The following is a 53,719-nucleotide window of genomic DNA, read 5'->3' on the forward strand; positions in this document are numbered from 1 at the left end:
GTTCCAGGCCCCACATGCGGTAAGCACGCGCGGATCGTCCGCATTCGCTGTCAGGGCCGGGGCGTTGGGCAAGATTCTGACTCCAATTTGCGGTTCACGTTAGGCTACTGGAGACGGCTGTGTTTGACCCAGCGCAATCGACTTCACCGTGCCCCAGACATGCGCTTGACCCAAATCAACGGCTTGGCGCGCCGCGGCTCTAGAATTGAGCAGGTCGCCCGGCAGCTCGGGCATGTTCAGGGAGATTTCTGATGAATCGCGCCGCCTTCACGCCTCTGCAAAACACTGCGTTGCCGCACTCGTTCAGGCAGGTTCGGCTCGAACGCGCGCGCGAGCATGATCACCCCGAGGGCGCGTCCGCGATCGGCTATATCATCGTCGCCCCGCTCGATACGGCATCGCAGATCGATGTCGAAACCTGGAAAGCCCATCGCGAGGCCTGCCGCGTCGTTCGTCAGCGCCCCGCGGAAGACGATCAGCTCGGTCACCTCGTTCACGGTCCGGGCGGCAGCTGGCGCTTCCATTACGACGTGACCGGTTCGACAGCCGATGAAGCCGGATATCATTTCGGCAACGAGCGCTTTCGGCTCGGCGAATATGTCTCCGTCCGCGAGGCGGACGGCATGCACCCCTATCGGGTCGTTGCCGTCACGCCGCTGTGATCGCGACTGCGCCGGATCAGAATGTCGGCCCCCAAGGCATCCACCATCGGAAGGGAGAGGTCGAGGACGACATTGACGATCCGGTGGTCGGTCGGCTCTGTCACGGCGGTGAACCCGAGCTCATGGCACATGTTCAGCATGGTGGTGTTCTCGGCCAGCACTTCACCTGACAGCCGCTTCAGCCCTTCCGACCGCGCATACTGAATCAGAAGCTGCATCAGCGCCCACCCAAATCCTCTGCCCTTGAGGTCGGACTGCAACAGGATAGCGTACTCGGCATTCTCGTAGAGCGAGTCCGAATGAAGCTGGACTGCTCCCACCATGGCGCCGGTGCTCGGATCCAGTGCCGCAAAGGCCATCGCGCGCGCGTAGTCGAGCTGGGTCAGCCGCGCAATGAACGCATGCGAAAAATTCTTCATTGCCTGGAAGAAACGAAGTCTGATATCCTCGGCCGTTACACGCCTGAAGAAGCTATCGACCATGGGCTCATCTTCCGGCCGCAACGGCCGCACAACGACGCGCGAGCCGTCCTTGAGGACAAGCTCTCCCTCCCATTGTGACGGGTATGGCCGCACCGCGAGCCGCGTCTGACCGGCAAACAGCCGCGCGGGCTTGCGGATCGCCACGCGCGCGTCGAGCGCCAGCACACCGGTCTCGTCAGCGAGCAGCGGATTGATGTCGAGCTCGGCGACCTCCGGAATATCGGCCGCCATCTGTGCCAGCTTGACGAGGGTAAGCGGCACGGCTTCGGCCGGCACGGCGGACACGTCGCGGTAGGCCGCAAGCAGCCGCGAGACCCGGGTACGCCCGACCAGGTCGCGAGCGAGGTTCATGTCGAGCGGCGGCAGCGCCAGCGCCTTGTCGTTGATTACTTCGACGGCGGTGCCGCCGCGGCCAAACACGATCACGGGACCGAAGGTCGGATCGTCGGCAATACCGAGGAGCAATTCGCGTGCCGCCCGTCGTTCGATCATCGGCTGGATCGTCACGCCTTGCAGGACGGCATCCGGCCGCGCTGCCCGGGCGCGCGCGAGCACCGTCCTGGCCGCCTGTACGACGCTTTCGCTAGTCCGCAAGCCGAGAATGACACCGCCGATGTCCGACTTGTGCCTGATGTCGCGAGAGAACAGCTTCACCGCTACGGCAAGCCCTTGCGCAAGAAAGGGCGCGGCCTTGTCCACGGCTTCATCGGCATCACGGGCCACAACGGTCGGAACGATCGGAATATCGTACGCCTTGAACAGGGCCACGATTTCAACTGGGTCAAGCCATCCTCGCCCCTCGGACAGCGCTTTCGCAATCACGCGCCGCGCCGCCTCCGTCTCCGGCGCAAACGTCGCGGCGATACTGGGCGGAGTTGCGGCCAGCGCGATGGAGGCCTCGCGATATCTCACCAAATACATGAAAGCGCGCACCGCGTCATCTTCGGTGGGAAAATGCGGGACGCGGGCAGCTTCGAAGGTTGCCGCGGTGCGCTCGTCGGCACCGTCCCACGATGCAAGCACCAGCGCGGCAACGTCACTCTTCCTGGTCCGACGGTCACGAACACATTGTGCGACCGCTTCGGCGATTCCTTCGGTCGGCGCGACCGCCGTTTCCACGTTCATGACCAGCACGGCGTCGCTGTTCGTGTCCTCGAGCAATGCGTCGAGCGCAGACACGTAGCGGGCAGCATCGGCGTCGCCGGAGATATCGACGGGGTTGGCGCGAGACCAGCCTTGTGGCAGAACCCGATCGAGCGCCGCAATCGTCTCCGCCGACAAGCTCGCCGGAACGCCCCCGAGCTCAACGAGCCGGTCGATCGCGAGGATGCCGAGCCCACCGCCATTGGTCAGGATCGACAGCCGGTTGCCGCGCGGAACGAAGCCGCGGCCAAGCAATTCGGCGCAGTCGAACAATTCCCGAAGGTCGTACACGCGCAGCATGCCGGCCCGGCGGAACGCCGCGTCATAGACCGCGTCCGAACCGGCCAGCGCGCCGGTATGGGTGGCTGCGGCCTTGGCGCCCTGCGCCATCCGGCCTGCTTTCACGACAATCAGCGGTTTGATCCGCGCCGCGGCGCGGGCGGCCGACATGAACTTGCGCGCATCCTTGACGGCCTCGATGTAGAGCAGGATCGCGTTGGTGTGATCGTCCTGCGCGAAATAGTCGAGCAAATCAGCTACATCGACGTCGAGCTGGTCTCCGATCGATACGATGCCGGAGAAGCCGAGCCGCCGCTCTGCCGCCCATTCGATCATCGCGGCAGCAACGGCGCCGGACTGCGAGATCAGGGCAAGACGCCCGTCGGCGGGCTGATGCGCGGCAAAGCTCGCGTTGAGCTTCGCGCGCGGCACCATGACGCCGAGACAGTTCGGCCCGATCAGGCGCATGCCGTGCATGCGCGCGGTCCGCGCGACCGTCTCGGCCAGCGAACCGGCGCCGTGCCCGAGACCGGCCGACAGGATCACCGCACCGGCGACACCGACCGCAGCAGCGTCCGAGATGATCCCGGGAATCGCGGCCGCCGGCGCCGTGATCGCGAGGAGATCCGGAACGAATGGAAGTGACTTGAGATCCGGGGACGTAGTCTCGCTGTCGATCGCAGCATAGTTTGGATTGACCACGGCGATGCGGCCGGAAAAGCCGCACGCCTTGAGATTCATGAGCACCGCCAGGCCGAGCGAAGATGGACGCGAACTGCCGCCGACAAGCGCGACCGTTCGAGGCGAAAGAACCCGTTCTAGACCAAACGTAGACATCGGACGGTCTCGCAGGGAACGAGCGAAGGCGCCTGCCGCTTCGTGCAGCGTGCCAGCACCCGCATGACATCCTCGCGAGCAATAATCCCGACCAGGTGGTGATACTTGTCAATCACAGGCAGGCTCTTGAGCCGATGTGCGACCATCAGTTGCAGAACACGCTGCAAATTTGTGTCCGGCTCAACCGCGATCACATCGGACGACATGATCTCATCGACCGTCGTTCCCATCTGATCGTCGTAACGTGGCAAGATGTGATCTGTCGGACAGGCGAACACCTTCAGGGCGTCGAGTTTCGTGACGAACCCTACCACGACATCGTCGCGGAGCACGGGATAGGCGTCATAGTCGTCTTTTGCGAACAATCGGTACAAGTCGCCGACGGTCATCTCGGGGGCGACACTTCGTACCGACCTCGTCATGTTGCTCGCGACGGTTTCCTGGAGAAATTCGTACATGGCAGATCCCCTTGGATGGATGGCTATTTCGCGGACGCGTCGCTGCCTGACGAGCGACGCGCCCCGCAAGGCGGCTACGCCGCCGTCTTGATGTCGATCTGCCTGCTCTGCTTGGGAGCCGGCTTCTTGACGGTGACCTTGAGCACGCCCTTGGCGATCTCGGCGCTGACGTCTTCCGCCTTGACGCCCTCGGGCAATGCAACGGACCGCGAGAATGCGCCGAAGCTGCGCTCGATCAGGTGATAGTCCTTGTCCTGCTCCTCGCGCTCGCTCTTCTTCTCGCCCCGGATCGTGAGCACGTTGTCGGCGAGGTTGAGCTGAACGTCCTTGGTCTCGAGGCCGGGTAGCTCGGCGGAGATCTCGACGGTCTTGTCGGTCTCGCTGACGTCCATGCGCGGCATCATCGCCTGCGGCGCGGTGAACGCCGGGAAATTGCGGCCGAATCCGTCAAACAGCCGGTCGATCTCCTGCTGCAGGAACGTGAAGGGGTTGTTTTCCCGCCGCGCCATGGCGCGCTCGGTTCGAACGGGGATCACGTCGTTAGCCATCAGTACCTCCTGCTTGAGTGTCGCTCGCGAAGCAAAGCTAGTCAGGAACAGCCGCCCGGCCGTTGACCAGGATCAAAACCGGACCAATGTCATGTGATCAAAGGAGAGGCACAGACCCAAGTGAGTTCCGTCATGCACGCCATGATCCTTCCCGCGCGCGGCGCGCGACTGCAATATACCGAGCGGCCCGATCCGATTCCCCGGCCGGGCGAGGTGCGCGTCAAGATCAATGCCTGTGGCGTTTGCCGCACCGACCTGCATGTCGTCGACGGAGAACTGCCCGACATCGCCTACCCGATCGTTCCCGGCCATGAGGTGGTTGGCCGTATCGACGCGATTGGCGACGGCGTCGACCATGCGCATCTCGGCACACGCGTCGGCGTTCCCTGGCTTGGATCGACCTGCGGGCATTGCCCCTACTGCCGGGAGGGCAAGGAAAACCTCTGCGACGCCCCCCTGTTTACCGGCTATACGCGGGACGGCGGCTTTGCCACGCACCTGGTGGCAGACGCGCGTTACTGCTTTCCGCTCGGCGAAGACGGCGAGGATGCGGAGCTGGCACCGCTGCTCTGCGCCGGCCTGATCGGCTGGCGCTCCCTGGTGATGGCTGGCGACGGCCGCAAACTCGGCATCTACGGTTTCGGCGCGGCCGGACATATCGTGGCGCAAGTGGCGCGCTGGCAAGGGCGGGATGTCTACGCTTTCACCCGCGCGGGCGACACCGAGGCCCAGCACTTGGCATTATCGCTCGGCGCGTGCTGGGCGGGAGCTTCAGAAGATCGGCCGCCGGCTGAGCTTGATGCCGCGATCATCTATGCCCCGACCGGGCCGCTTGTGCCGCTTGCGCTGCGCACGCTACGAAAGGGCGGACGGGTGGTCTGTGCCGGCATTCACATGTCGGATATCCCGAGCTTTCCCTACGACATCCTTTGGGGTGAACGGCAGATCGTCTCCGTTGCCAACCTGACGCGACAAGATGGCGTCGACTTTCTCAAGACAGCGGCAAAGGCTGGAATCCGGACGCACGTCACCGTCTTTCCCTTGGATCAGGCGAATGAAGCACTCGGGCGCCTGCGGGACGGCAAGCTCATCGGCGCGGCCGTGTTGAAGCCATGACGACGCCGGCACCAACACCCGACGCGGCCACAGGCGAGACCGACCAGGCAGCCGTATTGTCGTTCCTGGCCAGATCTGGCCAGCCGAACGCGCCGGTAAAGCGGATCGACACCCATTGTTCGATCGTCTTTCTCGAACCTTCGCGCGTCCTGAAGATCAAGCGAGCGGTCAAGCTGCCCTATCTCGACTTCTCGACATTGGAGAAGCGGCGGCGCGCCTGCGAAGATGAGATCGCCATCAACAGGCGCCACGCCCCTTCCATCTATCGCAGGGTGATTCCGATCACGCGCGGGCGCGATGGGCTTGCGGTCGAGGGGACCGGTCCGGTTGTCGAATGGGCCGTCGAAATGGCTCGTTTCGACGAGAACAAGACACTCGATCATCTCGCCGAGCGGGATGTAATCCGCCCGGAGCTTGGCGAGAGACTGGCCGCCATCCTACTCGAATCCCATCGAACCGCAACCGGACGCGGAGGATCCTCATGGCTTGCCTCGCTCCCGGTCATCATCGACCGAAATACGGAGCAGTTTTGCGCCGCGCCAGCTCTGTCCCGGGAGGAAATCGATCGATTGCACGAACTGAGCCATCAAGCCCTCGCGCGCAACCTCGAACTGTTGCGCCGCCGCGCCGCCGCTGGGCAGGTCCGGCACTGTCACGGCGATGCACATCTCGGCAACATCGTCCTGCTCGACGGCGATCCCATTCTGTTCGATGCGATCGAGTTTGACCCCAATATCGCGACGACCGACGTCCTCTACGACCTCGCATTTCCACTGATGGACCTGCTGTACTTCAGACGGGAGACCGTGGCCAACAGGCTGTTCAATAGCTACGTGCAGACCGCCTGGGACTCGCAATCGGGTGCGTTGTGTCTGCTGCCACTGTTCCTATCAATGCGCGCAGCGATCCGGGCCAACGTGCTCTTCACCAAGGCACGGCAACACCAGTTCGATCAAGCGATCGACGCCCAAGCGAAGCGCTATTTCGAGCTTGCACGCCGGCTCATTGAACCGGAGCCGCCCCGCCTAATTGCAGTTGGCGGGAAGTCCGGTACCGGCAAGAGCGTGCTGGCGCGCGACATGGCGCATCTGATCGCGCCGCCCCCGGGCGCCTTGGTTCTGCGATCGGATGTCATTCGCAAGCAGCTCCATCACGTCGCCGAGCACGCGACATTATCGCCGGAAACCTATACGCCCGAAGCATCCGACCGCGTCTACCAGGCCATGCTCAAGCATGCCGCGCACACATTAGGCCAGGGAGTTTCGGTAATACTCGATGCGGTTTTCCTGAAGCCGGTGGCGCGTGGTGCCGCTGAAGCCGTTGCTCGCGACGCAAAAGTTGGCTTTCGCGGCATTTTCTTGACCGCCGGGCGCGCCACACGGCTGCACCGCGTGGCATCGCGGCAGAACGACGCGTCGGACGCGACGTCCGATGTAGTCCTGATCCAAGACAACATTGAAACCGGAATGGTCGATTGGGATATTGTAGACGCTTCCGGTACGCCCTCCACCACGCTTGAACGCAGTACTTCCCGCCTACTGGCCTCCCCGACGGAACGGGCGAGCGATACATCGCCTAAGGGAAACTCCTGAATTGGTCGATGCCGTCAGGTCTGGCAACATTCTCCCCATTGACAGGAGGAGTTCCATGAAACGGCGATTAACCTTCATCTTTGTCGGTAGTGCGATCCTCGCGGTCGTGCTCGCTCTATTCTGCAATTGGTACTTTCCGGATGTGGTACCGCTCGCCTCGACCGAGCCGGTATCCACAAGCTGGCGGCTTGACGCCGCCTTTGCCGTCTCCACCGTCAGATGGACCGCGGCATTTGTTGCTGCCGCATCGGCAATAGCCCTGATGTTCATGAACATCACCAAGGACTCTTCCGGGCTCGAAGGACGATAGACGTTTCCATTCCGGACGCGTCGACGACATCCGCCATCTGCTTTCCGAGGGCCGGCCTCAACAGCCGGCCCTCGGCGGGTGGATCACCCCGTGGCAGTACCGTTCCGAACTGGGCGGAAACGATCTGCGCCAATCCAGCGAAGCCCTTTTCGACACCCCCTCCGATTAGGATTCGGCGCCGCGCGCTCAGTTGTTTCGAGCCCTACGGCACCAACGATGCAGCGCGTACGTGACGTGCAACAGCAAATATTATGGACGAATGGCGCCGATACCAGCGAACCATAACGGACGCCTCAATCCCAAGGCCATCGACCGAGCTCGAGCTGTCACGTTTGCCGCCACAGGCTCCAGAGACTGCCGGCCAACAGGAGCCCGATCACGAGCAGGATGGCCATGAACATTTGCATGACGTCAAAGTTCAGAGAATCGCGCGCGACGAACAGCGCGGTAATGGATCCCGCAAGTATGAAGAAAACGCGAAGGATCAGACTCATAGCTTCCTCGCTGCAACCTGGTGCGACCGTTTCTATCGTAACGGCTCGCGGCGGTGAGGATTTGCGACAGATCAAGCCGGTGCGACGTTCAATGCTGGAGCACATACTGGCCCGGCGCATCACCAAGCGACGATACACCCTCGGGCGCGTAAAGCGCCGACTGCGCCGGCACCCACGCACCGGAATGTGCCGTGAGGAAACGAACCCACTCCAGCCACCATGATCCGTCGCGATTCACCGCCTTCCGCAGCCACTCGTCGGGGCCGACATAGGGTTGATCCGCCTTCTTCTCCAACAACTGATAGCTGTGCCCCTCCTCCGACGGTGGAGCAACGATGCCGGCGTTGTGACCGCCGCTCGCCAGCACGAAGGCAATATCGGCATCGGCCAACAGGTGAATCTTGTGAACCGACCGCCAGGGCGCGACGTGATCGCGGACAGTGCCAACCGCGAACATGGGGACACGAAGATCGGAAAGCGCCACCGGCTGTCCGTCGACCAAATAGCGGCCCTCGGCAAGGTCGTTGTTGAGAAACAGCTTGCGCAGATAGTCCGAATGCATCCGGTAGGGCATGCGGGTCGCGTCCGCGTTCCATGACATCAGGTCACTCGGCGCGGCACGCTCGCCCATGAGATAATCGCGGACCAGGCGCGACCAGATCATGTCGTTCGACCGCAGCAGCTGGAACGCACCGGCCATCTGCGCCGTCTCGAGCACGCCGCGCTGCCGCATCATATCCTCGAGGAACGCGACCTGGCTTTCATTGATGAAGAGCGTCAGTTCGCCGGCGTCGGTGAAATCGACCTGGGCTGCCAAGAGCGTTACCGAGCGCAGGCAGCCGGGCCGCTCCTTCTGCAGCCGAGCTGCTGCAATTGCTAGCAGCGTCCCACCGAGGCAGTAGCCAGCGGCATGGATCTGACGTTCGGGAACAAGCTGATTGATCACGTCGATCGCGGCGTCGATCCCAAGCTTGCGATATTGATCGAGACCAAGTTCGCGATCGGCTGGCTCTGGATTTCGCCACGAGATCATGAACACGGTGAAGCCGCGCTCGACCAGGAACCGTACGAGCGAATTCTGCGGCGAGAGATCGAGGATGTAATACTTCATGATCCAGGCCGGCACGATCAGCACCGGCTCGGGGCAAACGTCGGCTGTTGCGGGCGCGTATTGGATGAGCTCGATCAGCTCATTCCGGTAGACAACCTTGCCCTTGGTCGCGGCGACATCCTTGCCGATCACAAATGGGGCCGGTCCGGACGGCTTGGCGCGCAACAAGTCCCTGCAATCTTCCAGCCAGTTATGCCAGCCCGACACGAAGTTGCCGCCACCTGAATCCATTGCCCGCCGCAGCACCTCGGGATTGCTGAACGCAAAATTGGACGGCGCCACGACATCGAGGCATTGCCGGACGGTGAAATCCACAATTGCCGCATTTCCCTTCGAGACGCCGTGCAGGCCACTGGCCGCCGAATGCCACCATTGCTCGCCCAACAGGAACGCCTGCGCCATGACGTTGAAGGCCGGTAATGTCCAATCCCGACCGGCGAACCGGTTGTCGCCCGGTTGAGGCTTGACCATGAACCAGGGCTGCCAGGCAGCATGCGGCGTCGACACCATGCGCGCGAAACGCGAGGCTTCAGCAACCGCGTTCAGCGCCAGCTGAAGCCGTTTGCCGGGTGAGGCCACAAGGTGGAGTTGCCAATCGGCGAAAGCGAGCGCGAGGCCGGCCGGTGAAAGCCCCCCGGTCCATCGCGCCATCGCCGCGTGAACGAGTTGGTCGAGCGATTCGGTACCCGTCAATGGCCCGACTTCGGGCTGCACTAAAGCGGGCGTTCCGGCACCCGTCACATCGTCATTGGCAGGAGTTGTGGGCTGGTCGAGAACTGCTTGGACTGTCATCGCTCGTCTCCTTGCTCGAGCCGGATGGGCTCGGGCGCAATCTATCTTTCGGTCTGGCAGCTGCTCAGACGAGGGCCTTTGCCGCTCAGCCGAGGCGGAATCGCTTCCGACCCAGCGCCACGATCTCCGCGTCGGTGGGGTGATCGCTCGGCTCGACATGCAAATTGAGGTCGGGCCGCTCCGCCTTGAGATACTGCATCAGCTCGGTCTTCTCGGTACCTGGTCCGATGACGAGCAGATCGCTGCAGCCGCTTACCGCCTCTCCCACCCTGGCAAGAAATGTCGCATCGGCCTCGACGCGACCATCGCCGATCGTATTCGCCTTGTGATGCAGATGCTGCGACGCCAAATGCGCATGGACGGCCGTCGCGCTGACGCCTGTCAACCCAATCCCGAAGACCTTCGCAACAAGGTGGTCGATCCAAACGACAGCGTGCGCATGTGATTGCAGGGCAATCTCGCTCATGAACTAACTCCGGTGCTTGCTTTCTCTGCTTCTCTCAATCGGCGCGCCAATGCCGCAAGCAGCTCCCTGCGACTGACAATACCGACGACGGTTCCGGCGCCGAGCACTGGAATCTGGGCGACATTGTAGATATCCATCTGCGCGACGACGTCCTCGATCGATGCCTCGATATCGACGGTGATCGGCGCGCCACTCATGAGCGAGCCAACCCGCAAGGTGCGCATACGCTCGCGTTCGGGTGTATTCTCCGCAATGCCAAGCAGGGACTCCAGCCAGTTTCCTGACGGCGGACTGATACCAAGCTCATCGCGGTGGAGGAAATCGCCCTCCGAAACCATGCCGACGAGGTCACCGGCGTCGTCGATCACCGGCAGGCCGCGCTGATCGGTTTCAAGCAGCAGCTCGACGGCATTGAGTACTGTGGCAGTCGGCTTGATCGTCGCGAACGAACTGCGCATCACATCGGTTGCGAGCATGGTAATTCTCCCATTCAGCACATGTGTTGACCGCCATTGATCGAGAGCGTCGACCCGGTGATGAACCCTGCTTCGTCGGCAGAAAGAAATGCGACGGCGCAGGCGATCTCCTCCGGCTGCCCCAGCCGCCCGACCGGGATCTGCGGCAGAATGGAGTTCTGCATGACATCAGCCGGCACCGCGGCCAGCATCTCGGTGTTGATGTAACCCGGGCAGATCGCATTGACCGTGATCCCGAACCGCGCGCTTTCAAGCGCGAGCGCGCGGGTGAAGCCAAGCTCGGCGGCCTTCGCCGCGGCATAGTTCGTCTGGCCGATCTGGCCCTTCTGCCCATTGATCGACGAGATGTTGATGATCCGCCCGAACTTGCGCGCCCGCATGCCCTCGATGAGGGGCCGGCACATGTTGAACAACGAATCGAGATCGGTTCGGATCACCGCGTCCCATTGCGGCTTGGTCATTCGGTGCAGGGTGGCGTCGCGCACGATACCGGCGTTGTTGACCAGGATGTCGATTGGGCCAAGCGCGGCTTCGACCTCGCGGACACCGGCTGCACAGGCATCGAAATCGGCAACATCCCACCGGAAGGTGCGAATTCCGGTCTGCTCGCCAAATCGGCGCGCAGCGTCCGCATTTCCGGCATAGCAGGCCGCAACCCGACATCCGGCAGCAGCGAAGGCGCGCGAGATCGCCGCGCCAATTCCCCTGCTCCCCCCCGTAGCCAATGCGACGCGCGCCATGCCGGCTCCTCCAAACTGGACGCAACATTTGCGCGAAGTACACGTGCGATGAATTGATCTCGCTCAATCAGAATCCACGAACGCGCATGAGGCAGATCAAATTGGCCAGCCTCGACCCGTGCTCTGATGGCACATGCTTTTCTACCCCTTTGGAGAACGGTCATGTTCAAGAACATCCTCGTCCACATTCCGACGGAGCTGTCGCCACGTCCCGCAGTCGACGGATCGGTCTCGCTCGCGCTCGGCACGGGCGCGCATCTCGACGCAATGGCGATCGGCTACGAAACTGCCAGCGTACCGCTCGTCGTTGAAGGGAGCGTGGCGGTCGCCTCGCTGTTCGAGGCTGAACATGCACAGGCCCTGGAACGCGCCGAGGCTGCGCTGCGCGTCTTCGATATCGAGGCACGAAATGCAAATATATCCTACGCAACCCGCGCCGTGGGCGCGCTCCCCATCGATGCGCGCGAGATGATCTGCGCCAGCGCGCGGCTGCATGACCTGACGGTGGTGGTGCAGCCGCGGGGCGAGTACAACAGCTACGACAACGTGATTCCACGGGAACTATTGTTCCAGGCCGGTGGCCCCGTCCTGTTCATGCCCTACACGTTCCATGGCGCATTCTCGGCGAAACGAATCGGGATCTGCTGGGACGGCAGCCGGCTTGCTGCCCGCGCCCTCCACGACGCAATGCCGCTGCTGCGCGCAGCTGATGCTCTCGCCATCATCACCATCGATGGGGCCGATCCGATCCCCTCAGAAAGCTCCACCGATCATCTGGTGCGCTATCTTGCGAAGGAAGGGCTTCCGGCCAAGATCACGTCGTTGCCGGCGTCAAGGTCGGAAGTTCAGTCGATCCTGCTGTCGATCGCGGCGGATGAGAGCCTCGACCTTCTGGTGATGGGCGGATACGGCCACTCCCGCCTGCAGGAAACCCTGCTCGGCGGCGTGACGCGCGACATGTTGCGTGCGATGACCGTCCCCGTCCTGATGTCCCACTAAGCGCGAGCCGTCTCGTGAAACATCCTGTCAGGACATTTCAGTGTCATGTCGCTCGCGGCCTCGCTATCATCGGCACGATCTGCGCCGCGCTGACTCCGGCCGCTGCCGACCAGGAACAAGGTCGCCGCCTTGCGCAGCTCTACTGCGCTCGCTGCCATTCAATCGACCGGGTAAGCCCGAGCCCGCTGAAGATAGCACCACCGTTCCGGACATTGCACGAACGCTATCCGGTCGAGATGCTGCAGGAAGCGCTGGCGGAAGGGATCGTCACCGGCCATCCAACCATGCCCCAGTTCAGCTTCGAGCCGGACCAAGTGGGCGACTTCATGCTGTTCTTGAAATCGCTGGAGCGCGGGCAAGCAGACCGTTGAGCCAGGTCAATGTGCGGAGTGCACGGAGCTTTATTCTATTTCTCTCAACACGGAGGTCCGACATGCGTGCGCATCAGATCATGACCAAGCATATCATCGCCGTCAGTCCGCACACGAAGATCCTGGATGCGGCCAACATCATGCTGCGATGTCACCTCAGCGGTCTGCCGGTGATGGACGAAGACGGCACGCTCAGGGGCATGGTGTCCGAGGGAGATTTCCTTGAACGCGGCGAGATCGGCACAGGACACAAGCGCTCACCATGGCTGGAACTGTTCACCGGCGTGGGTCGTGCCGCGACCGATTTCGTGCATGAGCGCGGCCGCAAGGTCGAAGATGTCATGACGGCGGACCCTATCACCGTCGAGGAGCAGACGCCGCTCGAGGAGATCGTGCATCTGATGCACAAGCATGGCGTGAAGCGGGTTCCGGTCGTGAACGGCAAGACCATGGTCGGGATCGTCACCCGGGCGGACATCCTGCAGGCTGTCGCTTCGCTGGCGCGCGAAGTTCCCGACCCGACCGCCGACGACGGCCATATCCGCGAACGGATCCTGCGCGAAATCAACGCCACCGGCTGGCGCCCCGCCGGCTTCCAGGTCTGGGTACGCAACGGCGTCGTGCATCTGAACGGCCTGATCTTCGATGACCGCGCGCGCCAGGCCGCGATCGTGCTCGCCGAGAACACCTCGGGCGTCAAGGAGGTTCATGATCACCTCTGCTTCGTCGACGGTTATTCCGGCTACTATGTGGAATCTCCGGAAGACATCAAGGCGGCCGGCTGATCAATCGAGGAGCCCAACATGGCAATGAGCACACTGCTTGTGGTCACGGCCGTCTGTCTCATCTTCTCGCTCTTTGCGCTCGTGCTCGCCGTGACCGATCGCAGCACGACGCGCTGGCTTCGGGAAGAGGACGGGAATGGAGCCAGCACGCGCGCTGCCTATCCCGACAAGAACGGCCACTAGCCTCTCCTTTTGAGCGACGTGCCGCGCGACCGATGTCTCGGCGCGTGGCTACTTTGGCCGGCACCTACGTATAAATACGTAAGTGGCTTCTACTTAGGGGAAATATCCAAATTTCCCGATCCAGGGGATGCGATCAATCTGCCTCCATCGATCTTCCCATCCATGGAGTGCCGCCATGCAGACCCAGAACGCCATTTCTATCGAGAACAGCCGTCACCCGACCAGCATCCTCAGCCGACAGGCGCGCGTTGAGGGGCCCTTCGGCATGATTGGGACGCCGATGCGGTTCGCACGCAACAGCGAGATTTACGGCGAGGATGAGGCCGCCGAATACCTCTATCAGGTCGTCTCCGGCGCCGTCCGAACCTACAAGATTCTGGAAGACGGACGTCGCCAGATCGGTGCTTTTTATCTGCCCGGCGATATCTTCGGCTTCGAGGCCGGCGAGACCCATATCTCCTCGGCTGAAGCCGTCTCCGAGGCCCGGGTCATCGTGGTCAAGCGCGCCGCGCTCATGGTCCGAGCCGGCCACGAAAAGGATCTGGCACGCCAGCTGTGGGACGCTACGGCCCAGGAGCTGCGCCGTTTCCAGGAGCATCTGATGCTCCTGATCTGCAGCGCCGAAGATCGTGTCGTCGGCTTCCTTCATGACATGGCGCGCCGCGCCGTCAAGAATGCCGCCATCGAGCTCCCGATGTCGCGCCAGGATATCGCCGACTATCTCGGTCTGACGATCGAAACGGTGTCGCGCACCTTTACCCAGCTTGAGCAGAACGGCGTGATCTCGCTTCCGACCTCGCGCCGGGTGGAACTGCGCAACCGTGCGATGTCGAACCGGATCATGGCGGCGTGAGAGGGCGAGCCAAGCTCCGATGATCGACGGCGAGTGAGAGGCGAGGAATCCAATGCGGTCGGGCCTGGCGATCACCTATGGGCAGGACAGGCTGCCGCGCTATACCAGCTATCCCACGGCTCCGCATTTTTCTGCGGAGGTCGGCGAGGCTGATTACCGGACGTGGCTGAGGTCGGTTCCAGCCCGCCGGCCGGCCTCGATCTACCTGCATGTGCCGTTTTGCCGGTCGATGTGCTGGTACTGCGGGTGCCACACCTCCATCGCCAATCGCGACGAACCGGTCGCCATTTACGCCGCCGGCCTTCGCACCGAGGCGCACCTCGTTGCGGAAGCGGTCGGTCAGCGGATGCCCGTCTCCCACATCCATTTCGGTGGCGGCACCCCGACGATCATGACGCCCGAAACCTTCGCCGATCTCGTCAGCGCGCTACGCTACTCGTTCTTCGTGCAGCCCGACGCCGAGATCGCCGTCGAGATCGATCCGCGCACCCTGACCGAGCCGATGGCGGAGGCATTGGGCTACAGCGGCGTCAACCGCGCGAGCCTTGGCGTCCAGAGCTTCGATCCTGTCGTTCAGCACGCCATCAATCGCTCGCAGAGCCTTGAGCAGACCGCGGAAGCGGTCGAGCGGCTGCGCCGTGCTGGCGTCAGTCGCATCAACTTCGACCTGCTCTACGGCCTGCCTTCTCAGACTGTCGCTTCCTGCCTGGATACTGTCGACAGATGCGTCGCGCTGCGGCCCGACCGGCTTTCCGTGTTCGGATATGCCCATATTCCCTCCTTCAAGAAGCATCAGCGCATCATCGACGAAGCGTCGCTGCCGGATAGTCTCGAGCGGCATCGTCAGTCCGAAGCAATCGCGCAGGCACTGACCGATGCCGGATACATCCGCATCGGCCTCGACCATTTCGCGCTCCCCGGCGACAATCTGGCCATGGCAAAGCGCGAGGGCCGGCTGCGGCGTAACTTCCAAGGTTATACGGACGATTCTGCGGAGACCCTGATTGGTCTGGGCGCCAGCGCAATCGGCCGCATGCCGCAGGGCTTCGTGCAGAATGCGGTCGCGACACGCGACTACCTTGCGCGCGTCGCCGAGGACCGGCTTGCCACCGTCAAGGGCTACATGCTGACCGCGGAGGACCGTTTCCGTGCCGACATCATCGAGCGCATCATGTGCGACATGGCCGTGGACCTGCCGGGAGTGTGCCGCCGACACCGCTGGGATCCGAGTTCGGCCGTCGTCGATCGTTCCCGGCTCGACAGACTGATCGCGGACGGTGCCGTGACGATGATGGGCGATCGCCTCTCGATCAACGATGACGCGGAATTCCTGGCCCGAAGCGTCGCCTCGGCGTTCGACGCTCACCTTGGTCGCGCCACGGCCCGGCATAGCCGAGCGGTCTAGATTGCGACCATGGCGGGGGTCGAACAATCAGAAAGCATGGATCGTCACCAACTGTGGGCGGCTTGCCCAACTCGGTTGCCTGCCCAATACCGAGCATGTTCAGCGCAGTTACACGATCGTCCGGTTGATAGGGATCAACACACGTTGCGCCTTCCAGGAGTTAGCTGGGGGCTTGTCAGTTCATGTCGGAGGATCTACGCCGTGCGCGTACGGGAGATCATGTCACGGAACGTCATCACAATCGATGCTGATGCATCGGTGATCGATGCCATCAAGACGATGCTGTCCCATCACATCAGTGGCCTTCCTGTCGTCGATCGGGATGGCGCGCTCGTCGGGATTCTGTCGGACGGAGATTTCATCCGCCGCGTGGAAGTTGGAACGGAGAAGCGCCGCGGCCGCTGGCTTGCGATGCTCACAGGCTCGAGCCAGGTCGCACTCGACTTCGCCCGTCAACACGGCCGCAAGGTCAATCAGATCATGTCGCCCAACCCGATCACTATCGAGGAGGACACCCCGCTCGAGCAGGTCGTTCAACTCATGGAATCGCACGGCGTGACGCGATTTCCGGTCATGCGCGATAACAAGCTGGTTGGGATGGTCACACGCACGGATTTCATGACCGCCATCGCAAACCTTCGCCTCGACCTATCCTCCTCTTCCGGCGACGACGACCAGATTTGCGCATCGGTCATTGCGGCGCTGGCCCATGCGCCCTGGCGACCCGCTGCGCTGAACGTGAGCGTGCACGACGGGATCGTCAGCTTGCGCGGCAACATCCGGAACGACAATGCGCGCAAGGCCACGACCGTTGCGGTGGAGAACGTTGCGGGCGTGAAGCGGGTCGACGACCAATTGGTGAAAATCAACTACCCGCCGCCGGAGGAGGACTATGGCGGCGGCGACTTTGTCTCGTTGGAGGAAGAGCCTTCGACGGAAGACGATCAGCCCTTTTAGGCTGGCGAGAGGCCCCGATGATCGTGCCGACGGCGCCTGGGCGTCGCCAGATCAGGCGCCAGTTCGGTTTTCAGGCAGGATCGATCGCCTCCCGGTGATTTCCTCGCCCGACTCGTCGATGACCACCACGTTGCTGTGCGTGATCGCGGCGGCGACGTTCGCGAATTCAAGTCCGATCCGATCACGGACCGGAACACCATCCTTCGTGTCGAAATAGTAGGTTCTCATCAGGATCTACACGTATCCGATTGAAAAGCGCCCGCCCAAAGAAGCTGCCAGCTTGCGGCAGTCGGCAGTCGGCAGCTTCAGTGGGCTGCTGTGCGCAGTTGGGGGATCTGCGCGGGCCCAAGCAAAGCGGAATGCTGAGGCGTCGGAATGATCTGCATCAATCCGAATTGCGATCTTCTGTCGCGTCTTGAGACGCGATCTGTCCCGCTCCATTGCTGATGCAGGCACGAGCGGCCCAATCGACGAGGAGGATGCCGAGAGACCCCAATCACGGAATATGGCGGATATCCTGCGGTTCACGTTCGTCGTGGGCTCGATTTCATCGCTATTCGACATTGCGACTTTCACCATTCTCCTGAAGGTCTTCCACACCGATGCGGCCGCGTTCCAAACCGGCTGGTTCCTGGAATCGATCGCTACACAGATCCTCGTGATCTTTCTGATCTGCTCGCGACGGCCGCCGTGGCGCGCCAGCCGCCCGCATCGCATCCTGGCATTGGGCTCGCTGGGCGCGCTTGCTTCAGGCATTTTCCTGGCGCTGGGACCGTTCGGTACCTTGTTCGGTTTTGCGGACCTGCCGCCTGTGCTCCTCGGCGCGATTGCTTTGATAACGATCAGCTACCTCGCCATGGCCGAGGCTGGAAAGCATCTTGCGCTCCCAGCCGCCGCACAGCCAAATCGCGCTACGCTGGCGCGACAGCATCCCGCCAGCGATGCCGCACTGAATGGACGACCCACAGACACTACCCATTAGCGGGAGCGCGGATCAGAGTTGATCCGCATCAAAGCCATTCTTCCCCCGAATGCGATCCTTGCACTGGTACGATATGGCTTTGACCACAAATGGATCGATCACGGCAACGGAACGCACAGAGACTTGACGACACGAGCGATAGCAATGCTCGGGCCGCTACAGCCTCTACACCGGCCCCAACATTCAACCAGCTGGTCCGACGCCGCCAGCGTCGAAACGGCCCGACCGTCTCATGGTACGGCCGTCTGCTGATCGTCGGAGCATTGCTGGTCGCCGCCGGCTGGCAGATCTTCCAGCTGCTTCTGACTATCATCACTCTCGACTGAAGGTTCGTTGAACGGATTTCGGGCTCAGCGGGACATCGGGGGCGCGTCCTGCACCAACTCGACTGAACCATACGCGTCGGAGTCCGACTTTCGGAAGTACACCGAGCCCTCTCCCGGAACGCTCACACAATGATGCTTCCTGGAAAATTGTGCGACCTTGGCGGCAGCGACCTCGTTGATCCCAAATAGCCGCTCATAATCACGATCGGAAATTCTCAAGACAGCGCCCGCGCCGAGACGATCGAGTCGGGACCGCAACTCGGCAAGAGTGAGGTTTTCATTCATTATTGTTATCAGATCTCTAGATCGAGCTGGACTTCTGCCGCGTGTTGATTCCCAGCAACGTGTAGAGCGGGCAGTACGAGAAGAATGCCGTCGCGATCAGGACGAATCCGAGAGTCCCGGCGACCAGCCATCCTGCTCCAAGCGAGCCGTCCTTCAGCGTATATGCGATCACAGCCAAGCCGATGATGATCCGGGCGTACTGATCAATGAGTCCAACGTTGCGTGTCATGGCAATGCGCCTCCCTTGATGCAGCTCCATTTTGAACGCATTCCGGCACACGGCCCTTGATCGTGATCAATTCACACGGTGCAGACCACCAAGCAGCGCCAGACCGGGGGGGACACAGCCGATCTAATGCGACATCAGCAGGCAGATTGGGGCGTGCTGCAGCAAGCCGCGCGTCATGCCGCCGAACATCCATTCACCGAGCCGGCTATGCCCATAGCCTCCGGTGACGATGAGGTCGGCGCCTTCGTTCCTTGCCAGCCTGACAAGGTATTCTGCGTCCGGCTCGGCCGTGTGCACCCGAACGTCGAACCGGCAATTGACGCTGTGCCGCTCGAGATAGCTCGCGACATCTCGCAAGCGGCGGGTCGCTGCGTCCTGCTCGTCAGACGTGCAGATTTCGGCGACAGTCACCTTCGAAGCCCGGGTCAGGAAGGGCAGTGCGTCGCGGACCGACAGACGGGCCTCGCGGGTGTCCTTCCAGCCGACGACAATGCGGTCGGCCGACAAGCCAGTCACGCCTTCCGGCACCGACAGCGTGGGACGTCCCATCCGCAGGATGGCCTCAGCCGAGTCGAGGTAATGGAAATTGTCGGACTGGGCTTTCCGGCGCTTGAAGACAACCAGATCTGCCACCCTGGCCTGCTCCGCCAGGAACGCAGTCGGGGATTCCAGCGCCCATCGCCATTCCACTTTATGGCGCTCCCGCCCGGCGATCCTCCTGAACCACTCGCCCTTCGCCGCGAGATCGGCCCGCATCCGCTTGATATCATCCTCGGTGGTCTGCTCGATGATCACGCCTTCGGCGACAAAGGGCGGATCGATGGCGGACGCTGAAACGCCGATCATCGATGCATGAAACTTGTCCGCAATGCCCTCGGCGACACGAACCTGTCCCTCGTCCTGCTGCTGAGGGTCAACGTAAACCATGACATTGGCCAAATACATGTGCCTGCTCCACCAAGGTGAAATGATCGTCTGTTGTTGGGCATGGCGGCGCTGCCAACGTTGAGCCAGCTCAAGCTTGCCTCGATCCCCGAAACTATTCGTCGGTCGCCTGCCTAATCTGGATCCCGCCCGACGCTGCGAGCCGAGCGCGCCAGCGCCTCATATCCGGCCGCAATCTTCATGAAGTGATCGCGAGTTGCCTGGTCCTGATGTCGTGCAGCCTGGCGCTTCGTCCGCTCGGCGCGGGACGCCCAATATGAAGCGTCGTCCTGAGGCTTTCCGGCACGCGGCTTCTTCTGCGCGACCTCAACGGCATTCTTCGCCGCCTGACGTGGCGGCTGCGCTTCGGTCCCGTGTTGCTGCGACGGCCGCTGCTTGGCATATCCAGAGCACATCATACAAATCTCCCAGTTATCGAAGCACGACAGTTCCGGTCCCTTCCGACAGTTCGCCAACCGCCTCGCGGCGCCGATCGGATCAATCCATCGCCGGCTCGGCAACCACGGCGCGCTCCTGAAACTGGTCGTAAGCCCCGAGCGCGTCGGCAGCGTACATCAGAGATGGTCCACCGCCCATGTAGATCGCCAATCCGAGCGTCTCCTCGAGCTCCTTGCGGCTGACCCCAAGCTTGACCAGGGCCTCGGCGTGGAAGCCGATGCAGCCGTCGCAGTGAGCGGCAACGCCCAGCGCGAGCGCGATCAGTTCCTTTGTCCGTGCATCAAGCGCGCCATTTCTGGTTGCCGCCTGCGCCATGGCCGAGAACGCTCGCATGGTCTCCGGAATACCCTTGCGGAGCTGGTCCAGATTGCTGGAGATGTGCTTGCAGACGTCGGCATAGTCCTTTTGCATACGACCCTCGGTCTTCGAGATTGGAACGGTCCAGGGGAAGGGCGGCTCTACCGACGGGGGTGCACCGGCGAACGCCGCCCTTCATCCAACGCAGCCCGGCAACACGATCTGGCCTCTCTGAAGGACGTGCGTGTTCGGCCTGCAAGGACCCACACTTTGTAACGCAGCAATCACGCGTGACATTGCGCCAGATCAAACCGCGCAGTTTGCCGCTTGCGTCAGATCAACACGTCCCAACCATCAGAAACTAATCTGAACACCACGTTCCAGACCGATCGGAGATATTCAGATGTACGCGCACCAGATCATGGCCCGCAGGGTGCTTTCGACAACGCCGGACAGCACCATCCTCGATGCGGCAAACATCATGCTTCAGCACCGTGTCAGCGGGCTTCCCGTGATCGATCGCGACGGCACGCTCGTCGGCATTATCACCGAAGGCGATTTCCTTCATCGCAGCGAGATCGGCACCGAACGGAAGCGTAACTGGTTGACGACTTTCGTCCTCGGACCAGGAAAATGGGCCGAGGACTACGTATTCGAGCATGGACGCAAGGTCTCGGAGATCATGACACGCACGCCGGTCACCGTAGCCGAGGATGCACCCCTGACAGCGGTCGTCGAACTGATGGAGAAGAACAACGTCAAGCGACTGCCGGTGGTTCGCAGCGGCAAGCTTGTCGGCATCATCACCCGCAGCAACTTGCTGCGAACGGTGGCGAGCCTTGCACGCGACGTACCCGCTCCGACGGAGAACGACGACCAGATCCGGCGGCACATTCTGGACGAGATCGAACGGAACGCCTGGTGCCCGTTGGGACTGAGCGTCATCGTCCGAGACGGCATCGTTCACTTGAGCGGCGTGATCACCGAAAGCAGATTTCGCAAGGCCGCGATCGCCGCCGCCGAGAACGTCCCCGGGGTCCTCGAGGTGCATGATCATCTCTGCTGGGGCGATAGTTTCTCGGGCTACTATTTGAAATCTCCTGAAGATCAGGAGCTTGAGGAGAAGCAGACTCGCTGAAAGCGACTCGGCGAGGAACGTCTCATGTGCTTCGGGAACCACGATCACCTCTGCTTCGTGGATACCTATACCGGCTTCTACGTCGAATCTCCCGAGGACATGAAGGCTGCGAGCTGAAGCGACCGGATCGTCTGGCTCTCTTTCGCGGGCCGCCTAGAGATCGAACACGTCACCCAGACCCGGCAGCTCGACCCGCTGGCCCGGCAAAAGCGTAGCGAGCGCCTGCATTGCGGGCTCTTCGCCATGGACCAGGAACGTTGCCTCGCATCCCTCGACCGCGCTTCGCCATGCGAGCAGCTCCTGCTGGTCCGCATGAGCCGAAAATCCGTTGATCGTGGAGATCGTGCTGCGAACCGCAATGTCTTCGCCGAACAGCCGCACGGACTTGGCCCCATCGATGATCTGCCGTGCAATCGTTCCCGAGGCGGCGTATCCGACAAATACGACCGCCGATTCCTTGCGCCAGATATTGTGCCGGAGATGATGGCGAATTCTGCCGCCCGTGCACATGCCGGACCCGGCCATGATGACGGCACCTCCGGTTACCCTGTTGATGGCGACTGAAACGGCGCTCTCGCGGACGAGATGCAGGTTTGCCGGTTGCAGTGGATCCCGCCCATCCCGAAACATGGAAGCGGCCTCGGAGCTGAGACATTCGGAATGCCGCTTGAATATCTCGGTCGCCGAGATCGCCATCGGCGAATCCAGGAAGATTTGCATCGCCGGCGGCAGCCTGCTGCGCTCCACCCCCTGGCGCAGCACATAGAGGATCTCCTGGGCGCGCTCGAGCGCGAAAGTCGGGATGATGACGTTACCGCCACGCGCCAGCGTGCTGCTGATCGCGCCGTAAAGTTCCTCGATGGAGTCTTTCAGCGACCGATGGCGCCTGTCTCCGTACGTCGATTCCATGACGACAATGTCGGCGCTAGCGGGGGGACTGGGGAGCCGCAGCAGCGGGCGACCGGCGTTGCCAAGATCGCCCGAGAACAGGACCGAACGCGCGCGGCCGTACTCGGCGGCCTCGATCAGGATGCTCGCAGAGCCCAGGATATGGCCGGCATCGAAGAAGGTCGCTCGAAGTCCCTCTGCGAGCTGCAGCGGTTGTCCATATTCAGCCGTCCTTCCAAACCGGTCGAAGCAATCGAGTGCATCGACAACGGTGTAGAGCGGCGACGGTATATCCTCTTCGCCGCGCCTGCGCCATTGACGGGCTCTCCGCTGTGCGTCTTCCTCCTGAAGATGCGCGGCATCGACCAGCACGAGGCGGGCCAGCTCGCGACTGGCCGCAGTCGTGATCACTTCACCCCTGAACCCTCGCTTGGCGAGCAATGGAATCCTGCCGCAGTGATCGAGATGAGCATGGGTTAGCAGAAGATAGTCGATGGTCGCGGGATCGAACCCGAAGGCGGCAATATTCTCTTCTGCTGGATCGCGGCCTCCCTGAAAAAGACCGCAATCGATCAGAATGCGTCGGTTCAGGCATTCGATCAGGTGACAGGATCCGGTCACCGCTCGATCGGCGCCATGAAAGGATAACTTCACGATCCGACCTCTTGACTGATCGACTTGCCCCGTGAGGCGACTTCTCCAACCGGGAGCAGCGGCTGGCCGGCCACCTCGTACCACCGCAGGATACTCTGCCAGGCTTCCTCGGCGGTCTCTGCAAACCAAAACAGGTTCCTGTCTTCCGGATCGATGACCCCCTCCTCGACAAGGAAGTCCGGATCAAACGCGCGACGCCAATACGACTCGCCAACCAGCACGACCGGCACCGCCGCAATCTTTCGGGTTTGCGCCAACGACAACACTTCGAACAGCTCGTCCATCGTGCCAAAGCCACCCGGGAATGCCACCAGCGCCCGCGCACGCATCAGGAGATGCAACTTCCGCATCGCAAAATAGTGGAACCTGAAGCAGAGCTCGGGCGTGACATACGGGTTAGGGCACTGCTCCTTCGGAAGGGTGATGTTCAGTCCAATCGACTGGGCCCCGACGTCGTGCGCCCCCCGGTTCGCGGCTTCCATGATGCCCGGGCCGCCGCCGGTCATGATCATGAGGCGGCCGCCGATGGCCTTTTCACTTGAGGCACCGACGATTTGTCCGAACTCGCGCGCGATTCTGTAATACTTGCTCTTCGCCGCAAGGCTCCGTGCCGTCTTGAGACGGCGCTGCAAGCCGTCATCGTCGGGATTCAACGCGAGCGCATCAGCTATCGAGGCGACGGCCCGGCGCGCCGCCTGTGCTTCGCAAATGCGAGTGCTGCCAAAGACAACGATCGTATGAGCGATCTGATGCTCCCGGAGCAGGGTCTCCGTCTTGAGGAAATCAAGTTGGAGGCGAACGCCGCGCGTGGCTTCACTCTGCAGGAAATCTTCGTCCTGATCCGCCTCCTGATAGCTTGGCGATTGCAGGATGCTGCGCAGAATGCCAGGCGCGCGGCTGTCCTCTTCGGCGCCCTTGGGCTGCCCACCCGGAAGCACCGCAGCCCTGTCGACACGGTGAGCCGGTTTCGTGCCCGGACGAATCGATGGCAGGCCGTCAGCCATGCGCCGGCATGCCGTCCGCCTCGGAGGATGTGAGCGCCGCATCGTACTTCAGGGCCTCACGAACCTCGTCGTCTTCCAACGCATCCAGTAGCCAGCGGCGATCGGCCGGCTTCCCGCAACCAATATCTGGTCCATATTTCACAGGTTGCTCGACGGCCGGCAACTTCATTCGGTCAGTCATGGCGAACCTCGTCAGCATTCGATGGCTATTGCCTACTATCCGCGATCGACTGCACGGATGCCTTGAGCAAGGTCAATTCAGCGGTAGCTTTCTTTGATGGTAAGGCGCGGAATTGAGCCACTTTCTCGCTGTTGTTGCACTCGATCAGAGGCGCGCGCTCGGATCAATCGCACGCTCTACAATTGCCCGCCGCGGCTTCCGCGTCAGTCGCCCTCGGATCGCGCGAGTATTCGCTCAAGCGCGGTGATCAGCTGCACACGTCCAACGATGCCGACGACCCGCGCATCCCGGAGAACCATGACTTGCGATATCTGATGCTTGTCCATTTCGGCAACGATCTCATCCACAGTCGCGCATTCATCAACGCAAACGGGCTTGTGGCTCATCACAGCGTCGACGCTCAGGGCCCGAGTCCGCTCGCGGAGCAGCCGCCCCTCCTCTCTGCTCAGCAGCCATTCGAGCCAGAAGCCCTCTGGCCAATGCACGCCGAGTTCGCGACGGTGAAGGAAGTCCCCTTCGGAGATAACACCGACCAGCGCCCCTGAGCCATCGAGCACGGGCAAGCCGCGCTGGCCAGTTTCCAGCAATAGACGAACGGCATCGAGCAATGGCGCGCCGGGTTTGATCGTCGCGAAGGACGTGCTCATGACATCCAAAGCCAACATGGCAAACTCCTCAGAGCTTGGTGTACGCGATGATCTGCCAGCATCGATCAAAAATAGAAGGCCAGGCTGATCTGGATCAATAAGCCGTGCAGCTTTTGTAACCGCTGGTTTCGCCGCAGGATCATCCTGTCAGCTGATATGGGAATCGCCGTCGAGGATGGGGCCTCCACCCCTGATTGCCCACATCGAAAGCTACTCGCAGAAGCTCGCGGCCGTTGCGCCCTCTGCCGACTGCAGCCATGTAAGCTCGAAATCGAGCGAGAGGGCGGCATGTCACGGAGAATTTGACCCAGATCAAGCTATTAGACCAAGATCTAGGCCAATCCCGCCTCGGGAGCACACGGATCGAGCCATGAGCGAAAACTCTCTATTTGCTTTCGTTCTCACGGTCACCCTCATCGAACTGACACCGGGACCTAACATGGGCTATCTCGCGGTGCTGGCCGCGTCGGCTGGTCGCAGGGCCGGTCTTGCCGCAACAGCCGGTGTCGCCTTCGGCTTGTTAGGAACTGGGATCGCATCGTCGCTCGGTCTTGCAGCTATCGTGGCTGCCTCCAACCCGCTTTACGAAGCCCTTCGCTGGGGTGGCGCGCTCTACCTGCTTTGGCTTGCCTGGCAAGGATGGCGCGATGCGCCGCAAGAGATCGCCAAACCTATCGAAGCGACGGCGAACACCAAATTCTTTCTCAGGGGCTTGATTACCAATCTACTCAATCCCAAGGCCGGTGTTTTCTATCTATCGATTTTTCCAACTTTCATCGATGAAGCACGGCCATTGCTTCCGCAGACTGCGATTTTGCTGACGGCGTACGTTACTATAGCGACCATAATTCATTCGGCTGTCGTGATTTCAGCAAACGCCATCCGCCCAAGCATCGAAAAACGGGCAAACACAATGCTCATCAGGCGGATAATGTCGGTATTGCTGGCCGCTGTCGCAATCTGGCTGTTCTATACGACGAGACGGACTTAGTCTCGAACTCGCCCTTGGGACACTGTCGGCCGCACAGGGCCTATCGTGTGGGCGACGCAAGCGCTTCCACAATATGCTTTTCAATTTCCCCGACGGGACGCTTGGTCAGATCCTTGGAAATCTCCGCAATGATGTGGCGTCTGACATCGGGAGCGAGTGTCGCTCGAAGCTGTGCCAGAGTACGCGGTGGAGCGACGATGACAAGCACAGTCGCTCTTCCACTCCGGACCATGGTCTCCGCAGCCCGCGCAACCCGCCTTGTGAACCGATACTCCTCGATCTCGTGCCAGTCCGTCGGTTCGACGGCTCCTCGTTGACCGGAGACGATCCCCTTGACGAAGTGTCCCGGGCGGTCCGTGCCTTGCAGATGCGTCGCCGGGTTCTGATCTTCGAAGACGGCCTCCGCCTTCAGGTTTGGGAACCGATCGTCGCCTTCGTTGCGGAGCAACAACGCCTTGCGCCCGTCTCCGACGAACACGAGCGCGTTCGCTGGAATTCCCGCCATCTCGACATCCTCCGCTTCAACGGGTCCTCTCTAGGGCCAGGGAACTCCAGATCGATTGATCGGGGTCAAATCACGCATGCGCGCGATCCCGCAGGATGTGACATCTTCCCCGTCTACGGAGAGCACGATCATGCAAGCGCGCGACGTCATGGTGTCACCCGTCATCACGGTGGACTCCAACGCAACGGTGCAGCGGGTTGCTTCCCTGCTGCTCCAGCACCGCATCAGCGCCGTTCCCGTTGTGGGCAAAGACAGCGAACTCATCGGAATCGTCTCGTCGATGAAGCCGACCGCCTCCTCGGCATCGTCAGCCGGGCCAACCTGCTCCAGGCCGTTGCGAGCGCCCGGCCGAAGCTGGAGATATCACCGGCCGATTCCGCCATCAGGAAGAAATTGCTCGGCGAGCTTCGCGAGCAACCATGGGCACACACCTTCAATCTGACCGCGACGGTGCAGAACGGCGTCGTCGACCTGTGGGGATATGCACCATCCGCCGCAGAGCGCGCGGCGATCCGGATTGCCGCCGAAGCAATCCCCGGTGTCGTTGCTGTGAACGATCATCTCCTGGAAACGCCGATCATGGTTTACTGATCCCGGTGCACGATCATTGAGCGGCCACCATTCAGCCTGCTAATCAAATCGGTCGCGCCTCAAGACGATCCGCGATCCCGCGGAACGCCTAGTTCATTCTGATGTAGAGACGATCGATGGCATCCGAAGGAATCGCCAGACCAAAGGCGCGCTCGGATTCAGTCTCACCGGTGCTGGCGGCAACAATGCCGATCACTTCGCCCCGCAGATTGAACAGCGGCCCGCCTGAACTGCCGCGATCCAGCATGGCGTCGGTCTGAATGAGATCCTGGCAAGGGATGCCAGGCCACGAACGATGCAGAGCGCTGACGATGCCGAAGCTAATGCTTTGAGTGAGCCCCGAGGAGCCGCCGACCGCCAGGACGAAATCCCCGGGCTCTGCGTCGATCGATCGACCGATGCGGGCCGCGGTCAGGCCGGAGGCCGAAATCCTCAGCATCGCCAAATCGTATCGCTCGTCGGCCACCACGAACCTAGCGTCAAGCTGGCGCCCGTCCGGCAATCGAACCGCAAGTGTCTTGGCGCCGCTGACCAGATGATTGCTCGTCACGATCAATCCGGATTCCGCCCTGATGATGACGCCCGCACCATACACATCCTTCATAGTGCGAGGCGGTTCATTGGGAAGCTCGGGAGCAGAGTCCATTGACCGGGGGGCTGCCGAAGTCTCCGTGCTGGCCTTTATGCCGACGACACTTTGGATGACCTTCCCGACCAGAGGCGCAAGTGTTTGCACATCCCGGATTTCTCCTGCTTGCACCGGTCCGGCCCAGAGCAGGAGCAGGAGCATCCACGCGATGACGGTCATGGATGACGACAGGCGGTCGGACCACTTCCGCGTCAACTTGCGGCAGGGTCTTTTCGGGTTCATCTCGCGCCCGCCCCGCCTATTCGGCTGCGGCGATCGGCAGCACGCCGGGCCGCTCCGCCGCGATGATAGCCCTCCACAATGCAGCGATACTGCTCTGGGTGGTTGGCAGAATCGAGCAATGCCCTGCGGCATCAAAATCACAGAATCGCGCAGCAGGATTGTCGCACATCTCGGCGAAAGCTCGATTGATGAGGTCGAGGCATTCGAGGAGCTTGCCGATGTTCTCCAAACCAGCACGACGCTGAAGATCGAGGAGACGAAACGTCACGACCGGCGGCTCGCCGAAGGAGATCCCTGGATGGGCGAGCCCGAAGAGCACTTCGACAGCAGATGGCGCCTGCCTAATTCGATTGAGAAGGTTAGCTGCCTGAGCTTCCGTGCAAGCAACCAGGCGAGGCGGCGACGCTCCGGGTGTCGGCCTTGGACCGAGAGCCGCCGATATCTGCTGCTCAAGCCAGAGGCGAACGGGGGCCGGTGCGCTCCGAATTTGCTCGGCATCAAGCATTATGCTGGTCATCGTTGATCCTCCACTTTCCATATGACCACTAGCGACTTTGCTCGCAGCGGCCTTTGACGAGGATCAATGTTGGAGCCGGTCGCTTTCATGCGCGCAGGCTGCGCTCATTCATTACGGCAGATCACGTCGCCGCGGCCGAGCGCGACAGCGGCATGGCCGTCCCGAACGCCATCGTGGCCGTTACTTCTGCTGGATGCGGTTCAGGTAATCGATAACGGCGAGGATGCGTGTTCGCACGACGACTTCCCGCAAGTCCCGCGATGGATCGAGCGCGTCGTAGGTCGGATCAATAGTGTGAGGCACGCTCTTGACGGGATTGAATCGTTCCCCCCAGATCGGCATTTCATGAGTGCCGTGCGCGGAAATTGTTCTCCGCCCATCTACGGCTTCATAAACAGCGGATATAGGAAAGACCCCGTTGTTGTTCTTGGCCAAGGCCGTCAAATCGGCAGGCGGCACCTTCAGCTGCTCAGCAACAGGTCCTTTGCCCTTTCCATCTACGCCATGACAACTTGCGCACGACGCTTGAAATTCCGCCTTACCAACATCGGCATCTTCAGCGTGAGCGGCCGCGGCGAAACTAGCGGTCAGACCGGCAATCATGAAAGACTTCAGGCCACAGATAATCATATCATGCCCCCGTTTTCGGATAAGCTCATTTAGCAGTGTTGGTTTGCCCTCGGTACGACGCGAGTCGATGCATCGCGCCCCCCAGTCTAACGGCTCGGTGCCGCTCGGGCCAGACCAAACAAACAAACATAGACTCGCCACCTCTATCCCCACGCTCAGCCGGAAGCGACAAGGTAGCTTCGATATGGTGGAGGCGTCGGGTTTGAGCTCGGACCTTGGCTAACCGCTAACTCTCGCTCTCTCAAGCATCGAGCGCTTCCAAGAGCGAGCTTGCTACCTTGTCAATCGATTGCAGACCATTGATGCTCTTCAGAAGTCCTTGCTCACGGTAATAGTCAGCGAGCGGTCTGGTTTGCCCGCGATACTCCGCTAGGCGCACTCTCAGTGCAGCTTCGGTATCATCCGAGCGCGCATAGCCGTTGGATCTTGCTTCGTTCGCGCGGTTGAGGATGCGGCTCAGCAGAGCGGCTTCGTCGACGTCCAATTCCAGCACGCGGTCAATTCGAAGATCGGCCGCCCGCAAAATATCGTCGAGCGCTGCTGCCTGAGCAATGGTCCGGGGAAAGCCGTCCAAGATAAACCCGGATTTCGCATCAGGCCGCGATATGCGCTCGGCAACGATGGCCACGACAAGATCATCGGGAACAAGTTCGCCGCGCTCCATTGTCGCCTTTACCTTTGTCCCGATTGGCGTTCCTTCGGATACGGCCGCTCGCAACATATCGCCGGTCGACAGTTGAGGAATGTCCAGGCGCTTGGCAAGACGGGCCGCCTGAGTCCCTTTCCCGGATCCAGGAGCCCCCAACAGAACTAATCTCACAGCGTTGTCTCCATAGGTTAAAGCATCGGGCGTGCCGTTGGTACGATACGGTCGCTTTCTTACGCCTACGCGCCCTTCTTGTTCTGCCGGTTCTGCACGAGGTCGTCGACGACGGCCGGATCGGCCAAGGTCGAAGTGTCGCCGAGGCTGGACGGTTCGTCCTCGGCGATCTTGCGCAGGATGCGGCGCATGATCTTGCCGGAGCGCGTCTTCGGCAGGCCGGGCGCGAATTGGATGAGGTCCGGCGACGCGATCGGGCCGATGTCCTTGCGGACCCAGGCGACGAGCTCCTTGCGCAGGGCCTCGGTCGGCTCGGTGCCCTTCATCAGCGTGACATAGGCGTAGATGCCCTGGCCCTTGATGTCGTGCGGGTAGCCGACCACGGCGGCTTCCGACACCGCCTCATGCGCGACCAGCGAGCTCTCGACTTCGGCGGTGCCCATGCGGTGGCCCGAGACGTTGATGACGTCGTCGACGCGGCCGGTGATCCAGTAATAGCCGTCGGCATCGCGCCGGCAGCCGTCGCCGGTGAAGTACTTGTTCTTGTAGGTCGAGAAATAGGTCTGCTCGAACCGCGCATGGTCGCCATAGACCGTGCGCATCTGGCCCGGCCATGATTTGGCCAGGCAGAGATTGCCCGAGGTCTCGCCGTCCAGCGTCTTGCCGTCGGCATCGACGATCTCCGGTACCACGCCGAAGAACGGCCGCGTCGCCGATCCCGGCTTCAGCTTGGTCGCGCCGGGCAGCGGCGTGATCAGGATGCCGCCGGTCTCGGTCTGCCACCAGGTGTCGACGATCGGGCAGCGATCGTCGCCGACCACGCGGTAGTACCACTCCCAGGCTTCGGGATTGATCGGCTCGCCGACCGAGCCGAGCAGGCGCAGCGATTTGCGCGAGGTCTTCTTCACCGGCTCGTCGCCGCCCTGCATCAGCGCGCGGATCGCGGTCGGCGCGGTGTAGAAGATGTTGACCTTGTGCTTGTCGACCACGTTCCAGAAACGCGAATTGTCCGGGTAGTTCGGCACGCCCTCGAACATCAGCGTGGTCGCGCCGTTGGCGAGCGGTCCGTAGAGAATGTAGCTGTGGCCGGTGACCCAGCCGACGTCGGCGGTGCACCAGTAGACGTCGCCGTCGTGATAGTCGAACACGTATTGATGCGTCATCGACGCGAACACGAGATAGCCGCCCGAAGTGTGCAGCACACCCTTCGGCGTGCCGGTCGAACCCGAGGTGTAGAGGATGAACAGCGGGTCCTCGGCATGCATGTGCTCGGCCGGGCATTCCGTCGTCACCATCTCGGCCGCCTCGTGATACCAGAGGTCGCGCGTCGGGTTCATGTCGATCGCACCACCGGTACGCTTCACCACCACGACCCAATCGACGCCGCCGGTTTTGGCGATCGCGGCATCGACATTGGCCTTCAGCGGCACCTTCTTGCCGCCGCGCAGGCCTTCGTCGGCGGTAATGACCACCTTGGAGTCGCAGTCCTTGATGCGCTGGGCGAGGCTGTCCGGCGAGAAGCCGCCGAACACCACCGAGTGGATCGCGCCGATCCGCGCGCAGGCCAGCATGGCGTAGGCCGCTTCCGGAATCATCGGCAGATAGATCGTGACGCGGTCACCCTTCTTGACGTTCCGCGTGCGCAGGATGTTGGCCATCTTGCAGACTTCGTCGTGCAGCTGGCGGTAGGTGATGTGCTTGGATTCGGAAGGGTTGTCGCCCTCCCAGATGATCGCGGTCTGGTCGCCGCGCTTCTCGAGATGGCGGTCGATGCAATTCCAGGCGACGTTCAGCACGCCATCCTCGAACCATTTGATCGAGACGTTGCCGGGCGCAAAGGAGACGTTCTCGACCTTGGTGAAGGGCTTGATCCAGTCGATCCGCTTGCCGTGCTCGCCCCAGAAGCCGTTGGGGTCCTTGACCGAGCGCGCGTACATCTCGCGATATTTGGCGTCATCGATATAGGCGCGCTTGGCCCAGTCGGCCGACACGTCATAACTCGCTTTCGGCGAACCAGCATTTACGAACTTCGCATCCATAGCAATTCCTCCGAGATTTTCTTCTGTGTGACGCCATTACCCACAACACCAGGGAAGTTGGCTCTCTCTTCTCGGAGGCGCTGCGGTCCGCACGCGGCCAACTGGTTGCTTTGTCCAACTCCCACTCCTACGCCATATATGATCATGTGATTGATGCCGGGTTGATCTCCATCAAGAAACGCCTCTCTGCAGCTTGCTTTCCAGACACCGCATCAGAGATATCTTCGCGCTCAAGGCCGGCAGATCAATGCACGTACGCGACATTTGATCTGCATCAAGACCCCTCTTTTTCGATCGTACATATTCACATCGCTTCAACAGCGACTGTTGTGCGTCCGCCCGCCTCAGGCCCGCACGTGCCTGACGTTGAATACGCTGGAAATGAACGCCGCTCCGCGCGGCCAGACGTTCTTCCACTTATTGCTGAGGGAACCCAAACATTGAGCACCTACGAAAAAATTGAGCAGGACCCAAACTATCAAGAACTAGTTCGCCGGCGTTCGTCGCTGGGCTGGACGCTATCGGCGATCATGCTGATCGTATATTTCGGCTTCATCCTGCTCGTCGCCTACGCGCCACACTTCCTTGGCACACCGATGGGGACAGGCGTCACAACCATTGGCATTCCGATCGGGCTATTGGTCATCGTTTCGGCATTCCTGCTGACGGGCATCTACGTCAGCAAAGCGAACTCAAAATACGACCCTCTGATCCGCAAGATTGTTGGAGCGCGCCGCCAATGAAGAAGATACCCCACCTGTTGGTGACGCTGTTCATTTGCATTCCTTCGGTCGCACTTGCGGCCGGGACGATCGATGGCGGCACCAAGCAAGCGGTCAATTGGTCCGCTATTGGCATGTTCATCGGGTTTGTATCTCTGACGCTTGTGATAACCTACTGGGCATCGAAACGGACGGTATCGGCCGCGGATTTCTACTCGGCAGGTGGAGGCATCTCGGCCGGCCAGAATGGACTTGCGATCGCCGGCGACTACATGTCGGCAGCATCGTTCCTGGGCATCTCCGGTCTTGTCTACACCTCAGGGTATGATGGCCTGATCTACTCGGTCGGCTGGCTTGTTGGCTGGCCCGTTGTCACATTCCTGATTGCCGAGCAACTCCGCAATCTCGGCAAGTTCACATTCGCCGATGTCGCTTCATTCCGGCTCGGCCAGACGCGGATACGCATCCTGGCCGCGTGCGGCTCGCTGGTGACTGTCGCTTTCTATCTGATCGCGCAGATGGTCGGCGCCGGCAAGCTGATCCAACTGCTTTTCGGCTTGGACTATTGGATTGCCGTCATCCTGGTGGGTGGCCTTATGATGGTCTACGTGACCTTTGGCGGCATGAAAGCCACGACCTGGGTGCAAATCATTAAGGCTGTGCTGTTGCTGTTCGGCGCGACGTTCATGGCAGGCGCCGTGCTTTACAAATTCGGGTTCAGCCCGGAAGCACTGTTCGCCAAGGCGACCGAAGTACACCCCAAAAAGCTCGCAATCATGGAGCCCGGCAGCCTGATCTCAAATCCGCTATCGGCCATTTCGCTCGGCTTGGCCCTTATGTTCGGCACCGCCGGTCTGCCACACATCCTCATGCGTTTCTTCACCGTGAAAGACGCGCAGGCCGCACGCAAGTCCGTATTCTATGCAACAGGCTTCATTGGCTACTTCTACATCTTGACCTTCATCATCGGATTCGGCGCCATCACGCTCGTCTCGACCGATCTGGCGTTCCTCGACGCAGGGATTCTCGAGAAGACCAAAAGCGGGATCGCCGCGATCAAAGGCGGGTCGAACATGGCCGCGATCCATCTGGCCGACGCAGTAGGTGGCAATCTGTTCCTCGGCTTCATTTCGGCCGTCGCGTTTGCCACGATCCTGGCCGTCGTTTCTGGCTTGGCGCTCGCGGGAGCGTCCTCCATCAGCCACGATATCTACGCCATGGTAATCAAGGGAGGACATGCCAATGAACAGGACGAAGTTCGTGTCTCGAAGATCGCGACTCTGTTCCTGGGTGTGCTCGCGATCATACTTGGTATTATCTTCGAAAACCAAAACGTCGCTTTCATGGTTGGTCTTGCCTTCGCCATCGCAGCGTCCTGCAACTTCCCGGTGCTGGTGATGTCGATCTTCTGGAAGAACCTTACCACGAGAGGCGCCTTGATTGGTGGCCTGCTCGGCCTGATCAGCGCTGTCGTCGGCGTCATTCTGTCGCCGGCAGTATGGGAGGTGACCCTCGGCTTTGCAAAGGGATCGGCCCCCATCAAACTGGACAACCCTGCCCTGTTCTCGATGACAATCGCATTCGTGTCCATCTGGCTGATCTCGGTCCTGGACCGGAGCGCGCGTGCCGCCAAGGACCGCGACGGCTTCGACGCGCAGTTCGTGCGGAGCCAGACCGGCATCGGAGCAGCAAGCGCCACCAGTCATTGAAACTTGCGCTTTGTGGAACCAATAGGCACAACGGCGAATGCCCAAGGCTTTTGATGCCACAAATCCACCGTTCGATCGTCTGACGCCGCATGAAGTGGAGATGCTTCGTGCGGCGCTGGACATTGTCTACTTTCGTCCAGGACAGTTGATTATCGATCAGGGCGGCTCGTCTCAGGCGCTCTTCGTCATCATCAAGGGCACAATAGAGGAACGCGACGGGACCGACCTTCTGGCCTTGCTCGGCCCCAAGGACAGCTTCGATAGCCGCGCCCTCGTGCACGGCAAGAGCGGGCATGCCTTTCTCGCGCGTGATGAAACGCTGTGCTACTCCGCTCCGAGACCCGTGGTTCTCGACCTGATCCAGAACAATCCGAGGTTTGCCTCATTCTTCTACCGCGATATCGCGCGCAAGTTGGATGAGTTTGTCAGAGACCAGGATGAGCAACGGCACGGATCAACGATGCGAGCTCGCATTTCCGAGCTTTTTCTGCATCCGGCCGCCTTCGTTGGCGCCGACGACAGTATAGAATCGGCGGGCCGCAAGATGCAGGAAGTCAACAGCAACGCATTGTTTGTTCGCGACGGCGAGCGGACGGGCATCATCACCGGCATGAACTTGTCAAAAGCCGTCGTACTGCAGCGCAAATCCACTCAAACAGCAGTTCGCGATCTCGCACACTTTGACCTGGTTACGCTGCGGTCCGACGACTTCGTTTCTTCAGCCCTTGTGCTTATGACCAAGCTCAACAAACGTCGGGTCGCCATTCGCAACGATGAGCGCTTCGTCGGCATCCTGGAGGACATCGATCTACTGGGCTTCATCGCCGGTAGCGCCCAGGTCGTTGCCAGCCGCATAGAGCGCGCCTCGAATGAAGACGACCTCGCGGCTGCCGCACGCCAGACAGCGGCGCAGGTGCGGATCCTGCGTCGCCAGGGGATCGGCGTCGAGTTGATCGGCGAAATCGTCTCCGATCTGAATCAGCGCCTGTTTTCCAGATTGTTTGATTTAGTGGCGCCAGCCGAAATTCGCACGAGCGGATGCCTCGTGGTCATGGGGAGCGAAGGCCGGGGTGAGCAAACTGCCCGCACAGATCAAGATAACGGACTCATCCTGTCAGGGGCGGTCGAAAAGGTGAAGCTGGATGCGTTTCGGGCTGCATTCTCCGGCGCGCTGGCAGGCTTTGGCTTCCCGCCCTGCCCCGGGCACGTGATGGTGAGCAATCCAGCCTGGTCCAAGCCACTGTCCGATTATGTCGCAGATTTTCGCAATTGGCTCACACTGCCTGACGATGCCGCTCATATGAACGTCGCCATACTCTTTGACGCCCGCTGCGTGGCAGGCGACGCAGCGCTGCTGACCGAAGCCAAGACCACGCTGATCGACATGGTGCGCGGGGAGCAGGCCTTCCTGGCACATTTCGCGCGATCCATAGACCTCTTCGCGACACCGATTGGGCTATTCAGGAACTTGATCACGTCTGCCGGCGATGGCGACGCGATCGACCTGAAAAAGGGCGGTCTTTTCCCGATTGTGCATGGCGTTCGCAGCCTTGCTCTCGAGCGTGGGTTGGTGGAGACTGCAACGGATAAGCGCATCAACCGCCTGCGCGATATGGGCGTGCTGCATGCAGAATTCGCCCGCGAGCTTCACCAAGCTTTTCACTTTATGCTGATGCTGCGCCTCGACGGGCAATTGGCCGAGTCTGCCGGCGCCACGGGCACCCTGGTACGACCATCATCGTTATCGAGTATGGAGCGTGACCTGTTGCGTGACGCGTTCCATGTCGTCAAGAAGTTCCGTGAGTTCATTCGCCATCACTTCAAGCTCAGTGTCTTCTGACGTGATCCCGCGCGCAATCAAACGCCTGTTTCATCAAGCGTCGATCGGCGACCAGTCTTATCGATTCATGTTCAAACGCGAACCCGCAGACGAAGTTGTTGCTATCGATTGCGAGACCACGGGGCTCAACTTGCGTACCGACGACATCATAAGCATCGGCGCGGTCAGAATCAGGGGCGACCACATCCTGACAAGCGAGCGCTTCGAGAGAGTGGCACGTCCCGATGCCGACATGCGGACGGATGCTATCAAGATACACCGCCTTCGTCAGATCGACGTTGAGCAGGAAGCCCCGATCAGGAACTTGCTGCCTGACTTCCTACGTTTTGTCGGCGGACGGCCGCTGGTAGGATACTATGTAGATTTCGACATCGCGATGCTCGACAAGTACATTCTTCCGTTCATTGGAATCGAGCTGCCAAATCCCCGTATTGAGATCTCCAGCCTTTACTATGAGCGGAAGTACGGCGATGCCCCCCCTAACATCTCCATCGATCTCTCCTTCTCCGCAATTCTCGCAGATCTCGAAATCCCTTCGCTTGCTCAACATGACGCATTCAACGACGCGTTGATGACCGCAATGATGTACGTCGTGCTGCGTGACAAGGCGAAAAGAGGGGTACGAATCCCACGGGAGAACAATCAGGCCGTTTTCGACCCGACGGGCGGCTAGAGATCGTTACGGATCCACTTGGAAAGTCCTTCCGGTCGCAAGGAGCGTTCGTGCCATCGGTGATCATCCTGGGCGCATTCTGCTTGGATCATCACGCCGCCCCAGTTAGCATCCGTTTCGGGCGATACGCACATTTCAGTCCAGAAGTCGTCGTCGCCACATCCGGCGGCCGCGCTGACTTCTTCCATCATCTCCTGCAAGATCAGGTCCGCTCTGGCGCTGAGCACATCATCTCGACGGTTTACCTCTCACAACTGGCACTACTCTCGTCAGTACTCACCAATCTCCCTGCCCTCGGAAACATTGGCTGTGCTCGTCCGCTGACCTGAACCAATATCAACCTCGCAGCGTCTATTCGCATTGGTTGTGACGAGATTTTTCTTGATCTCCCGGTGACACCGACCACGCGCCGCCTTCCAACCACTTGAAAAACTCAAACTCTCGCTCCAATCCATCATGGTCAAGCGCGAGCTATCTCCAGCAAGCGACATCCAATGTGTGAATGCCCTCCCCGGCTAGACGCTCGAGTTCGTACGACAGTCCAACTCCGGCGACACACTATTGACTGCGTGCCGCGGATATAGCGAACAAGATGTCGCTTCAGTTCTCGGCTGTCCGCGGCAAGCGTGAAATCACCCTCTCACTGCGGGATAGTGCAACTTGCACCGTCTCAGAGCAGCGAGTCAGGTAGGGCCGTCGGGGCCGGAAGGTCGGAGCCCGCGCACTTATGAGACCACCAAGTGGGAGCTCACTGGCGTACGAGACCCCGACTGGTGCGTCAGTGGTCGATACCAAAATTCGATGTGAATCTAGGCGTCTGGTTGTTGCCCCCTTCAAGCAGCAGGGCAATCTCCAGCTCTCGAAACGAAATGAGGCGTCGCCCAGTCTCGTCCCACAGAGCCCTCTCCACGCACTGCAAACTTTGCGGCAGAGTGATCCGTCCAATGGCAGCGAGTTCCGGATGATCTCGCAACACGTCCGGCAACCGATAGCAAGGGATTCGGCTGCACAAATGATGGACGTGGTGGACGCCAATGTTAGCCGTGAACCAGCGCAACACAGCTGGCAAGTAATAGTGCGAACTGCCGTGTAGCGCAGCTTCGTGAAGACTCCAGGCCCCGTCATGGGACCAGGTGGTGCCCTCGAACTGATGTTGGACATAGAACAGCCAGACACCAATCGACGCCGCCAAAACCGCGATCGGCAAATGCACCAGAAGGAAGGGCCCAAAGCCGATCAGCCGGATCATCGCGGCGGCCAGGATCGCGATGGCGGCGTTCGTGCCCATTGTACTTAGCCAGGGCTTCCAGCCGCTTCGCATCATCCCGATCGGCAAGCGGTGCCGCAAGATAAACAGATAGGTGGGACCCAAGCCAAACATTACAATCGGATGCCGGTACAGACGATAAAGCAGCTGACGCCATCGGGACCGTTCGAGAAACTCGCTCACTGTCAACGTGTCGATGTCGCCGAATCCTCGATGATCGAGATTACCCGAACTCGCGTGATGGAGGGTGTGGTTACGTCGCCAGTAATCGTACGGAGTGAGGGTCAAGACCCCGATGGTTCGGCCGACCCAATCGTTGACGCGCCGGCCCTGGAAGAACGATCCATGGCCGCAGTCGTGCTGGATCATGAAGAGTCGGACGAGGAAACCCGCTGCGGGTATCGCCAGCAGAAGCCCAATCCAGTAGCCGTGGTCAAGAGCCGCCCACATCAAGACCCAGATCGCGAGGAAAGGCACGGCCGTAATCACCAGCTCGAATACGCTGCGCGCGCTGTTCGGTTCGCGATAGCGGGCAAGCAGGCGTGCCAACGAGCGGCTTTCTGGTGGGCTACGGACCATGCCTTCCGTCCGCATTTACCACCAGCGCCGCCGCCAGGGTCCGTCCCAGCCTCCAGCCGATCGGCTTCTTCCGCGGACCAGTCTGATGATCAGAAGCAGCAACACCGCGCCAATCGCGGCACTCATGATCGCTGAGACGATACCCAAACCGAAATGGATTCCGAGTTGCGGAAACAGCCAGCTTGCAATGAAGGCGCCCGCGATTCCCACGATGAGATCGCCAACGAGGCCAAAGCCAGTCCCGCGGACGAGCTGGCCAGCAAGCCAGCCGGCGGCGACGCCGACAACCAAGATGACGAGAAGGCTTTCGCCGGACATGTTCATCTTTGCGTCCTCACGATCCGACAGCCACGCTATGATGCTACCGCGGTTACGCAGGATAGCCCCGAGCGGGGACAGAAACTGTGCAATATTGCTCAGGCATCGTTTGTTCTGGCGGAACAAGTTGACCGCTCCGCGCAAACAAATGTGCAATATTGCTCAGCGATGGCGGATGATAGCCCGTAGACGTCTCATCAGGCTTCTTCCGACCTATGCGACCAGTCCGATCGGCAATCGGCCAAGTCTCGATCCGATCTATCAGACAGCCGCGGCGGTGCACTCGCAAAGTCGAAAAAGCTACGAATCGATAGGTGCAGATTTCAGGTAGGTTTCCTCCGGATCAAGTAGAGTCGCGATCTTACTGGTCGAGATTGACGTATAGCCAGTACAGAAGGCCCAGCATCGCTGCCGAGCCATCTTATTGTTGAGCTCCGAATGTTCGGAGTTAGAAGTCCATGCCACCCATTCCGCCCGGACCCGGAGGCATGCCGCCGCCACCCGCGTTCTTCTTCGGCACTTCGGCCACCATGGCTTCGGTGGTGATCAGAAGAGCCGCCACCGAGGACGCGTTTTGGATCGCCACCCGAACCACCTTGGTCGGATCGATGATGCCCTTCGAGATCAGGTTGCCGTATTCACCGGTCTGCGAGTCGAAGCCGTACGAGTACTGATCCTTCTCGAGGATCTTGCCGACGATCACCGAACCGTCCTCACCGGCGTTGATCGCGATCTGGCGGGCCGGGTAGGACAATGCCTTGCGCACGATCTCGACGCCGGTCTTCTGGTCGTCGTTCTTGGTGCGAATGCCCTTGAGGTGCTCGGAGGCACGGAGCAAGGCGACGCCACCGCCCGGCACGATGCCTTCCTCGACAGCCGCGCGGGTCGCATGCATCGCGTCATCAACGCGATCCTTGCGCTCCTTCACCTCGACTTCGGTTGCGCCGCCGACGCGGATCACCGCGACGCCGCCTGCGAGCTTGGCGAGACGCTCCTGCAGCTTCTCACGGTCGTAGTCCGAGGTGGTTTCCTCGATCTGCGCCTTGATCTGGGCAACGCGGGCGTCGATGTCGGCCTTCTTGCCGGCGCCGTTGACGATCGTGGTGTTCTCCTTGTCGATCATCACCTTCTTGGCGCGACCGAGCATCTGCAGCGTGACGTTCTCGAGCTTGATGCCGAGGTCTTCCGAGATGGCCTGGCCGCCGGTCAGGATCGCGATGTCCTGCAGCATGGCCTTGCGGCGATCGCCGAAGCCCGGAGCCTTGACGGCCGCGACCTTCAGGCCGCCACGCAGGCGGTTGACGACCAGGGTGGCAAGCGCCTCGCCCTCGACGTCTTCAGCGACGATGACCAGCGGCTTGCCGGTCTGCACCACAGCTTCCAACAAGGGAAGCAATTCATTCAACTGAGATAGCTTCTTCTCGTTGATCAGGACGTAGGCATCTTCCATCTCAACGCGCATCTTGTCGGCGTTGGTGACGAAATAGGGCGAGATGTAGCCGCGGTCGAACTGCATACCCTCGACGACTTCCAGTTCGGTCTCCAGCGACTTGGCTTCCTCAACCGTGATCACGCCCTCGTTGCCGACCTTCTTCATGGCGTCGGCGATGAACTTGCCGATCTCGGCATCGCCGTTGGCCGAAATGGTGCCGACCTGGGCGATCTCCTCGTTCGAGGTGACCTTCTTCGAGTTCTTCTGGAGGTCCGCAACGACGGCTTCGACCGCGAGGTCGATACCGCGCTTCAGGTCCATCGGGTTCATGCCGGCGGCAACCGACTTGGCGCCTTCACGGACGATCGCAGCTGCAAGCACAGTCGCTGTGGTGGTGCCGTCGCCGGCCGCGTCAGCGGACTTGGAGGCGACTTCGCGCACCATCTGGGCGCCCATGTTCTCGAACTTGTCCTCGAGCTCGATCTCCTTGGCGACGGTGACGCCGTCCTTGGTGATACGGGGAGCGCCGAACGACTTCTCGAGCACGACATTGCGGCCCTTAGGACCGAGTGTCACTTTCACCGCATTATGGAGAATGTCGACACCGCGCAACATGCGGTCCCGGGCATCGACGCCGAATTTGACTTCTTTGGCTGACATAATGATCTCCCTTTTCGACTGATCAGGTCCCGAAGCTCGCGCGACTTGGCGGGTCCTTGAGGGATGAAGACTTGAATGACGACCTCATCCTTCGAGATGCCGGTTGCGCCCGCCCCTATAATAAGGAAACGGGCTAAACGCTTAAGCGGCCTTCTTCTTGGTGGCGGGAACGTCGGTGAGGACGCCCATGATGTCACCCTCCTTCATGATCAGGAGGTCGACACCGTCGATCTTGACCTCAGTGCCCGACCACTTGCCGAACAGGACGCGGTCACCGACCTTGATGTCGATCGGGATCAGCTTGCCGGCCTCGTCACGGCCGCCCGAGCCGACGGCGATGACTTCGCCTTGGGAGGGCTTTTCCTTGGCAGTGTCCGGAATGATGATGCCGCCTGCGGTCTTGTCTTCGGCGTCGATGCGCTTGACCACAACGCGGTCGTGGAGCGGACGAAATTTCATGCGATCCTCCTTGGATTTTGTGATTTATTTTCTGGATTGGCAGTCGCAATGAGCGAGTGCTAGTCGCTCTTCACATAAGCCTACAACACTCGCCCGCAAGGGCTTCGGCCCAGGATGTTAGACTTTGCCTCGAGTCCCTAGAGGACGAGGCCCTAGTGCGATTGATAGCAGGCGAAATAGTCATGCTGATAGACGGTGGCATTCGTGCTCGATTTGACCGAACGCCAGCGCGCCGAGGGAGCCCTTCGGGATAGCGAATACAAGCTCCGCCAAATCGTCGACGCCGTGCCAGGCATCATCCGGTCGTCGGCCCCGGACGGCAAGTTGGCAATGCAGATCGTCGAAGTCTGCCAGACTGCCGAAGCGTGGATCGACAACGCAGTAGTCTGCGACGTCAGAGCCGAAATCAACCATCGGCGACGGGTAGACGGGGGAGATCCAGATCGCGTCGACCCCAAGGCTGACAAGATAGTCGAGCCGACGCTCGATCCCCATGAGGTCGCGATGCCGTCGTCATTGGTGTCCTGAAAGGAACGTGGGTAGATCTGATAGATCACAGCCGCCTGCCACCAGAGCGCGGTCATGCAGCAGCCAATCCGAGCGGTGAAAATGAACTCTCTACCTGTTGTGATCAGAAGACGACGGTTCTTCTCCAGCTCTCGTACTTCGGACCGGCTGGAACTGTAGCCAAGCTCCGCACAAGGACGGCGTTGCCCACGAGCGGACGTCCGCGGTTGTGCCCAAAAAACACTTCTGAGAGCCTCACGTTGAGAATGCCCTATCCGGAATTTTCACACGAACGGCAGGAAGATGTCGGGCCGTGTGGGTAGAAGCCGCCGAAAATAGCCCCGTCCCTCAGCCGAAACGGCACCGCTGCCAGCAAAGAAGTCGTCCGGCATACGACGCGTTTTGCCAGCCACACGCTCGAGCGGCACGAGCTGAGGTTCGATGCGGTCGCCGTCATAGTGTAGCACCACCGAGCCACTGCCGGTTAAGGCGCTTTGCGCGGCAAATTCGCCTGCGGCGAAAGCCTCCTTGCGGTCGGTTTCGTCGATCACGCCGATATATCCGCGTGGTAGATAGCCTAGCGTATCGACGCGCGCCCTTGCCTTGCGAAAACGCGATTTCAGCGCTTTCTGGATTTCGATGCCGAGATCGCCGCCGGTCAATTGCAGATTGCCATGGGCGTCGCGCTCGACCGCCCCGCCCGCCAGCGCCTCGGTGAGAGGCCGACCCATCTCGTCCTGCACGCCCTCGGACATCGAAACGATGCAGCGGCCCAGACGCGCATAAACCGCATCGACCTCGTCGAGGAACCGGGGAACCGAGAACGGCTGTTCCGGTGTGTAGATCAGATGCGGGGCATCGTCGGGCGACTGCTGCCAGCCTGCGGCGGCGGCGGTGAGAAAGCCGGCATGACGGCCCATAACGATGGCCACATGGATGCCGGGCATGGCGCGAAAATCGAGATCGATGCTGACAAGGGCGTTGGCGACGAAGGCGGCGGCCGAGATGAAGCCGGGGACATGATCGTTCTCCATCAAGTCGTTATCGATCGTCTTGGGGGCATGCACGAAATGGCAGGGGCCACTTGACTGTTGACGCAGCAGTTCGAGCGTTCCGGCCGTGTCATTGCCGCCAATATAGACGAAGGCACGGGCGTCGAGCCGGTCCAGCGCCGCGAGGATATCAGAGCATGTGTCGGGATCTGGTTTGTCACGGGTCGAGCCGAGCGCCGAATTGGGCGTGTTGCCGAGGCGGTGCAGATCCGCCTCGGGGACGGCGGTGAGGTCGACGACGTTGTCCGCCTTGAGGCCGCGCACGCCATAGCGCGCGCCGAGAATCTGCAACGACGGATCATGCCTGCGCGCGGCAAGGATGGCGCCGCACAGCGTCTGGTTGATCACAGCGGTGGGGCCGCCGCCCTGGGCAATGACGATCGATGGCATGAATCCTCCATAACTTATTCTTGCCGTGTCGCCCGCGGACAGTGAGAGACGATTGAAGCGAAGATTATCCAATCCTGCAACGAGCTGTGGCCTGCAGCGAATGGATCTTTGGATCTGCGTCTTGCTAACCGTGCTAAAGGTCGCCCTTAGGAAGGGACCGCCTTGCGCCAACTGCGGTCCATCGACGATCCACTTCGACAACCACCAGCTTGCCCGCCCACGCCCGTCTACTGCTGACGCTGAAGCACCCGGTTCGGCGTGCTCACATCGTTTGTCTCTGGATTTTCTTTGGTCTCCCGGTGCACACGTCGTGCACACGCTGCCCTCTAACCAATTGAAAAGCTTAAACTCTCGCTGCAATCCATCATGGGCAAGTTTGAGCTAGCTCCAGCAATCGATGTCCGATTCGAGCCAATCATTGCAAGGTTCGTCCTACAAAAGACATGCTGTAGACCGTCTTTCAGACCTGCCCCAAGAGCCCGCACATTCAAATCGTGGAGCCCCCCTCCGACCTCAAGATGCTTGGGCTTTGCGTGCTATACGCAGTCCGTTCTACGGTTTGCGTGTGATCTAATTTCCGAGCGCGCCAGCGTTTTCATCGATCGTACAATGGCTTAGGACGAACCGGTTTCGTTCTGGATGATCGTTTTCGTGCTGCGAGTAAGTTCGACTCGCTGCCAGCAAAATCGAGACATTACCAACCGCTTCAAATCACTCCGCGCAACAAGAGCGCAACCGGGCGCGGATTGGCGCTTGTTCTGAAATGCGATGTGCACAATGAGGAACGACCCCGACGCGGACGGCGCGCCGGGGTCGCCATTCTGTCAACTCCCGACCGGGTGGGGGCGTAAGGGTCGGGAGCCGACAGACTAGCTCTGACACCACCGCTCGTTCCGCTCCTAAGCGACGCCATTAAGGGTTACTCCCGCCCAACCTGCCGGAAAACGATATCCATTCGCCGCTGGTCGAGGGCTAGCCGAGCGAGGCCGTTAGCAAATCAGCAAGCAGGTCGGCGCAGGCTTCTCAGAGGGACGGGACCGGTTTGGGGAACGTCTTACGGTCTCCGTTTCGGAGGAGCTGGCGTACGGGCCCTGGCGCCGGCTCCTCTTTCATAAAATCTGTGTATGCACTGCGACAGTCATTTGCCGTCGCGTTTGCCGGATTGACGGCACTGGGAACTTCAGGGCTCCAGCGCTTGGAATAACAGGCGCCGCAGGGACAAATCATTTCTCCTCAGCGAAGCGAGGACGCGATGTTCTCGAAGCGGTCAACATCGGCGAGCAAGCTCCGAACCTGCAGGGCCCTCCCTTCGCGAGAAAGTCCGGCGGCGCCGTGGCAAGCGCTTCTAGATGGCCGTAGCGCTGTGTCTCAGGCCCTAGATATTCGGGCCGCCCGTCCCCGTCCTCATGGGCATCGATAAACGCTTCGCGACAAGGTTCGGTAGGTCGATACTCGGCTGGACGTGGGCGAGGTCATCAACTTCGCGATGGGCGTTTCGGGCCAGCCCAAGTAGGCTGAGAGTTCCAAGTTGCCAGCCTCTGCCTAATCTGCTCCGCCTGCTCCTTCGTCAGTTTCTCAGCCAAACTGTAATCGTTCAATTGGGCCGCCCCCTTGCGTTGTCGATCGTAAACCATCCAGTCGGTGCTTCCCTTTCGAACGAGGAACCTTGGCTGTATCGGTGCCGTGTAATTCACCGCAAACTCCCTCAGCAATATGAACGACGTAATATCTTCTTAAGTATAGCACTTGGCATTCGATGCTTTTGTGAACTTGCACACACACGCCGAACGCCTCGTGCGCTCCGATTCGCTCCAATCGTCATCGGCGCAGGCTCGTGAAAATATCGGGCCCGCGGATCACCGATTGCATCGAACATGGTTCCGCGGTTCGGACTACCGTCGTGCACGAGCCACTCGAAATCCTGATAGATTTGACCGCGAACGCAATTCCAAATTGCCGACAAAAGCTCTAGCGATCTTTTGTCGGCGTAATGATCGTAGTTGCGCGCACGAAATCGATAATCCGTCCGGGCTCTGACCGAGATTCGCGGGCGATGTAGATCGCTCCCAGGTCACAGAAGTGTGTCGCGCTCGCAACGTCACAACAGTTCCCTGTGTGGATGAGCGTGTTTGGACTTCACTGCGTTGCGCATTTGCCCTCTACTAATATCGGACCTTCGGCGGCAATTTTATTTCCAAGACGTCCATTTGAAATCGGGGTCCAGGAGGCCGCTGTTCAGCGGCCAGCGGCCTCTTTCGTTATTTGAGATTCATCGATTGCAATGACATCTTCCGACGCCATCTGCGTCAATCGGACTGCCATTAGGTCATGGGGACAAGATGATTGAAGAACGCAAACCTTACGTGGCATTTGGAGTGGACCCGGCCGGCGTCGCACGCGCAACGTATGAACTTCGTTGCAGTGACGACGAAGAGGCAAAGCGCCGAGCTGAGGGTTTTTTGGACGAGCACGAATTCGTCGAGTTGTGGATCGACTACAAAAGGATCGCTCGTCTGAAGCGAAGCTAGGAAGAGCGTCGACGCGGCATCAAACTCCGAACGAATGCCTCATTTGAACGGAGGCCGTCAGCGTCTGGCCATCATGCTCGCTTCAGCAAGGCGCCTTTTCTCGACCCCTGGAGAAGCTGCTTGGCCGTTCGCGAAGTTCACCGGTTGAAGTCACCGACCGGACAGCTTGCGCAGAACGAGCAGCAGTAGAAGCTGGCCCGCTCCGATGCCGGCGAGGCCTCCTGCAACCTTGAAGATTGCGTCGGCCAGATGGCCGTGCCGGTCAGGGGTTAGCAATTGCATTGCTTCGAGCGTGAACGCACTGAAAACGACCAAGAGCACGACCAGCATGGCGCGCCGGGGATAACCCACCACAAGGGCCAGTGCCATCACCGCGAACGCGGCGAAATGCTCGACGTGCGGATCAGCAGCAAACGAGGGACGGTCCCCGATCGGGGACAGTGTGGCGAACGCAATAAAGGCCAGCGTTAGCCAGCCAATGACCATTCCGAACGTCCTGATCCTTGATGCAAGCAAGCAACAATTTCCAAATCGCGGTGCCCGGGATGCACCGTCGCTGAATTAGCCCATCGCGCGTGTCAGCGACAGGCGGGATCGGGGCAAAACCGGGTCGCCCGCAAGGACTAATCCCGATGGCTTTCCCGTAGAGCCTCCGTAAGTCGAAATTCCAACTTCTCGGTGCGCGACAAGCGCTACGATGAACAACGAGGGGGCGGCACCTCACCTTGAAAGCAGCGAGGCCGTTATGGAGCGCTTATACCTGGGCATCACCGTTACCAGCACATACGTCTTGGTCACGATTGCGCTGATCGTGGCTTTCATGCACTGACCGGCAGATAGGTCTGGCACGGCTTGTCTTGTGGCGAGCCACAACAACTTTCACCGCTCACCCGCAACTATCGACGAAAGCCCGAAAGCCGATCGAGATCCGGCGGGAGGTCGCCCGCCAGTTTGCGGCCGACATGCAGGCCGGCACCAAGTTGCGGTTGAGCGAGGTCAAACGACTTTTTGAGTTGATGCGAACCGGGCCGATTAACGCTCCCGCTTAACGCTCCTTGGGCTTGGGCTTTCCTTCCTATTGACGCTGTTGGGAGCCGAGGTGATAGGCGCCATTATCAGGCGGCGATTTGAATGCGCGATTTATTTGGACTGACGCAGCGTTTGCTGGTGGTTTTGATCTTCGTGCCTTTCGAGCGATTGTTCGCCGCGAGGCCTCAGAAGATTTTCAGGCGTGGCCTGCTGACCGACATGGCCTTCCCGTTCATCAACGCCGGGCTGGTGCTGGCCGGCGTGATCGCCATCATGACGGCGGCCATCCTTGTCAATCAATCGATCCTGCCTGCGGCAGTAACGCAGGCGATCGGCGATCTTCCGTATCTGGTTCAAGTGCCCCTTGTGATCCAGATCGCCGACCTCGGCGTCTACTGGACGCACGGCGCGCTGTTTCCGGTTTACGCGCTCGGCTTCTCCATCGAAGCGATCGGGGCCTACCTGCTCGTCTACTACTGGCAGGCCTGGCTGGTTCACGCCAATGTCCGCCTGAACCATGGACCGCTGCGCCACGTCCTGGTGTCGCCGGAATTTCATCACTGGCACCACAGCAGCGAGACGGCAGCCAGGGACAAGAACTTCGCCGGGCTGTTCTCCTTCTACGACGTGCTGTTCGGGAGCACCTACCTTCCGAAGGGGCAAAATCCGAAGGCATTCGGCGTCGATCATCCAATGCCCTCCAGCTACCTGGCGCTCCTGGCCTACCCGTTTGTCGCGTGGACCGCGAAGCGCAAGCGCGACGATCCGTCAGCCATCCAACCTCTGTCGAACGGTGGAAAGCCTGCACAGCCGCGCCAAAGCGCGCCGCTGAGCTAGCCGCGCAAGCTCTTCTCCCCGAACCAGCGCCGGCAGGCGCGGCTGAAGCTCGTCGCGTCGGTGTAGCCGAGCGCGGCCGCCATCTCGTCGCGCGACTGTGTATCGGCAGTGAGCATTGTCCGGGCGCGCTCCCGCAGCACGCCGTCGAGCAGCGGCCGGAAGGCGCAGCCCGCCTCCGCCAGCCGCCGCACCAGCGTCCGGCGCGAGGTGCCGACGAGGCGCGCGGCTTCCTCCTCGCCGAGGCGCTGCGGCAGCCGCGCCGCAATCAGGCTCTCGACGATCCGCGCCAGCGCCGCGGTGTCGGAGCGCGGCTTCTCGATTTCCTCGAGCGCTTCGATCGCCTTGGCGTGCAATTCCGGATCGGCAAACGGCGAAGGCCGCGCGCATAGCTGCTTCGGCACGTCGAAGATGAAGGCGGCGGCGTTGAACTTCACCGCGCAGGAATAATGCTGCATCAGCCCCTCCGCGCCGGCAGGCGGCGGCCAGGGAAACTGCAAGGTCGCCTGGTCGATCGCATCCTCGAGCAGCTGCGCATAGACCGCGTGCACGTTGAGGCTGACCGCCAGCGCCACGGCGCGCCACAGCGCGCCCTCCATGGCGACCGCAGGAGAGATCTCAATCTGGATCGAGCGCGGCGTTGTGCGCAGCCGGTTGCGGATGAAGGGCGCGCGGGTCGACCCGAAGCGCGCGCCGGTGTTGAGGGCATCCGCGATGGTCGGCGCCGTCCTGGTCGCGACATCGAGCGCGCCTTGCAGCGATGTCGACCAGACCGCCGCGGCCGACAGCGGCCACAGCTCGCCATGCCGGCGGGTGATGTTGGCGGCGAGGATCACCAGCGACGACACCGGCATGTGAGCGCCGGGCTGGTCGAGCACGTCCTGCTCGATTGCAGTGCCCTGCAGCAGCTCGTCGCGTTCGCCCCGCGTCTTGCCAAACGCCCGCACCAGCGCCCGCGCATAGCTCACGGACACCGGCATGCGAAGGACATCGGCCTCCGATCCCTGCATTGCCTTGGCGCCCCTCCCTCGCGAGCGTCCAGCCGGACGGACCTGATGGAACAGGCTTGGCGCAAAATGCCACAAAATTGGCCTGTTGGGAACTGGCGGCGCAGGCCCGCCTCGCGGCATCCTGAGCCCAATAACGGCGAACGCCGCCTCGATAAGAGATGCTGGAGGAAATGCGATGATCTTCACGGGCACCAATGCCGCTGGCGAAACGATCACCTACCGGGACGGCAAGCGCTATCTGTGGATGCTCTCGTTCATCCCGCCGCTGATCCCGCTGTTGTCCTACTGGCTCTTCCTGCGGACGCACAATCCGCTGGTGACGCTGATTCCGTTCGTCTTCATCTTCATCCTGATCCCGCTGCTCGATGTCCTGTTCGGTGAGGACACCCACAATCCGCCGGCGGAAGTGGTCGCCGCGATGGAGGCCGATCCCTATTATCTGCGGCTGGCGCGCATCACCGTGGTATTTCCATGGATCAACTACGTCGCCCTGATCGCCTTCTTCGGCACGCAGGAGCTGCCGTGGTGGTCGTATGTCGCTTTGCTGCTCGGCGTCGGCACCATCAATGGCGGTGCGCTTCTGATCGGGCACGAGCTCGGCCACAAGGCTGATCGGCTTAACATCTTGTTCGGCATGCTCGCCAACTGCGCGGTGGGCTACGCCCATTTCCGCGTCGAGCATAATCGCGGCCATCACACCTGGGTCGCGACCCCCGAAGATCCCGCCAGCGCGCGATTCGGTGAATCGATCTATGCATTTGCCACCCGCGAGCTGCCGGGCGCCTTCAAGCGCGGCTGGCGCAATGAGGCCGAGCGGCTGACCCGGCGCGGCGAGCCGGTCTGGTCGGTCAACAACGAGATCCTGCAGGGCTTTGCGCTGACGCTCGTCGTCGCGGCGATTCTGATTGCGCTGTTCGGCTGGAAGGTCGCGCCGTTCATCGTCGCGCATCATTTCCTCGGCTGGTATGCGCTGACCCAGGCCAATTATGTCGAGCATTACGGATTGCTGCGCGAGAAGCTGCCGAACGGCCGCTACCAGGCGGTCGAGCCGCGCCACTCCTGGAACACCAACCACATCGTCTCGAACCTGATGACGTTCCATCTGCAACGTCACTCCGATCACCACGCCAACCCGATGCGCCCCTACCAGTCGCTGCGCGATTTCGACGACATCCCGCGGCTCCCGAACGGCTACACCGGCATGTTCGGCCTGGCTGCGATCCCGCCGCTCTGGTTCCGTGTGATGGACCCGAAGACACTGGCGTGGGCCGGCGGCGACAAGAGCAAGCTCAATCTGGGCGACCGGCCGGTGAATGCGTGATTGCAGGTCTTGCCCGGCCTGCGAGCAGGCCGGGCAATCGTCGTCAATACAGTCGATGCGCGGTCAACGCGAGACGTAGCCTGCAGCCAGCGGCTTGAAGCGATAGACCAGATACGGGGCCTTGTTCTCGCCCTTGCCGCCGTGGAACATCGCGGCCGCAGAGGCGTCGGAGCACACCAGCAGATGATCCTGCATCGTGCCGCGCAGGCTGTGATCCCCGTCGATGAAGACGAGGTCGGGGCTTCAGCCGGTCGACATGCGCACCCACCAGCGGTGAAGTCGAATAAGCCTGGAGATAGACCGGCTCGATGCCGGCCTGCTCCTGCAACAGATCGAAATAGGTCGAGATGAAGGGCGTCGGCGCGATCGGATCGAGTGCGATCACGGTCTTGAGATCGGCGCCGCTGTTCCTCAGCCACTTCGTAACCAGGATGAACATGCCGCCCCAGCAGCAGCCGATTTCCATACAGGAGGAAATGCCGGACGCGTTGTGCGCGCGCCAAGCCGGATATGGCGCGAGCGCGCTTCCCGGGCGGAGAATCTTGCATCCCGCCGCTGACCGCGTCCGTCCACGGCATGTCTTGCGGCCGCCCGCTTTCACCCGCTCGGGATCTTCCGGCGCACGGCCTCCACGCCGGCATCGGTGACGCGGTACTTCCGCCCCATCTCCGGCAGGATCCAGCCCTTCTCGATCATTCCGGCAATGGTGCTCGGGCCAACACCCGCAGGAAACGGCCGGCGATGTCGGATGGCGTCGATCGCGACCCGCTCCAGATGGGTGGCGACATGCGAGGGGCGCGCGCGAAACGCCTTGGCCATGATGAGGACCGACAGCACCTCGGCGCGCCGGCGCACGGCCGAAGCGCTGCGGGTCAGTTCGTTGCTGATCTCGAGAGCGTTCTTGCCGGCTCTGGCGAGTTCTCTGAGTTTCTCGTCCTCGTCAGAGCTCCAGCGCCGCACGATCCCCATCTGCTCCTCACCGCCTGGATACCCATCTCGAACCGATGCATACGCAGGCGGCGCTGATTTGCCATGTGACTTTCGGCACCTCTTGATGTGACGTTGGAGACTGTCGCCATCAACAAGGCCGATCGCGAAAACACTCCTAGTGCTTGCTGGGTTCAAGCGTGATGAGCACGCCGGTCGGTTCGGGCACGTGCGGCCGCAGCGACGTCAGCTCCGGATCGCTCCACTCGGCAAGGCTCACCACCTCGCCGGTCTGCCCCGGCATGTCGGAGCTCTGGGCAGGTTCGAGGACCTTGAGGCCACTGGTGTCGACGAAGAATGTGTGCTCGCCGAACACGCTGTTCAGCTGCGCCACCGCCGGATGATCATCCGGAAGCACCTGAGCGTTAAGTTGCGTCATGGTCTGCTTGACTTGCGTGGAATTGAGCTTCATCCGCTGTTCCTTCTTTGTTGGTTCCGGCCTTGGATGTTTCCCTGGCTGGTTCCTCCCCGCCCGCACCCCTCGCCGGGGGCTTCGAAGTCTCGAACCGATCAGGCAACGAAACGTTCCGCAGACGCGACGCATTGACCGCGTGCGCGCGGGTTCCAGATCCATCGCTATGTGACGCGTGGCACGACGCTGGGCGTGCCCACTCTCTACGTGGCGGAAGGCTTCTTCCTGGCGAGCCCTTCCAGATGCACGCGGCGCGCAGCGGTCTTGCGTGCGCGCGCCCTGGTGCGGCAGGCCCGGCAGCGCACGGCCTTGGTGAACACGTCGCCCTTGGCGGTCTCGTACCACCATTTCTGCTGCAACGGCGTCCACACCTCGGCAACGCCGCAATCCTTGCAGACGAACGGCTCGGGCCGATAGGTTCCGCGTTCGACGAAATCTGGAGTCGAATAGCTGTTCGAGGGCGCGAGCTGGCTCGTGACCACCGCAACCTCGTCGCGCGCCAGCGCGATCTTGTAGTCGCGCAGGCGCTGCCGTTCGGCGGCGCGTTGCGCCAGCGTGCGACGCCATTCCTCAGCCTTGCGCTGTTTGGCTTCGATCTCGCCCCGCGTCTGCTTGCTGCGCTTCACGCCCATACCATCCGGCTTGCACCGTATCGACGAACTTGCCGCCCGGCAGCCCGGCCACATCAGGACGATGTCACTGACAGGCTGCAGGTCAGCGCAGGCTTGCCATGGTAGCCGCAGCAGTGCCGGGCGGCCAGATTGATCCGGGCGGAGGTTAAGTCTGCCCCTGCTCCGCCGGCCGCATGCGGATCAGTGCATCGAGAACCAGGACAAGTACGGGACGCTGCTCGTCGTTGACGAGCTCGGTCTTGAAAATCACGACGGCGTCGCGTCGCTCCGGCCTGATGGTGATTTTCTGGATCCGGGATTGGCCGGTGAGCGTGGCGCCCGGGCGGACCGGGCTCGGCAAGCGGATCTCGAAGCTCCGCCCGACGATGCCCGCCACCTTGGTCCAGATCGCCTCCACGACGAGCCGTTGATAGATCGCGATGGTATTGAAGCCGCTTGCGATCAGGCCGCCGAACGGGCCCGCCGCGGCCGCGACGGGATCGGTATGGATCGGCACCGGATCATATTTCCCGGCGAACTCCAGGATCTCGGCTTCGCCGATCGTGTAGGTGCCGAGCTAGAATGTCGGGCCTTCGGTGAGATCTTCCGCATACAGCATCGCGCGTCTCCGTCTGTCGCGCGACGATAGACCAATGCTGCGGGCTTTCCATTACCTCCGACGTCAAGAACTTCGCGCGCAGGTCTCCGGGCGCGAGGCAGCGACGCGAGCCGCACCCGCCGCCCGCGTCTTGCTGCAAGCATACCGCTGCTATTGCAGCCGGGCCGCCCTCGCCTTTGCCGCCTTCACCGTGTTCTCCATCAGGCAGGCGATTGTCATCGGGCCAACGCCGCGCGGCACCGGCGTGATCGCGCCGGCGACCTGCACCGCTTCGTCGAAGGAGACGTCGCCGCACACCGCGTAGCCGCCGTCCGGCTTCTCGACGCGCGTGGTGCCGACGTCGATGACGATGGCCTGCGGCTTGATCCAGTCGCCGCGCACAAGGCCAGCCTTCCCCACCGCGCTGACCAGGATATCGGCCTGACGGCAGATCTTGCTGATGCCGCGGGTGTGGATGTGGGTTTGCGTCACGGTCGCCTGCTCCTGCAGCAACAGCGCGGCCATCGGCTTGCCCACAATGTTGGAGCTGCCGATCACCACGGCATGAGCGCCGGTGAGATCTGGCCGGATCGACTTGATCAGCCGGAGACAGCCGAGCGGCGTGCACGGCACCAAGGCATCGTCGCCGTGAAACAGCCGGCCTGCGTTCAGCGCGTGCAAGCCGTCGACATCCTTGGCAGGATCGACCGCCGCCATCACGCGCAAGGCGTCGATGTGCGCCGG

General features: G+C 61.2%; 61 protein-coding genes and 1 pseudogene (2 of these 62 only partly in view). 23 read left to right on the forward strand and 39 right to left on the reverse strand.

Features of this window, described 5'->3' with window-relative positions:
- Positions 1 to 72, reverse strand: the 5' portion of a protein-coding gene (locus AAFG13_RS08075) for an ABC transporter permease (RefSeq protein ID WP_342711687.1). Its footprint begins 1,041 nt before the window's first position; the window shows 72 of its 1,113 coding nt (coding positions 1–72); the start codon lies at positions 70 to 72; the stop codon falls past the left edge of the window.
- A 179-nt stretch (positions 73 to 251) separates the two neighbouring features.
- Between AAFG13_RS08075 and AAFG13_RS08080 the strand changes: the two genes are divergently transcribed.
- Positions 252 to 662 (forward strand): hypothetical protein, encoded by a 411-nt coding sequence (locus tag AAFG13_RS08080; RefSeq protein WP_212313157.1) that lies wholly within the window; start codon positions 252 to 254, stop codon positions 660 to 662.
- Here the strand turns inward: AAFG13_RS08080 and AAFG13_RS08085 are convergent.
- From AAFG13_RS08085 to AAFG13_RS08095, 3 genes are all read right to left on the reverse strand, one after another.
- Positions 632 to 3,403, reverse strand: a complete 2,772-nt coding sequence (locus tag AAFG13_RS08085) for a bifunctional acetate--CoA ligase family protein/GNAT family N-acetyltransferase (protein ID WP_342711688.1) — start codon at positions 3,401 to 3,403, stop codon at positions 632 to 634. The two genes, AAFG13_RS08080 and AAFG13_RS08085, sit on opposite strands and share 31 nt — an antisense overlap.
- Positions 3,385 to 3,861 carry a CBS domain-containing protein gene (locus tag AAFG13_RS08090; RefSeq protein ID WP_212313173.1) on the reverse strand — a complete coding sequence of 159 codons (477 nt, stop codon included), beginning with the start codon at positions 3,859 to 3,861 and terminating at the stop codon, positions 3,385 to 3,387. Before AAFG13_RS08090 ends, AAFG13_RS08085 begins: the two co-directional genes overlap by 19 nt.
- Before the next feature lie 74 nt (positions 3,862 to 3,935).
- A complete protein-coding gene (locus tag AAFG13_RS08095; protein ID WP_212313175.1) occupies positions 3,936 to 4,409 on the reverse strand; it encodes an Hsp20/alpha crystallin family protein in 474 nt (157 codons plus the stop codon).
- A gap of 132 nt (positions 4,410 to 4,541) precedes the next feature.
- Between AAFG13_RS08095 and AAFG13_RS08100 the strand changes: the two genes are divergently transcribed.
- Genes AAFG13_RS08100 through AAFG13_RS08110 form a run of 3 tightly spaced genes read left to right on the forward strand, consistent with a single transcriptional unit; the run spans position 4,542 to position 7,427 of the window.
- Positions 4,542 to 5,525 carry a zinc-dependent alcohol dehydrogenase family protein gene (locus AAFG13_RS08100; protein ID WP_212313177.1) on the forward strand — a complete coding sequence of 328 codons (984 nt, stop codon included), beginning with the start codon at positions 4,542 to 4,544 and terminating at the stop codon, positions 5,523 to 5,525.
- Complete coding sequence (locus AAFG13_RS08105) at positions 5,522 to 7,117, forward strand: AAA family ATPase (RefSeq protein ID WP_342711689.1); 1,596 nt, start codon at positions 5,522 to 5,524, stop codon at positions 7,115 to 7,117. Before AAFG13_RS08100 ends, AAFG13_RS08105 begins: the two co-directional genes overlap by 4 nt.
- A 55-nt stretch (positions 7,118 to 7,172) precedes the next feature.
- On the forward strand, positions 7,173 to 7,427 hold the full coding sequence (locus tag AAFG13_RS08110; protein WP_212313180.1) for a hypothetical protein: 255 nt from the start codon (positions 7,173 to 7,175) through the stop codon (positions 7,425 to 7,427).
- 326 nt (positions 7,428 to 7,753) lie between these two features.
- Here the strand turns inward: AAFG13_RS08110 and AAFG13_RS08115 are convergent, their stop codons facing one another.
- The 5 genes from AAFG13_RS08115 to phbB all read right to left on the reverse strand — a co-directional run bounded on the left by AAFG13_RS08115 (position 7,754) and on the right by phbB (position 11,506).
- Positions 7,754 to 7,921, reverse strand: coding sequence for a hypothetical protein (locus tag AAFG13_RS08115; protein ID WP_212313183.1), 168 nt, complete (start codon positions 7,919 to 7,921; stop codon positions 7,754 to 7,756).
- An 88-nt stretch (positions 7,922 to 8,009) separates the two neighbouring features.
- Positions 8,010 to 9,824: an alpha/beta fold hydrolase gene (locus AAFG13_RS08120; protein ID WP_342711690.1), complete on the reverse strand. Its 1,815-nt coding sequence runs from the start codon at positions 9,822 to 9,824 to the stop codon at positions 8,010 to 8,012.
- Positions 9,825 to 9,909: 85 nt separating this feature from the next.
- Positions 9,910 to 10,290: a hypothetical protein gene (locus tag AAFG13_RS08125; RefSeq protein WP_342711691.1), complete on the reverse strand. Its 381-nt coding sequence runs from the start codon at positions 10,288 to 10,290 to the stop codon at positions 9,910 to 9,912.
- Entirely contained in the window at positions 10,287 to 10,766 is a 480-nt protein-coding gene (locus AAFG13_RS08130) for a CBS domain-containing protein (protein WP_342711693.1), read from the reverse strand. Before AAFG13_RS08130 ends, AAFG13_RS08125 begins: the two co-directional genes overlap by 4 nt.
- Before the next feature lie 14 nt (positions 10,767 to 10,780).
- On the reverse strand, positions 10,781 to 11,506 hold the full coding sequence (phbB, locus tag AAFG13_RS08135; RefSeq protein ID WP_342711694.1) for an acetoacetyl-CoA reductase: 726 nt from the start codon (positions 11,504 to 11,506) through the stop codon (positions 10,781 to 10,783).
- Between the two features lie 162 nt (positions 11,507 to 11,668).
- Between phbB and AAFG13_RS08140 the strand changes: the two genes are divergently transcribed.
- From AAFG13_RS08140 to AAFG13_RS08170, 7 genes are all read left to right on the forward strand, one after another.
- Complete coding sequence (locus AAFG13_RS08140; protein ID WP_212313195.1) at positions 11,669 to 12,505, forward strand: universal stress protein; 837 nt, start codon at positions 11,669 to 11,671, stop codon at positions 12,503 to 12,505.
- Between the two features lie 65 nt (positions 12,506 to 12,570).
- Positions 12,571 to 12,876, forward strand: a complete 306-nt coding sequence (locus AAFG13_RS08145; RefSeq protein WP_212314295.1) for a c-type cytochrome — start codon at positions 12,571 to 12,573, stop codon at positions 12,874 to 12,876.
- Positions 12,877 to 12,938: 62 nt separating this feature from the next.
- Positions 12,939 to 13,661: a CBS domain-containing protein gene (locus AAFG13_RS08150; RefSeq protein WP_342711695.1), complete on the forward strand. Its 723-nt coding sequence runs from the start codon at positions 12,939 to 12,941 to the stop codon at positions 13,659 to 13,661.
- An 18-nt stretch (positions 13,662 to 13,679) separates the two neighbouring features.
- Positions 13,680 to 13,844, forward strand: coding sequence for a hypothetical protein (locus AAFG13_RS08155; RefSeq protein ID WP_212313199.1), 165 nt, complete (start codon positions 13,680 to 13,682; stop codon positions 13,842 to 13,844).
- Positions 13,845 to 14,019: 175 nt separating this feature from the next.
- Positions 14,020 to 14,697, forward strand: coding sequence for a helix-turn-helix domain-containing protein (locus AAFG13_RS08160; RefSeq protein WP_342711696.1), 678 nt, complete (start codon positions 14,020 to 14,022; stop codon positions 14,695 to 14,697).
- A 52-nt stretch (positions 14,698 to 14,749) separates the two neighbouring features.
- Positions 14,750 to 16,102: an oxygen-independent coproporphyrinogen III oxidase gene (hemN, locus tag AAFG13_RS08165; RefSeq protein WP_342711697.1), complete on the forward strand. Its 1,353-nt coding sequence runs from the start codon at positions 14,750 to 14,752 to the stop codon at positions 16,100 to 16,102.
- A gap of 219 nt (positions 16,103 to 16,321) precedes the next feature.
- Complete coding sequence (locus AAFG13_RS08170; RefSeq protein ID WP_342711698.1) at positions 16,322 to 17,059, forward strand: CBS domain-containing protein; 738 nt, start codon at positions 16,322 to 16,324, stop codon at positions 17,057 to 17,059.
- A 51-nt stretch (positions 17,060 to 17,110) separates the two neighbouring features.
- Here AAFG13_RS08170 and AAFG13_RS08175 read toward each other — a convergent pair whose 3' ends face one another.
- Complete coding sequence (locus AAFG13_RS08175; protein WP_342711700.1) at positions 17,111 to 17,287, reverse strand: hypothetical protein; 177 nt, start codon at positions 17,285 to 17,287, stop codon at positions 17,111 to 17,113.
- A gap of 277 nt (positions 17,288 to 17,564) precedes the next feature.
- Here AAFG13_RS08175 and AAFG13_RS08180 point away from each other — a divergent pair, with 277 nt between their 5' ends.
- The gene (locus AAFG13_RS08180) at positions 17,565 to 18,041 is read left to right on the forward strand and encodes a cation transporting ATPase C-terminal domain-containing protein (protein WP_342711701.1); all 477 of its coding nucleotides are present in this window, start codon (positions 17,565 to 17,567) and stop codon (positions 18,039 to 18,041) included.
- A 627-nt stretch (positions 18,042 to 18,668) separates the two neighbouring features.
- Here the strand turns inward: AAFG13_RS08180 and AAFG13_RS08185 are convergent.
- From AAFG13_RS08185 to AAFG13_RS08200, 4 genes are all read right to left on the reverse strand, one after another.
- A complete protein-coding gene (locus AAFG13_RS08185) occupies positions 18,669 to 18,881 on the reverse strand; it encodes a DUF2892 domain-containing protein (protein ID WP_249131875.1) in 213 nt (70 codons plus the stop codon).
- 123 nt (positions 18,882 to 19,004) lie between these two features.
- On the reverse strand, positions 19,005 to 19,826 hold the full coding sequence (locus AAFG13_RS08190; protein WP_342711702.1) for a universal stress protein: 822 nt from the start codon (positions 19,824 to 19,826) through the stop codon (positions 19,005 to 19,007).
- A 113-nt stretch (positions 19,827 to 19,939) separates the two neighbouring features.
- Positions 19,940 to 20,224: a hypothetical protein gene (locus AAFG13_RS08195; protein WP_342711704.1), complete on the reverse strand. Its 285-nt coding sequence runs from the start codon at positions 20,222 to 20,224 to the stop codon at positions 19,940 to 19,942.
- A 79-nt stretch (positions 20,225 to 20,303) separates the two neighbouring features.
- Positions 20,304 to 20,675 carry a carboxymuconolactone decarboxylase family protein gene (locus tag AAFG13_RS08200; protein WP_212313212.1) on the reverse strand — a complete coding sequence of 124 codons (372 nt, stop codon included), beginning with the start codon at positions 20,673 to 20,675 and terminating at the stop codon, positions 20,304 to 20,306.
- Between the two features lie 289 nt (positions 20,676 to 20,964).
- Here AAFG13_RS08200 and AAFG13_RS08205 point away from each other — a divergent pair, with 289 nt between their 5' ends.
- Positions 20,965 to 21,699 carry a CBS domain-containing protein gene (locus AAFG13_RS08205; RefSeq protein WP_342711705.1) on the forward strand — a complete coding sequence of 245 codons (735 nt, stop codon included), beginning with the start codon at positions 20,965 to 20,967 and terminating at the stop codon, positions 21,697 to 21,699.
- Positions 21,700 to 21,852: 153 nt separating this feature from the next.
- Here the strand turns inward: AAFG13_RS08205 and AAFG13_RS08210 are convergent, their stop codons facing one another.
- The 4 genes from AAFG13_RS08210 to AAFG13_RS08225 form a co-directional block, all read right to left on the reverse strand.
- Complete coding sequence (locus AAFG13_RS08210; protein WP_342711706.1) at positions 21,853 to 23,208, reverse strand: MBL fold metallo-hydrolase; 1,356 nt, start codon at positions 23,206 to 23,208, stop codon at positions 21,853 to 21,855.
- A 29-nt stretch (positions 23,209 to 23,237) separates the two neighbouring features.
- Positions 23,238 to 24,245 carry an LOG family protein gene (locus AAFG13_RS08215; RefSeq protein ID WP_342711707.1) on the reverse strand — a complete coding sequence of 336 codons (1,008 nt, stop codon included), beginning with the start codon at positions 24,243 to 24,245 and terminating at the stop codon, positions 23,238 to 23,240.
- Positions 24,238 to 24,426: a hypothetical protein gene (locus AAFG13_RS08220; protein WP_342711708.1), complete on the reverse strand. Its 189-nt coding sequence runs from the start codon at positions 24,424 to 24,426 to the stop codon at positions 24,238 to 24,240. The genes AAFG13_RS08215 and AAFG13_RS08220 overlap by 8 nt, the downstream gene beginning before the upstream one ends.
- 203 nt (positions 24,427 to 24,629) lie before the next feature.
- A complete protein-coding gene (locus tag AAFG13_RS08225) occupies positions 24,630 to 25,091 on the reverse strand; it encodes a CBS domain-containing protein (protein ID WP_342711709.1) in 462 nt (153 codons plus the stop codon).
- A gap of 352 nt (positions 25,092 to 25,443) precedes the next feature.
- On the opposite strand from AAFG13_RS08225, the gene AAFG13_RS08230 reads away from it, so the two are divergent.
- On the forward strand, positions 25,444 to 26,064 hold the full coding sequence (locus AAFG13_RS08230) for a LysE family translocator (RefSeq protein WP_212313232.1): 621 nt from the start codon (positions 25,444 to 25,446) through the stop codon (positions 26,062 to 26,064).
- Positions 26,065 to 26,104: 40 nt separating this feature from the next.
- On the opposite strand, the gene AAFG13_RS08235 is transcribed toward AAFG13_RS08230, so the two are convergent.
- Positions 26,105 to 26,569, reverse strand: coding sequence for a host attachment protein (locus AAFG13_RS08235; protein ID WP_342711710.1), 465 nt, complete (start codon positions 26,567 to 26,569; stop codon positions 26,105 to 26,107).
- Between the two features lie 148 nt (positions 26,570 to 26,717).
- Here AAFG13_RS08235 and AAFG13_RS08240 point away from each other — a divergent pair, with 148 nt between their 5' ends.
- Together AAFG13_RS08240 and AAFG13_RS08245 are read left to right on the forward strand one after the other, a co-directional pair.
- Positions 26,718 to 27,011, forward strand: a complete 294-nt coding sequence (locus AAFG13_RS08240) for a CBS domain-containing protein (protein WP_342713568.1) — start codon at positions 26,718 to 26,720, stop codon at positions 27,009 to 27,011.
- Positions 26,963 to 27,160 (forward strand): BON domain-containing protein, encoded by a 198-nt coding sequence (locus AAFG13_RS08245; protein WP_342711711.1) that lies wholly within the window; start codon positions 26,963 to 26,965, stop codon positions 27,158 to 27,160. The genes AAFG13_RS08240 and AAFG13_RS08245 overlap by 49 nt, the downstream gene beginning before the upstream one ends.
- Before the next feature lie 88 nt (positions 27,161 to 27,248).
- Here the strand turns inward: AAFG13_RS08245 and AAFG13_RS08250 are convergent, their stop codons facing one another.
- From AAFG13_RS08250 to acs, 5 genes are all read right to left on the reverse strand, one after another.
- On the reverse strand, positions 27,249 to 27,968 hold the full coding sequence (locus tag AAFG13_RS08250) for a trypsin-like peptidase domain-containing protein (protein WP_342711712.1): 720 nt from the start codon (positions 27,966 to 27,968) through the stop codon (positions 27,249 to 27,251).
- A 79-nt stretch (positions 27,969 to 28,047) separates the two neighbouring features.
- Positions 28,048 to 28,548 (reverse strand): hypothetical protein, encoded by a 501-nt coding sequence (locus tag AAFG13_RS08255; protein WP_342711713.1) that lies wholly within the window; start codon positions 28,546 to 28,548, stop codon positions 28,048 to 28,050.
- Between the two features lie 180 nt (positions 28,549 to 28,728).
- Positions 28,729 to 29,151, reverse strand: coding sequence for a cytochrome c (locus tag AAFG13_RS08260; protein ID WP_342711714.1), 423 nt, complete (start codon positions 29,149 to 29,151; stop codon positions 28,729 to 28,731).
- 268 nt (positions 29,152 to 29,419) lie between these two features.
- Positions 29,420 to 29,998 carry an adenylate kinase gene (locus AAFG13_RS08265; RefSeq protein WP_342711715.1) on the reverse strand — a complete coding sequence of 193 codons (579 nt, stop codon included), beginning with the start codon at positions 29,996 to 29,998 and terminating at the stop codon, positions 29,420 to 29,422.
- A gap of 65 nt (positions 29,999 to 30,063) precedes the next feature.
- On the reverse strand, positions 30,064 to 32,037 hold the full coding sequence (acs, locus tag AAFG13_RS08270) for an acetate--CoA ligase (protein WP_342711716.1): 1,974 nt from the start codon (positions 32,035 to 32,037) through the stop codon (positions 30,064 to 30,066).
- Between the two features lie 440 nt (positions 32,038 to 32,477).
- On the opposite strand from acs, the gene AAFG13_RS08275 reads away from it, so the two are divergent.
- The 4 genes from AAFG13_RS08275 to AAFG13_RS08290 are packed head-to-tail and all read left to right on the forward strand — an operon-like array spanning position 32,478 to position 36,981.
- Positions 32,478 to 32,780: a DUF485 domain-containing protein gene (locus AAFG13_RS08275; protein ID WP_097677094.1), complete on the forward strand. Its 303-nt coding sequence runs from the start codon at positions 32,478 to 32,480 to the stop codon at positions 32,778 to 32,780.
- Positions 32,777 to 34,468 carry a cation acetate symporter gene (locus AAFG13_RS08280; protein ID WP_212313242.1) on the forward strand — a complete coding sequence of 564 codons (1,692 nt, stop codon included), beginning with the start codon at positions 32,777 to 32,779 and terminating at the stop codon, positions 34,466 to 34,468. The genes AAFG13_RS08275 and AAFG13_RS08280 overlap by 4 nt, the downstream gene beginning before the upstream one ends.
- A gap of 37 nt (positions 34,469 to 34,505) precedes the next feature.
- Positions 34,506 to 36,308, forward strand: coding sequence for a putative nucleotidyltransferase substrate binding domain-containing protein (locus AAFG13_RS08285; RefSeq protein WP_342711717.1), 1,803 nt, complete (start codon positions 34,506 to 34,508; stop codon positions 36,306 to 36,308).
- Entirely contained in the window at positions 36,268 to 36,981 is a 714-nt protein-coding gene (locus tag AAFG13_RS08290) for a 3'-5' exonuclease (protein ID WP_342711718.1), read from the forward strand. The genes AAFG13_RS08285 and AAFG13_RS08290 overlap by 41 nt, the downstream gene beginning before the upstream one ends.
- On the opposite strand, the gene AAFG13_RS08295 is transcribed toward AAFG13_RS08290, so the two are convergent.
- The 7 genes and pseudogenes from AAFG13_RS08295 to AAFG13_RS08325 form a co-directional block, all read right to left on the reverse strand.
- Positions 36,978 to 37,181, reverse strand: coding sequence for a hypothetical protein (locus AAFG13_RS08295; RefSeq protein ID WP_342711719.1), 204 nt, complete (start codon positions 37,179 to 37,181; stop codon positions 36,978 to 36,980). The two genes, AAFG13_RS08290 and AAFG13_RS08295, sit on opposite strands and share 4 nt — an antisense overlap.
- 578 nt (positions 37,182 to 37,759) lie before the next feature.
- The gene (locus AAFG13_RS08300; protein WP_342711720.1) at positions 37,760 to 38,827 is read right to left on the reverse strand and encodes a fatty acid desaturase; all 1,068 of its coding nucleotides are present in this window, start codon (positions 38,825 to 38,827) and stop codon (positions 37,760 to 37,762) included.
- Between the two features lie 15 nt (positions 38,828 to 38,842).
- Positions 38,843 to 39,151: a GlsB/YeaQ/YmgE family stress response membrane protein gene (locus AAFG13_RS08305; protein WP_342713569.1), complete on the reverse strand. Its 309-nt coding sequence runs from the start codon at positions 39,149 to 39,151 to the stop codon at positions 38,843 to 38,845.
- A gap of 442 nt (positions 39,152 to 39,593) precedes the next feature.
- Positions 39,594 to 41,237, reverse strand: coding sequence for a chaperonin GroEL (gene groL, locus AAFG13_RS08310; protein ID WP_342711721.1), 1,644 nt, complete (start codon positions 41,235 to 41,237; stop codon positions 39,594 to 39,596).
- Between the two features lie 141 nt (positions 41,238 to 41,378).
- Positions 41,379 to 41,696, reverse strand: coding sequence for a co-chaperone GroES (locus tag AAFG13_RS08315; RefSeq protein ID WP_342711722.1), 318 nt, complete (start codon positions 41,694 to 41,696; stop codon positions 41,379 to 41,381).
- A gap of 333 nt (positions 41,697 to 42,029) precedes the next feature.
- Positions 42,030 to 42,280 (reverse strand): annotated as a pseudogene (locus tag AAFG13_RS08320) (alpha-amylase family glycosyl hydrolase); the annotation flags it as partial.
- A gap of 207 nt (positions 42,281 to 42,487) precedes the next feature.
- On the reverse strand, positions 42,488 to 43,645 hold the full coding sequence (locus tag AAFG13_RS08325) for a diphosphate--fructose-6-phosphate 1-phosphotransferase (protein WP_342711723.1): 1,158 nt from the start codon (positions 43,643 to 43,645) through the stop codon (positions 42,488 to 42,490).
- 2,339 nt (positions 43,646 to 45,984) lie between these two features.
- Here AAFG13_RS08325 and AAFG13_RS08330 point away from each other — a divergent pair.
- Positions 45,985 to 46,173 (forward strand): hypothetical protein, encoded by a 189-nt coding sequence (locus AAFG13_RS08330; protein WP_092114916.1) that lies wholly within the window; start codon positions 45,985 to 45,987, stop codon positions 46,171 to 46,173.
- Between the two features lie 150 nt (positions 46,174 to 46,323).
- On the opposite strand, the gene AAFG13_RS08335 is transcribed toward AAFG13_RS08330, so the two are convergent.
- Complete coding sequence (locus AAFG13_RS08335; RefSeq protein ID WP_342711724.1) at positions 46,324 to 46,659, reverse strand: VanZ family protein; 336 nt, start codon at positions 46,657 to 46,659, stop codon at positions 46,324 to 46,326.
- A 645-nt stretch (positions 46,660 to 47,304) separates the two neighbouring features.
- Between AAFG13_RS08335 and AAFG13_RS08340 the strand changes: the two genes are divergently transcribed.
- Positions 47,305 to 48,039, forward strand: a complete 735-nt coding sequence (locus AAFG13_RS08340; protein WP_212309607.1) for a sterol desaturase family protein — start codon at positions 47,305 to 47,307, stop codon at positions 48,037 to 48,039.
- Here the strand turns inward: AAFG13_RS08340 and AAFG13_RS08345 are convergent.
- Entirely contained in the window at positions 48,036 to 49,016 is a 981-nt protein-coding gene (locus AAFG13_RS08345) for an AraC family transcriptional regulator (RefSeq protein WP_212309608.1), read from the reverse strand. The two genes, AAFG13_RS08340 and AAFG13_RS08345, sit on opposite strands and share 4 nt — an antisense overlap.
- Before the next feature lie 205 nt (positions 49,017 to 49,221).
- Between AAFG13_RS08345 and AAFG13_RS08350 the strand changes: the two genes are divergently transcribed.
- A complete protein-coding gene (locus AAFG13_RS08350; RefSeq protein WP_207830186.1) occupies positions 49,222 to 50,367 on the forward strand; it encodes an alkane 1-monooxygenase in 1,146 nt (381 codons plus the stop codon).
- Between the two features lie 63 nt (positions 50,368 to 50,430).
- Here the strand turns inward: AAFG13_RS08350 and AAFG13_RS08355 are convergent, their stop codons facing one another.
- The 6 genes from AAFG13_RS08355 to AAFG13_RS08380 form a co-directional block, all read right to left on the reverse strand.
- Positions 50,431 to 50,562, reverse strand: coding sequence for a hypothetical protein (locus AAFG13_RS08355; protein WP_283815099.1), 132 nt, complete (start codon positions 50,560 to 50,562; stop codon positions 50,431 to 50,433).
- 402 nt (positions 50,563 to 50,964) lie between these two features.
- Positions 50,965 to 51,336 carry a hypothetical protein gene (locus AAFG13_RS08360; RefSeq protein ID WP_223967410.1) on the reverse strand — a complete coding sequence of 124 codons (372 nt, stop codon included), beginning with the start codon at positions 51,334 to 51,336 and terminating at the stop codon, positions 50,965 to 50,967.
- 136 nt (positions 51,337 to 51,472) lie between these two features.
- Complete coding sequence (locus AAFG13_RS08365; protein ID WP_342711725.1) at positions 51,473 to 51,766, reverse strand: hypothetical protein; 294 nt, start codon at positions 51,764 to 51,766, stop codon at positions 51,473 to 51,475.
- A 203-nt stretch (positions 51,767 to 51,969) separates the two neighbouring features.
- A complete protein-coding gene (locus AAFG13_RS08370) occupies positions 51,970 to 52,392 on the reverse strand; it encodes a zinc-ribbon domain containing protein (RefSeq protein ID WP_212309610.1) in 423 nt (140 codons plus the stop codon).
- A 151-nt stretch (positions 52,393 to 52,543) separates the two neighbouring features.
- Positions 52,544 to 52,939 (reverse strand): MaoC/PaaZ C-terminal domain-containing protein, encoded by a 396-nt coding sequence (locus tag AAFG13_RS08375; RefSeq protein ID WP_342713570.1) that lies wholly within the window; start codon positions 52,937 to 52,939, stop codon positions 52,544 to 52,546.
- A gap of 207 nt (positions 52,940 to 53,146) precedes the next feature.
- Positions 53,147 to 53,719, reverse strand: the 3' portion of a protein-coding gene (locus tag AAFG13_RS08380) for a tetrahydrofolate dehydrogenase/cyclohydrolase catalytic domain-containing protein (protein ID WP_212309612.1). Its footprint extends 291 nt past the window's final position; only the last 573 of its 864 coding nucleotides appear in the window; its start codon lies off the right edge, out of view; its stop codon occupies positions 53,147 to 53,149.

Origin of the sequence: Bradyrhizobium sp. B124, from assembly GCF_038967635.1 — a bacterium.
Lineage (GTDB): Bacteria > Pseudomonadota > Alphaproteobacteria > Rhizobiales > Xanthobacteraceae > Bradyrhizobium.

Bases quoted from the DNA above. Each gene is read 5' to 3' on its own strand.
- AAFG13_RS08215 (WP_342711707.1), bottom strand. From the start codon at position 24,245: ATGGCTGACGGCCTGCCATCGATTCGTCCGGGCACGAAACCGGCTCAC.
- AAFG13_RS08225 (WP_342711709.1), bottom strand. From the start codon at position 25,091: ATGTTGGCTTTGGATGTCATGAGCACGTCCTTCGCGACGATCAAACCC.
- AAFG13_RS08120 (WP_342711690.1), bottom strand. From the start codon at position 9,824: ATGACAGTCCAAGCAGTTCTCGACCAGCCCACAACTCCTGCCAATGAC.
- AAFG13_RS08350 (WP_207830186.1), top strand. From the start codon at position 49,222: ATGATCTTCACGGGCACCAATGCCGCTGGCGAAACGATCACCTACCGG.
- AAFG13_RS08235 (WP_342711710.1), bottom strand. From the start codon at position 26,569: ATGGCGGGAATTCCAGCGAACGCGCTCGTGTTCGTCGGAGACGGGCGC.
- AAFG13_RS08140 (WP_212313195.1), top strand. From the start codon at position 11,669: ATGTTCAAGAACATCCTCGTCCACATTCCGACGGAGCTGTCGCCACGT.
- AAFG13_RS08335 (WP_342711724.1), bottom strand. From the start codon at position 46,659: ATGGTCATTGGCTGGCTAACGCTGGCCTTTATTGCGTTCGCCACACTG.
- AAFG13_RS08090 (WP_212313173.1), bottom strand. From the start codon at position 3,861: ATGTACGAATTTCTCCAGGAAACCGTCGCGAGCAACATGACGAGGTCG.
- AAFG13_RS08205 (WP_342711705.1), top strand. From the start codon at position 20,965: ATGTACGCGCACCAGATCATGGCCCGCAGGGTGCTTTCGACAACGCCG.
- AAFG13_RS08175 (WP_342711700.1), bottom strand. From the start codon at position 17,287: ATGAGAACCTACTATTTCGACACGAAGGATGGTGTTCCGGTCCGTGAT.
- AAFG13_RS08240 (WP_342713568.1), top strand. From the start codon at position 26,718: ATGGTGTCACCCGTCATCACGGTGGACTCCAACGCAACGGTGCAGCGG.
- AAFG13_RS08345 (WP_212309608.1), bottom strand. From the start codon at position 49,016: ATGCCGGTGTCCGTGAGCTATGCGCGGGCGCTGGTGCGGGCGTTTGGC.
- AAFG13_RS08260 (WP_342711714.1), bottom strand. From the start codon at position 29,151: ATGATTGCCGGTCTGACCGCTAGTTTCGCCGCGGCCGCTCACGCTGAA.
- AAFG13_RS08125 (WP_342711691.1), bottom strand. From the start codon at position 10,290: ATGAGCGAGATTGCCCTGCAATCACATGCGCACGCTGTCGTTTGGATC.
- AAFG13_RS08200 (WP_212313212.1), bottom strand. From the start codon at position 20,675: ATGCAAAAGGACTATGCCGACGTCTGCAAGCACATCTCCAGCAATCTG.
- AAFG13_RS08255 (WP_342711713.1), bottom strand. From the start codon at position 28,548: ATGACCAGCATAATGCTTGATGCCGAGCAAATTCGGAGCGCACCGGCC.
- AAFG13_RS08220 (WP_342711708.1), bottom strand. From the start codon at position 24,426: ATGACTGACCGAATGAAGTTGCCGGCCGTCGAGCAACCTGTGAAATAT.
- AAFG13_RS08095 (WP_212313175.1), bottom strand. From the start codon at position 4,409: ATGGCTAACGACGTGATCCCCGTTCGAACCGAGCGCGCCATGGCGCGG.
- AAFG13_RS08300 (WP_342711720.1), bottom strand. From the start codon at position 38,827: ATGGTCCGTAGCCCACCAGAAAGCCGCTCGTTGGCACGCCTGCTTGCC.
- AAFG13_RS08160 (WP_342711696.1), top strand. From the start codon at position 14,020: ATGCAGACCCAGAACGCCATTTCTATCGAGAACAGCCGTCACCCGACC.
- AAFG13_RS08325 (WP_342711723.1), bottom strand. From the start codon at position 43,645: ATGCCATCGATCGTCATTGCCCAGGGCGGCGGCCCCACCGCTGTGATC.
- AAFG13_RS08180 (WP_342711701.1), top strand. From the start codon at position 17,565: ATGGCGGATATCCTGCGGTTCACGTTCGTCGTGGGCTCGATTTCATCG.
- AAFG13_RS08285 (WP_342711717.1), top strand. From the start codon at position 34,506: ATGCCCAAGGCTTTTGATGCCACAAATCCACCGTTCGATCGTCTGACG.
- hemN (WP_342711697.1), top strand. From the start codon at position 14,750: ATGCGGTCGGGCCTGGCGATCACCTATGGGCAGGACAGGCTGCCGCGC.
- AAFG13_RS08110 (WP_212313180.1), top strand. From the start codon at position 7,173: ATGAAACGGCGATTAACCTTCATCTTTGTCGGTAGTGCGATCCTCGCG.
- AAFG13_RS08130 (WP_342711693.1), bottom strand. From the start codon at position 10,766: ATGCTCGCAACCGATGTGATGCGCAGTTCGTTCGCGACGATCAAGCCG.
- AAFG13_RS08230 (WP_212313232.1), top strand. From the start codon at position 25,444: ATGAGCGAAAACTCTCTATTTGCTTTCGTTCTCACGGTCACCCTCATC.
- AAFG13_RS08360 (WP_223967410.1), bottom strand. From the start codon at position 51,336: ATGGGGATCGTGCGGCGCTGGAGCTCTGACGAGGACGAGAAACTCAGA.
- AAFG13_RS08170 (WP_342711698.1), top strand. From the start codon at position 16,322: ATGTCACGGAACGTCATCACAATCGATGCTGATGCATCGGTGATCGAT.
- AAFG13_RS08155 (WP_212313199.1), top strand. From the start codon at position 13,680: ATGGCAATGAGCACACTGCTTGTGGTCACGGCCGTCTGTCTCATCTTC.
- AAFG13_RS08195 (WP_342711704.1), bottom strand. From the start codon at position 20,224: ATGATGTGCTCTGGATATGCCAAGCAGCGGCCGTCGCAGCAACACGGG.
- AAFG13_RS08115 (WP_212313183.1), bottom strand. From the start codon at position 7,921: ATGAGTCTGATCCTTCGCGTTTTCTTCATACTTGCGGGATCCATTACC.
- AAFG13_RS08185 (WP_249131875.1), bottom strand. From the start codon at position 18,881: ATGACACGCAACGTTGGACTCATTGATCAGTACGCCCGGATCATCATC.
- AAFG13_RS08340 (WP_212309607.1), top strand. From the start codon at position 47,305: ATGCGCGATTTATTTGGACTGACGCAGCGTTTGCTGGTGGTTTTGATC.
- phbB (WP_342711694.1), bottom strand. From the start codon at position 11,506: ATGGCGCGCGTCGCATTGGCTACGGGGGGGAGCAGGGGAATTGGCGCG.
- AAFG13_RS08190 (WP_342711702.1), bottom strand. From the start codon at position 19,826: ATGTATTTGGCCAATGTCATGGTTTACGTTGACCCTCAGCAGCAGGAC.
- AAFG13_RS08305 (WP_342713569.1), bottom strand. From the start codon at position 39,151: ATGAACATGTCCGGCGAAAGCCTTCTCGTCATCTTGGTTGTCGGCGTC.
- AAFG13_RS08080 (WP_212313157.1), top strand. From the start codon at position 252: ATGAATCGCGCCGCCTTCACGCCTCTGCAAAACACTGCGTTGCCGCAC.
- AAFG13_RS08280 (WP_212313242.1), top strand. From the start codon at position 32,777: ATGAAGAAGATACCCCACCTGTTGGTGACGCTGTTCATTTGCATTCCT.
- AAFG13_RS08365 (WP_342711725.1), bottom strand. From the start codon at position 51,766: ATGAAGCTCAATTCCACGCAAGTCAAGCAGACCATGACGCAACTTAAC.
- acs (WP_342711716.1), bottom strand. From the start codon at position 32,037: ATGGATGCGAAGTTCGTAAATGCTGGTTCGCCGAAAGCGAGTTATGAC.
- AAFG13_RS08250 (WP_342711712.1), bottom strand. From the start codon at position 27,968: ATGACCGTCATCGCGTGGATGCTCCTGCTCCTGCTCTGGGCCGGACCG.
- AAFG13_RS08355 (WP_283815099.1), bottom strand. From the start codon at position 50,562: ATGCAGGATCATCTGCTGGTGTGCTCCGACGCCTCTGCGGCCGCGATG.
- AAFG13_RS08150 (WP_342711695.1), top strand. From the start codon at position 12,939: ATGCGTGCGCATCAGATCATGACCAAGCATATCATCGCCGTCAGTCCG.
- groL (WP_342711721.1), bottom strand. From the start codon at position 41,237: ATGTCAGCCAAAGAAGTCAAATTCGGCGTCGATGCCCGGGACCGCATG.
- AAFG13_RS08085 (WP_342711688.1), bottom strand. From the start codon at position 3,403: ATGTCTACGTTTGGTCTAGAACGGGTTCTTTCGCCTCGAACGGTCGCG.
- AAFG13_RS08330 (WP_092114916.1), top strand. From the start codon at position 45,985: ATGATTGAAGAACGCAAACCTTACGTGGCATTTGGAGTGGACCCGGCC.
- AAFG13_RS08100 (WP_212313177.1), top strand. From the start codon at position 4,542: ATGCACGCCATGATCCTTCCCGCGCGCGGCGCGCGACTGCAATATACC.
- AAFG13_RS08105 (WP_342711689.1), top strand. From the start codon at position 5,522: ATGACGACGCCGGCACCAACACCCGACGCGGCCACAGGCGAGACCGAC.
- AAFG13_RS08315 (WP_342711722.1), bottom strand. From the start codon at position 41,696: ATGAAATTTCGTCCGCTCCACGACCGCGTTGTGGTCAAGCGCATCGAC.